The organism is Roseovarius conchicola, from assembly GCF_041403425.1.
Classification (GTDB): Bacteria; Pseudomonadota; Alphaproteobacteria; order Rhodobacterales; family Rhodobacteraceae; genus Roseovarius; species Roseovarius conchicola.
The window spans coordinates 350456-406298 of record NZ_JBGEHK010000004.1; the positions used below are offsets into that span (position 1 = coordinate 350456).

The 55843-nt window shown below is 59.7% G+C and carries 60 protein-coding genes (1 of these 60 only partly in view); 28 read left to right on the forward strand and 32 right to left on the reverse strand.

From position 1 onward, the window contains the following. Positions 1–165 precede the first annotated feature (165 nt). The 10 genes from V6N02_RS13840 to V6N02_RS13885 all read right to left on the reverse strand — a co-directional run bounded on the left by V6N02_RS13840 (position 166) and on the right by V6N02_RS13885 (position 6534). Positions 166–582 (reverse strand): GNAT family N-acetyltransferase, encoded by a 417-nt coding sequence (locus V6N02_RS13840; protein ID WP_371226186.1) that lies wholly within the window; start codon positions 580–582, stop codon positions 166–168. Next, positions 572–1150 (reverse strand): tRNA (adenosine(37)-N6)-threonylcarbamoyltransferase complex dimerization subunit type 1 TsaB, encoded by a 579-nt coding sequence (tsaB, locus tag V6N02_RS13845; RefSeq protein ID WP_371226187.1) that lies wholly within the window; start codon positions 1148–1150, stop codon positions 572–574. Before tsaB ends, V6N02_RS13840 begins: the two co-directional genes overlap by 11 nt. Continuing rightward, the gene (locus V6N02_RS13850) at positions 1140–1703 is read right to left on the reverse strand and encodes a NifU family protein (RefSeq protein WP_371226188.1); all 564 of its coding nucleotides are present in this window, start codon (positions 1701–1703) and stop codon (positions 1140–1142) included. Before V6N02_RS13850 ends, tsaB begins: the two co-directional genes overlap by 11 nt. 80 nt (positions 1704–1783) lie before the next feature. Beyond that, positions 1784–2239, reverse strand: coding sequence for a universal stress protein (locus V6N02_RS13855; protein ID WP_371226189.1), 456 nt, complete (start codon positions 2237–2239; stop codon positions 1784–1786). Positions 2240–2347: 108 nt separating this feature from the next. Beyond that, complete coding sequence (locus tag V6N02_RS13860) at positions 2348–3379, reverse strand: MaoC family dehydratase (RefSeq protein WP_371226190.1); 1032 nt, start codon at positions 3377–3379, stop codon at positions 2348–2350. Positions 3380–3381: 2 nt separating this feature from the next. After that, positions 3382–3585 carry a DUF1737 domain-containing protein gene (locus tag V6N02_RS13865; RefSeq protein ID WP_371226191.1) on the reverse strand — a complete coding sequence of 68 codons (204 nt, stop codon included), beginning with the start codon at positions 3583–3585 and terminating at the stop codon, positions 3382–3384. A gap of 6 nt (positions 3586–3591) precedes the next feature. Continuing rightward, a complete protein-coding gene (locus tag V6N02_RS13870) occupies positions 3592–4137 on the reverse strand; it encodes an NnrU family protein (RefSeq protein ID WP_371226192.1) in 546 nt (181 codons plus the stop codon). Between the two features lie 4 nt (positions 4138–4141). Continuing rightward, a complete protein-coding gene (locus V6N02_RS13875; protein ID WP_371226193.1) occupies positions 4142–5005 on the reverse strand; it encodes an HpcH/HpaI aldolase/citrate lyase family protein in 864 nt (287 codons plus the stop codon). A 166-nt stretch (positions 5006–5171) separates the two neighbouring features. Continuing rightward, complete coding sequence (locus V6N02_RS13880; protein WP_371226194.1) at positions 5172–5714, reverse strand: hypothetical protein; 543 nt, start codon at positions 5712–5714, stop codon at positions 5172–5174. A 58-nt stretch (positions 5715–5772) separates the two neighbouring features. Next, on the reverse strand, positions 5773–6534 hold the full coding sequence (locus tag V6N02_RS13885) for a sulfite exporter TauE/SafE family protein (protein ID WP_371226195.1): 762 nt from the start codon (positions 6532–6534) through the stop codon (positions 5773–5775). Positions 6535–6690: 156 nt separating this feature from the next. Between V6N02_RS13885 and mdh the strand changes: the two genes are divergently transcribed. The 11 genes from mdh (at position 6691) to lpdA (ending at position 18411) form a co-directional block, all read left to right on the forward strand. Next, the gene (gene mdh / locus V6N02_RS13890; protein ID WP_371226196.1) at positions 6691–7653 is read left to right on the forward strand and encodes a malate dehydrogenase; all 963 of its coding nucleotides are present in this window, start codon (positions 6691–6693) and stop codon (positions 7651–7653) included. A gap of 228 nt (positions 7654–7881) precedes the next feature. Continuing rightward, positions 7882–9075, forward strand: a complete 1194-nt coding sequence (gene sucC / locus V6N02_RS13895; protein ID WP_371226198.1) for an ADP-forming succinate--CoA ligase subunit beta — start codon at positions 7882–7884, stop codon at positions 9073–9075. A 26-nt stretch (positions 9076–9101) separates the two neighbouring features. Further along, positions 9102–9437, forward strand: a complete 336-nt coding sequence (locus tag V6N02_RS13900) for a hypothetical protein (protein WP_371226200.1) — start codon at positions 9102–9104, stop codon at positions 9435–9437. Between the two features lie 17 nt (positions 9438–9454). Then, positions 9455–10336 (forward strand): succinate--CoA ligase subunit alpha, encoded by an 882-nt coding sequence (sucD, locus tag V6N02_RS13905; RefSeq protein WP_371226202.1) that lies wholly within the window; start codon positions 9455–9457, stop codon positions 10334–10336. 113 nt (positions 10337–10449) lie between these two features. Beyond that, entirely contained in the window at positions 10450–11160 is a 711-nt protein-coding gene (locus V6N02_RS13910; protein WP_371226204.1) for a hypothetical protein, read from the forward strand. Continuing rightward, a complete protein-coding gene (locus tag V6N02_RS13915) occupies positions 11157–14117 on the forward strand; it encodes a 2-oxoglutarate dehydrogenase E1 component (protein WP_371226206.1) in 2961 nt (986 codons plus the stop codon). Before V6N02_RS13910 ends, V6N02_RS13915 begins: the two co-directional genes overlap by 4 nt. Positions 14118–14120: 3 nt before the next feature. After that, on the forward strand, positions 14121–15626 hold the full coding sequence (gene odhB / locus V6N02_RS13920) for a 2-oxoglutarate dehydrogenase complex dihydrolipoyllysine-residue succinyltransferase (RefSeq protein ID WP_371226208.1): 1506 nt from the start codon (positions 14121–14123) through the stop codon (positions 15624–15626). Between the two features lie 91 nt (positions 15627–15717). Then, positions 15718–16146 carry a hypothetical protein gene (locus tag V6N02_RS13925; protein WP_371226210.1) on the forward strand — a complete coding sequence of 143 codons (429 nt, stop codon included), beginning with the start codon at positions 15718–15720 and terminating at the stop codon, positions 16144–16146. Next, on the forward strand, positions 16143–16553 hold the full coding sequence (locus V6N02_RS13930) for an MAPEG family protein (protein ID WP_371226211.1): 411 nt from the start codon (positions 16143–16145) through the stop codon (positions 16551–16553). The genes V6N02_RS13925 and V6N02_RS13930 overlap by 4 nt, the downstream gene beginning before the upstream one ends. A 3-nt stretch (positions 16554–16556) precedes the next feature. Further along, positions 16557–16949 carry a hypothetical protein gene (locus tag V6N02_RS13935; RefSeq protein WP_371226213.1) on the forward strand — a complete coding sequence of 131 codons (393 nt, stop codon included), beginning with the start codon at positions 16557–16559 and terminating at the stop codon, positions 16947–16949. Positions 16950–17022: 73 nt separating this feature from the next. Further along, positions 17023–18411 carry a dihydrolipoyl dehydrogenase gene (gene lpdA / locus V6N02_RS13940; RefSeq protein ID WP_371226215.1) on the forward strand — a complete coding sequence of 463 codons (1389 nt, stop codon included), beginning with the start codon at positions 17023–17025 and terminating at the stop codon, positions 18409–18411. 29 nt (positions 18412–18440) lie between these two features. Here lpdA and V6N02_RS13945 read toward each other — a convergent pair whose 3' ends face one another. Genes V6N02_RS13945 through V6N02_RS13960 form a run of 4 tightly spaced genes read right to left on the reverse strand, consistent with a single transcriptional unit; the run spans position 18441 to position 21346 of the window. Continuing rightward, positions 18441–19043 carry a pyridoxamine 5'-phosphate oxidase family protein gene (locus tag V6N02_RS13945; RefSeq protein ID WP_371226217.1) on the reverse strand — a complete coding sequence of 201 codons (603 nt, stop codon included), beginning with the start codon at positions 19041–19043 and terminating at the stop codon, positions 18441–18443. Further along, positions 19021–19764, reverse strand: a complete 744-nt coding sequence (locus tag V6N02_RS13950) for a lysophospholipid acyltransferase family protein (RefSeq protein ID WP_371226219.1) — start codon at positions 19762–19764, stop codon at positions 19021–19023. The genes V6N02_RS13945 and V6N02_RS13950 overlap by 23 nt, the downstream gene beginning before the upstream one ends. Next, on the reverse strand, positions 19761–20669 hold the full coding sequence (locus V6N02_RS13955) for a cell division protein FtsX (RefSeq protein ID WP_371226221.1): 909 nt from the start codon (positions 20667–20669) through the stop codon (positions 19761–19763). The genes V6N02_RS13950 and V6N02_RS13955 overlap by 4 nt, the downstream gene beginning before the upstream one ends. After that, complete coding sequence (locus V6N02_RS13960) at positions 20669–21346, reverse strand: cell division ATP-binding protein FtsE (RefSeq protein WP_371226224.1); 678 nt, start codon at positions 21344–21346, stop codon at positions 20669–20671. The genes V6N02_RS13955 and V6N02_RS13960 overlap by 1 nt, the downstream gene beginning before the upstream one ends. A 165-nt stretch (positions 21347–21511) precedes the next feature. Here V6N02_RS13960 and V6N02_RS13965 point away from each other — a divergent pair, with 165 nt between their 5' ends. After that, a complete protein-coding gene (locus V6N02_RS13965) occupies positions 21512–22381 on the forward strand; it encodes a zinc-ribbon domain-containing protein (RefSeq protein WP_371226226.1) in 870 nt (289 codons plus the stop codon). Here V6N02_RS13965 and cuyB read toward each other — a convergent pair. Both cuyB and cuyA read right to left on the reverse strand, forming a co-directional pair. Further along, entirely contained in the window at positions 22378–23058 is a 681-nt protein-coding gene (gene cuyB, locus V6N02_RS13970) for a cysteate racemase (protein ID WP_371226228.1), read from the reverse strand. The genes V6N02_RS13965 and cuyB overlap by 4 nt on opposite strands. Then, a complete protein-coding gene (gene cuyA, locus V6N02_RS13975; RefSeq protein WP_371226230.1) occupies positions 23055–24059 on the reverse strand; it encodes a D-cysteate sulfo-lyase in 1005 nt (334 codons plus the stop codon). Before cuyA ends, cuyB begins: the two co-directional genes overlap by 4 nt. 118 nt (positions 24060–24177) lie before the next feature. Between cuyA and V6N02_RS13980 the strand changes: the two genes are divergently transcribed. Then, positions 24178–25086 (forward strand): LysR family transcriptional regulator, encoded by a 909-nt coding sequence (locus V6N02_RS13980; protein WP_371226232.1) that lies wholly within the window; start codon positions 24178–24180, stop codon positions 25084–25086. On the opposite strand, the gene hisD is transcribed toward V6N02_RS13980, so the two are convergent. From hisD to V6N02_RS13995, 3 genes are all read right to left on the reverse strand, one after another. Next, complete coding sequence (gene hisD, locus V6N02_RS13985) at positions 25083–26384, reverse strand: histidinol dehydrogenase (protein WP_371226234.1); 1302 nt, start codon at positions 26382–26384, stop codon at positions 25083–25085. The genes V6N02_RS13980 and hisD overlap by 4 nt on opposite strands. Positions 26385–26507: 123 nt before the next feature. Next, positions 26508–26954, reverse strand: coding sequence for a low molecular weight protein-tyrosine-phosphatase (locus tag V6N02_RS13990; RefSeq protein ID WP_371226236.1), 447 nt, complete (start codon positions 26952–26954; stop codon positions 26508–26510). Further along, complete coding sequence (locus tag V6N02_RS13995) at positions 26951–27664, reverse strand: site-2 protease family protein (protein ID WP_371226238.1); 714 nt, start codon at positions 27662–27664, stop codon at positions 26951–26953. The genes V6N02_RS13990 and V6N02_RS13995 overlap by 4 nt, the downstream gene beginning before the upstream one ends. Positions 27665–27755: 91 nt before the next feature. On the opposite strand from V6N02_RS13995, the gene V6N02_RS14000 reads away from it, so the two are divergent. Continuing rightward, positions 27756–28448 carry an NAD-dependent deacylase gene (locus V6N02_RS14000; protein ID WP_371226240.1) on the forward strand — a complete coding sequence of 231 codons (693 nt, stop codon included), beginning with the start codon at positions 27756–27758 and terminating at the stop codon, positions 28446–28448. 39 nt (positions 28449–28487) lie between these two features. On the opposite strand, the gene V6N02_RS14005 is transcribed toward V6N02_RS14000, so the two are convergent. The 5 genes from V6N02_RS14005 to V6N02_RS14025 all read right to left on the reverse strand — a co-directional run bounded on the left by V6N02_RS14005 (position 28488) and on the right by V6N02_RS14025 (position 32825). Next, the gene (locus tag V6N02_RS14005; protein ID WP_371226242.1) at positions 28488–28958 is read right to left on the reverse strand and encodes a copper chaperone PCu(A)C; all 471 of its coding nucleotides are present in this window, start codon (positions 28956–28958) and stop codon (positions 28488–28490) included. Positions 28959–29015: 57 nt separating this feature from the next. Then, complete coding sequence (locus V6N02_RS14010) at positions 29016–29387, reverse strand: hypothetical protein (RefSeq protein WP_371226244.1); 372 nt, start codon at positions 29385–29387, stop codon at positions 29016–29018. Between the two features lie 85 nt (positions 29388–29472). After that, positions 29473–29763, reverse strand: coding sequence for a 50S ribosomal protein L28 (gene rpmB, locus V6N02_RS14015; protein ID WP_371226246.1), 291 nt, complete (start codon positions 29761–29763; stop codon positions 29473–29475). Between the two features lie 521 nt (positions 29764–30284). Beyond that, positions 30285–30839 (reverse strand): hypothetical protein, encoded by a 555-nt coding sequence (locus V6N02_RS14020; RefSeq protein WP_371226248.1) that lies wholly within the window; start codon positions 30837–30839, stop codon positions 30285–30287. A gap of 105 nt (positions 30840–30944) precedes the next feature. After that, on the reverse strand, positions 30945–32825 hold the full coding sequence (locus V6N02_RS14025; RefSeq protein WP_371226250.1) for an SLC13 family permease: 1881 nt from the start codon (positions 32823–32825) through the stop codon (positions 30945–30947). A gap of 165 nt (positions 32826–32990) precedes the next feature. Here V6N02_RS14025 and V6N02_RS14030 point away from each other — a divergent pair, with 165 nt between their 5' ends. Continuing rightward, complete coding sequence (locus V6N02_RS14030; RefSeq protein ID WP_371226252.1) at positions 32991–34025, forward strand: AraC family transcriptional regulator; 1035 nt, start codon at positions 32991–32993, stop codon at positions 34023–34025. Between the two features lie 102 nt (positions 34026–34127). Beyond that, positions 34128–34322, forward strand: coding sequence for a hypothetical protein (locus V6N02_RS14035; RefSeq protein WP_371226254.1), 195 nt, complete (start codon positions 34128–34130; stop codon positions 34320–34322). A 33-nt stretch (positions 34323–34355) separates the two neighbouring features. Here the strand turns inward: V6N02_RS14035 and V6N02_RS14040 are convergent, their stop codons facing one another. Continuing rightward, entirely contained in the window at positions 34356–34913 is a 558-nt protein-coding gene (locus tag V6N02_RS14040; RefSeq protein ID WP_371226256.1) for a TlpA family protein disulfide reductase, read from the reverse strand. Positions 34914–34935: 22 nt separating this feature from the next. Here V6N02_RS14040 and argH point away from each other — a divergent pair, with 22 nt between their 5' ends. From argH to V6N02_RS14055, 3 genes are read left to right on the forward strand one after another with little or no spacing between them, the layout of a single operon-like run. Then, positions 34936–36327, forward strand: coding sequence for an argininosuccinate lyase (gene argH / locus V6N02_RS14045; RefSeq protein WP_371226258.1), 1392 nt, complete (start codon positions 34936–34938; stop codon positions 36325–36327). Then, positions 36324–36500: a hypothetical protein gene (locus tag V6N02_RS14050; protein WP_371226260.1), complete on the forward strand. Its 177-nt coding sequence runs from the start codon at positions 36324–36326 to the stop codon at positions 36498–36500. Before argH ends, V6N02_RS14050 begins: the two co-directional genes overlap by 4 nt. Continuing rightward, positions 36497–36796 carry a DUF2834 domain-containing protein gene (locus tag V6N02_RS14055; protein WP_371226262.1) on the forward strand — a complete coding sequence of 100 codons (300 nt, stop codon included), beginning with the start codon at positions 36497–36499 and terminating at the stop codon, positions 36794–36796. Before V6N02_RS14050 ends, V6N02_RS14055 begins: the two co-directional genes overlap by 4 nt. A gap of 401 nt (positions 36797–37197) precedes the next feature. Here the strand turns inward: V6N02_RS14055 and V6N02_RS14060 are convergent, their stop codons facing one another. Then, positions 37198–37941 carry a leishmanolysin-related zinc metalloendopeptidase gene (locus tag V6N02_RS14060; protein ID WP_371226264.1) on the reverse strand — a complete coding sequence of 248 codons (744 nt, stop codon included), beginning with the start codon at positions 37939–37941 and terminating at the stop codon, positions 37198–37200. A 329-nt stretch (positions 37942–38270) separates the two neighbouring features. Here V6N02_RS14060 and V6N02_RS14065 point away from each other — a divergent pair, with 329 nt between their 5' ends. Next, positions 38271–39047: an SDR family NAD(P)-dependent oxidoreductase gene (locus tag V6N02_RS14065; RefSeq protein WP_371226266.1), complete on the forward strand. Its 777-nt coding sequence runs from the start codon at positions 38271–38273 to the stop codon at positions 39045–39047. A gap of 3 nt (positions 39048–39050) precedes the next feature. On the opposite strand, the gene V6N02_RS14070 is transcribed toward V6N02_RS14065, so the two are convergent. Next, positions 39051–39932 carry an OmpA family protein gene (locus V6N02_RS14070; RefSeq protein ID WP_371226268.1) on the reverse strand — a complete coding sequence of 294 codons (882 nt, stop codon included), beginning with the start codon at positions 39930–39932 and terminating at the stop codon, positions 39051–39053. Positions 39933–40135: 203 nt separating this feature from the next. On the opposite strand from V6N02_RS14070, the gene V6N02_RS14075 reads away from it, so the two are divergent. From V6N02_RS14075 to V6N02_RS14085, 3 genes are all read left to right on the forward strand, one after another. Then, positions 40136–41329: a sugar-transfer associated ATP-grasp domain-containing protein gene (locus tag V6N02_RS14075; protein ID WP_371226269.1), complete on the forward strand. Its 1194-nt coding sequence runs from the start codon at positions 40136–40138 to the stop codon at positions 41327–41329. 91 nt (positions 41330–41420) lie between these two features. Continuing rightward, positions 41421–42686, forward strand: coding sequence for a diaminopimelate decarboxylase (gene lysA / locus V6N02_RS14080; RefSeq protein WP_371226271.1), 1266 nt, complete (start codon positions 41421–41423; stop codon positions 42684–42686). Between the two features lie 37 nt (positions 42687–42723). Continuing rightward, positions 42724–45324, forward strand: a complete 2601-nt coding sequence (locus V6N02_RS14085; protein WP_371226273.1) for a TIGR02302 family protein — start codon at positions 42724–42726, stop codon at positions 45322–45324. A gap of 6 nt (positions 45325–45330) precedes the next feature. On the opposite strand, the gene V6N02_RS14090 is transcribed toward V6N02_RS14085, so the two are convergent. The 5 genes from V6N02_RS14090 to V6N02_RS14110 all read right to left on the reverse strand — a co-directional run bounded on the left by V6N02_RS14090 (position 45331) and on the right by V6N02_RS14110 (position 50656). Beyond that, positions 45331–45630, reverse strand: a complete 300-nt coding sequence (locus V6N02_RS14090) for a hypothetical protein (protein ID WP_371226275.1) — start codon at positions 45628–45630, stop codon at positions 45331–45333. Positions 45631–45693: 63 nt separating this feature from the next. Beyond that, the gene (locus tag V6N02_RS14095) at positions 45694–46572 is read right to left on the reverse strand and encodes a DMT family transporter (protein ID WP_371226277.1); all 879 of its coding nucleotides are present in this window, start codon (positions 46570–46572) and stop codon (positions 45694–45696) included. Beyond that, the gene (locus V6N02_RS14100; protein ID WP_371226279.1) at positions 46562–48634 is read right to left on the reverse strand and encodes an ABC transporter permease; all 2073 of its coding nucleotides are present in this window, start codon (positions 48632–48634) and stop codon (positions 46562–46564) included. The genes V6N02_RS14095 and V6N02_RS14100 overlap by 11 nt, the downstream gene beginning before the upstream one ends. Then, a complete protein-coding gene (locus V6N02_RS14105) occupies positions 48631–49695 on the reverse strand; it encodes a quaternary amine ABC transporter ATP-binding protein (RefSeq protein WP_371226281.1) in 1065 nt (354 codons plus the stop codon). The genes V6N02_RS14100 and V6N02_RS14105 overlap by 4 nt, the downstream gene beginning before the upstream one ends. Positions 49696–49705: 10 nt before the next feature. Next, positions 49706–50656 (reverse strand): ABC transporter substrate-binding protein, encoded by a 951-nt coding sequence (locus tag V6N02_RS14110; protein ID WP_371226282.1) that lies wholly within the window; start codon positions 50654–50656, stop codon positions 49706–49708. Between the two features lie 170 nt (positions 50657–50826). Here V6N02_RS14110 and V6N02_RS14115 point away from each other — a divergent pair, with 170 nt between their 5' ends. The 5 genes from V6N02_RS14115 to V6N02_RS14135 all read left to right on the forward strand — a co-directional run. Further along, positions 50827–51840 carry a GlxA family transcriptional regulator gene (locus V6N02_RS14115; protein ID WP_371226284.1) on the forward strand — a complete coding sequence of 338 codons (1014 nt, stop codon included), beginning with the start codon at positions 50827–50829 and terminating at the stop codon, positions 51838–51840. Positions 51841–51939: 99 nt separating this feature from the next. Beyond that, on the forward strand, positions 51940–53082 hold the full coding sequence (locus V6N02_RS14120) for an aromatic ring-hydroxylating oxygenase subunit alpha (RefSeq protein WP_371226286.1): 1143 nt from the start codon (positions 51940–51942) through the stop codon (positions 53080–53082). Continuing rightward, a complete protein-coding gene (betC, locus tag V6N02_RS14125) occupies positions 53079–54608 on the forward strand; it encodes a choline-sulfatase (protein ID WP_371226288.1) in 1530 nt (509 codons plus the stop codon). The genes V6N02_RS14120 and betC overlap by 4 nt, the downstream gene beginning before the upstream one ends. Continuing rightward, the gene (locus V6N02_RS14130) at positions 54605–55393 is read left to right on the forward strand and encodes an SDR family NAD(P)-dependent oxidoreductase (RefSeq protein ID WP_371226290.1); all 789 of its coding nucleotides are present in this window, start codon (positions 54605–54607) and stop codon (positions 55391–55393) included. The genes betC and V6N02_RS14130 overlap by 4 nt, the downstream gene beginning before the upstream one ends. 13 nt (positions 55394–55406) lie before the next feature. Further along, positions 55407–55843, forward strand: the 5' portion of a protein-coding gene (locus V6N02_RS14135) for an SDR family NAD(P)-dependent oxidoreductase (RefSeq protein WP_371226292.1). It continues 307 nt past the right edge of the window; only the first 437 of its 744 coding nucleotides appear in the window; its start codon is at positions 55407–55409; its stop codon lies off the right edge, out of view.

Here is a 55843-nt window from a genome sequence, read left to right on the forward strand (position 1 = left end):
TGTGGTTTGGGCCGATGCCATTTGTCTGGCGGCAACGGTCCCCGAGCAGATTGGTTTGGGTCCGGACTCAAGTAAGCCCGCAAGCGGCCATGATGGTCAATAGCCAAACCCCTTTGCCCCCGCGTCAGATGCGGGCAATTGCCGGACCTGCAGGCAATCACGCGGTCAGGCCAGGGATTTCTCCATAATCAATGCATCCACACGGCCCGACCCGGCCCTGTCGTAATAGGCTGCGCGGCGGGCAATCTCGCGGTAGCCGGCGGTGTCATAGAGCGCGATAGCGGGGCTGTTATCCGCCGCGACCTCCAGAAACGCGCGGGTTGCACCGCGACCTGCCGCTTGCGTCTCGAACGCGGCCAACAAATGGCGCGCGGCGCCCTGGCGCTGGGAATCCGGATCAGTGGCGATGGTCAGAATCTCGGCCTCATCCGCCACCACGCGACCCAGCACAAAGGCATCGGGTTCGCTCAGCACAAAGACATGCGGGCTGTCCAGAAGGGCGGTGAGTTCCTCGGTGCTCCAGCCCCGCGACGCCCCGGCAAAGGCGCGGGCCAGAAGGGCCGACATCATTTCAGGCGTCATTCAGGATCACAGGCGGGACATCCCGCGATGGCGCGGCATCGGCGGGTTTGAGATACAAGGGTGCCGGGGCCGGGCCATCCGCAGGCGCGTGTTGGGCAATCCGTGCGATCGAAGTCACCAGCTCTTCCGGGCGGGTCAGCCATTGGGCGCTGCGCGATACCTCTGCGACAGGCACAAGGGTTGGGGCGGCCTCCCCGATCTGCAGATATGCTGTATCGCGCGGGCCAGCGATGGCGGCGATGTCACTGGCAGAAAATGCCCGCAAAGCGGCTAGGCAGGACACACCAATCGCCGGGATCCCAAGCCCCAGAGCCAGACCACGCGCCGCCGAGACCGAAATGCGAATGCCGGTGAAATTCCCGGGACCGACGCCGACACCAATACGGTCGAGGTCGGCGAATCTCATTCCTTCGCCGCTCAGCAATTCTTCCAGCAAAGGCATCAGCCGTTCGGCTTGCCCGCGCCCCATCTCTTCGGCTTTAACGACAACCCGGTCACCCGACAGCAAAGCGGCCGCGCAATGCGCGGCCGATGTATCGAATGCCAGAACCGTCGGGTCAGACGCCAACAGGGCGTACCTCGGTCACTTCGGGGATGTAATGGCGCAGCAGGTTCTCGATCCCCATCTTCAAAGTGATGGTCGAGGACGGGCACCCGGCACAGGCCCCTTGCATATGCAGGTAGACCACACCGCGATCAAATCCGTGGAAAGTGATATCACCCCCGTCCTGCGCCACGGCGGGACGCACACGGGTATCCAGCAGCTCTTTGATCTGGCCGACAATTTCACCGTCTTCGCCGGTATGTTCGGCATGACCCGAGGAGGCCGCGGAATCGCCGATCATCACCGGTTTGCCGGACTGGAAATGCTCCATGATCGCGCCCAGAATGGCGGGCTTCATGTGATCCCACTCGGCGTCTTCACCCTTGGTGACGGTCACGAAGTCATGGCCGAAAAACACGCCTGTGACGCCCTGAACTTTGAACACCCGCTCGGCCAGTGGCGATTTCTCGGCCCCTTCGGCGGTGGGAAAGTCAGCGGTGCCAGCCTCCAGCACGGTTTGACCGGGCAGGAATTTCAATGTCGCCGGGTTCGGCGTGGACTCGGTTTGAATAAACATCAGGCGTTCCTCTCGAATGCCCTCTTGATATGCGCCCGAGGGTTCGTGAAGTCAAGGATTAGAACCGTTCTAAAAGATGATCAGGTGATCGCTTCCAACCGCTCTTTCGACAGATCGCCGGGCACGATCGTCACCGGAATGGGCAATGTCCCCGAGTTTTTCGACAATTGCGTCACCAAGGGGCCCGGCCCTTTGCGGCCCGTCCCGGCGCCCAGCACCAGAACCCCGACTTCCGGATCGTCCTGTACCTGCGCCATAATCTCAACCACCGGTTCGCCTTCGCGGATCACCAGTTCAGGGTCCACCCCCTGCTTGTCGCGCATCCATTTGGCGAACACTTCGAAATGCGCATGAATCCGCTCGCGCGCCTCTTCGCGCATCAGATCGCCGACGCCGATCCAGTGATTGAACTCATCCGGTGGAATCACCGCGAGGATTTCGACACCTGCCTGCGTATGCGCCGCCCGCATCGCGGCAAACCGCATCGCATTCAGACATTCGGTGCTGTCATCCAGAACCACAAGAAACTTACGCATGACGTGTTCTCTCCCTCAGCGCCGCATCATGCCGACAATCGCCGGATGGGGCAAGCCAGCGCATGGCCTGTGCTTTCATTGTTCTGAAAATACGTGAAAGACCCGGGGTCAGACAGGCATCAGCGCCCAGTAATCCAGATCCAGCATCACATGGGGCAACCACCGTCCGTCTTCGCCCTTCAGCTCGAACGGCGCACCGCCTTTGGTGGCCACCAGACGCAGCCGGATCGCGCCCACGCCGGGGGCAGATGTTTCGGCCTTGTCCAGCACTTCGGACCAGCATTTGATCGTATCACCCGAATAGCAGGGATTCGCGTGGGTGCCGCCATTCAGGCCCACCACCATCTGCGCATTGGCCAGACCATTGAAGCTGAGCGTGCGGGCCATCGAGATCACATGCCCGCCATAGATCAGACGTTGCCCGTCTTCGCGCAGAGTGGCATCGAAATGCACCTTGGCGGTGTTCTGCCACAGGCGCGTGGCCATCATGTGTTCGGCCTCTTCGACGGTGACACCATCCACATGGTCAATCGTCTCGCCGATCTCGTAATCGCCCCAGCGATGCGGCTCACCGGCGAGGGTGAAATCGTAGTTGGTGAAATCGAGACCCTCGGGGATCACAAGATCGGCAGGGTCGACAACTTTGGCAAGCTCCGGAATCACCGTTTCGGGGGCTGCCAGATCAAGATCGCGTTTGCGCACCATCGCCCAGCGCACGTAATCCAGAACCACATCGTCATGCTGGTTCATGCCGCGCGTGCGCACCCAGACGACGCCGCTTTTGCCGTTCGAGTTCTGCTTGACCCCGATCACTTCCGAGGTCGAGCGGATCGTATCGCCCGGCCAGACCGGTTTCAGCCACCGCCCTTCAGCATAGCCCAGATTGGCCAGCGCGTTCAGCGAGATATCGGGCACCGTTTTGCCAAACACCACGTGGAAGGCCGCGATATCATCCAGCGGGCTGGCCTGCAGGCCACAGCCACGGGCGAATTCGTCCGAGGAATAGAGCGCGTGGCGGGCCGGGTAGAGCGCGTGATAAAGCGCCCGCTCGCCGCCTGACACGGTGCGCGGAACGGCGTGGTGGATCGTCTCGCCCACGGTGTAATCTTCGAAAAACCGGCCTGGGTTGGTCTTGGCCATGCTCACTGCTCTCCCAGCTTCATATCGGGTGAGTAATCACCCTCTGCTTCTTTCACCACGGCCTGACCGCAGCGCATTACCCCATTCGCATGATCATAGGCATAGGTCGGATCGCCATGCAGCGCCCAGCCCTTGTTCAAGGCCGCTGTCACCTTGTGGCAAAAGGCCGACGTGTCATCGCCACTGAGGAAACGATAAAGCTTCATGCCGCTTCACCCAAAAGTCGGATATCCGGCCCAGTAATGCAGGCCGACAACGACCGCGTACACCACCAGGGTGATCACAATCGCGCTGATTTCCTTGGAGGTCGGGACGGGGTCCGGCGGCGTCCAGTCGCGGTTGGCACGATTGATCACGATCACCTCGACCACGGCCCAGGCCAGCAATCCACCAAACAGGACAATCGACGCAATATCGCCGTTGACCAGCAAATGCGCTATGGCCCACGTTTTGAACGCGGTCAGCTGCGGATGGCGAATCTTGCGCGCCAAAGCCGTTTTCGCAGCCGACACAGCAAACAGATAGATTGCCAATAGCATCAGCAGGTTGTTGATGCCGACGGTGGCCGGATGGCGGCCCCAAAGCACGGCGGTGTCGGCCGCTTTGTAGCCCAGCACCATCAGTACGATGCTGACCAAAAGGACAAGCGCCACGATCCCGCGGCCTTTGTCACCCATCGCCTCGCGGCGCTCAGGTGCCAGTCGTTTGAACAAATGTGCGCCGGCCCAGAGGGCAACACCTGCGATCAAAATCAACATCGTTTTAGTCCTCCTTGGCCATGTCTGCCACCGCACGCGCCTTGGCCAACACGCGTTGTGCCGCCACAACATGCAGGTTTTCGACGATGTTGCCATCCACCACGGCAATACCCTTGCCGTGTTCCATGCTGTCTTCAAAGGCGGCGATCTGACGTTCGGCCAGATCAATCTCGTCCTCTGTGGGGGCAAAGGCGGTGTTTGTCACCTCGATCTGCCCCGGATGGATCAGTGTCTTGCCGTCAAAGCCCAGATCCCGGCCCTGTTCGCATTCGGCCTTCAGCCCGTCATTGTCGCGGAACTTGTTATAGACGCCATCGACGGCAATCACCCTGGAGGCGCTGGCGGCCATCACGATGGTCTGCAGCGCCAGCATCAGCGGCAAACGGTCGGGGCGATAGCGCGAGCTGAGTTCCTTGGTCAGATCATTGGTCCCAGTCACAAGCCCAAACACACGCGGATGGGCCGCGATTTCACGGATATTGAACACGCTGATCGGGGTTTCGATCATCACCCAGATCGGCATGTCGGGCCCCAGCAGATCGGCCAGGTTATAGACATCGGACGAGGCATTCACCTTGGGCAGCAGGATCGCGTCGGCCCCGACATCGCGCAGGGCATGCACATCATCCAGCCCCCAGGCTGTGGTCAGCGCGTTCACCCGTACGATCTTGTAGCGTTTGCCATACCCGCCTTCCCGCAGCGCCTCTGCCACGGCCTCGCGGGCGGCAACCTTGGCATCGGGGGTTACGGCGTCTTCAAGATCAAAGATAATCGCGTCGCACGGCAAGTGACGGGCCTTGTCCAGCGCCTTTCCCATCGAGCCGGGGATATAAAGAACAGACCGAAACGGGTGGTTGGCGATATCCATGGGGGCCTCTTCTGGCTGGGCTGCACCTTGCAACAATCGTGCGGAGGGATGCCATTTTTTGGTGGATTTGTTCAAGCCTTTTCTCGCCGCAGCGCAGAAACACGGCGTTACCAATAAAAGAAGTTCAGTATTGTACCGCCAATTACAAAAAAGACTGTATTAGCAGCTACCCATCGCAATCGCGTTGAGGCCGCCAAGTTCCACTAAACTCCAATTTACCTTCCAAGCCTAGCGCCACCGCCAAAGATACGTTGAAGCCGATTTCTTCAGGCCGTGGCTTTGAACTGCAAACCAATTCCAATGTGGAATTGATGGCTTGTTCCGTAATCATTTTAACTTCCTCAGCGGTTGGAAGGCTAGGGGATCTACCAAAAAAATTCACTTTTTTGATTGAACCACCCTCGTCTATTTGGCTGAAAATAAACTCTTTATCTGCGGTGGTTATAGGTGCCGGGTACACACCTTCCAGATTACCTTCCGGATCAAAATAAGCGAAACTTGAATTTGGCTGCTCGTCGAAAACGAAACCTCCAGATTGGGAGAATTTCATATCATCAAAGTTTTTCTCAACAGGAACCAATTCAACGTTGCCGGTTTCCTCATTAACTTCCGCGATGTATCTCAAAGTCATATTTTCTTTCGAATCTTGGGCCATTGCAAAAGTTGCGCCCAACACCTGCAAAAAACACGATAAGAAAATCGGTTTCATAGCAATACTCCTTAAGGTTTTGAGGGCCACGCTAGAGACAACTCTAACGTTCGTCCAGCTACATGATTCCATCCCAGATCAGCTTGGCCCCCGTCAGGCTGAGCAGCACGTAAGTGATTGCGAAAAACGCGCGTTCCGAAACCAGAAGATGCGCTTTGACGCCCAACCATGCCCCCATCAGCGCGAAGGGGGCCAATGCCAGATTGATCTTGAGCGTCTCAAACGTGAACATTCCCAACATCGCGTAGGGGATGAATTTCGCGATATTGACCAGCCAGAACACCAGCACCGTGGTGGCCTGAAACGGTGTCTTGCCCAAGCCGCGTGACAACAGATAGACCGCCGCGGGCGGCCCACCTGCATGACTGACAAAGCTGGTAAACCCCGCGATGAGACCCGCACAGGCCCCGCCCCAGACCGGCATCGGGCGTTTGGGCGGGCGCAACAGCCCGGCGCGGCGGCTGATCTGCCAGAGCACGAAACCCAGCGATATCACCCCGATCAGCAAGCGCAGCAAATCTGCATCTGCCTGTCGATAGAGCCACGCCCCCAGCGCGACTCCGGGCAGCGCCCCCAGCACCAAAACCCGCGCATCGGGCCAGCTCCATTTGCGCCAATAGGGCTTCAGCGTCGCCAGATCGATCAGCATCAAAAGCGGCAGCATGATCCCCAACGCCATCCCCGGCGGCATCACCAGCGCCAGAATCGCAGCACTGGCAAAGGCCGCCCCCGAGCCAAAGCCGCCTTTCGAGATACCCGCGAACATCGCCGCCAGCGCCATGAGCGCAAAAATGGCTATCGACTGTCCATCGCCCGGCATGTGGCCTTAACCCCCTCTTTCCTTACTGCTTTAGCGCGAACATCCGTGCCGCGACACCCCGCGCCTCCGTTTATGCCGCAGCGCGGCACCCTTGCGCCCTGCGCCATTTGCCACTAGGCCATGACCCAAATTTCCAAAGCATCGGAGACCAATCCCATGGCCAGACCCAAAATCGCGCTGATCGGTGCGGGCATGATCGGTGGCACGCTCGCCCATCTCGCCGCACTCAAGGAACTGGGCGATGTCGTCCTGTTTGACATCGCCGAAGGCATCCCCGAAGGCAAGGCGCTGGACCTTGCAGAATCCGGCCCTGTCGAAGGGTTCGATGCCGACCTGCAAGGCACACAATCCTATGCAGATATTGCCGGTGCCGATGTCTGCATCGTGACCGCCGGTGTCCCGCGCAAGCCGGGGATGAGCCGTGATGACCTGCTGGGGATCAACCTGAAGGTCATGAAATCGGTCGGCGAAGGCATCAAAGAGCACGCGCCGAATTCCTTTGTCATCTGCATCACCAACCCGCTGGATGCGATGGTCTGGGCCCTGCGTGAATTCTCGGGCCTGCCGCATGAAAAGGTTTGCGGCATGGCCGGTGTGCTGGACAGCGCGCGCTTCCGTCACTTCCTGAGCCTGGAATTCGATGTATCCATGCGTGATGTCACCGCCTTCGTTCTGGGCGGACATGGCGACACGATGGTGCCGCTGACCCGCTATTCCACCGTGGCCGGTATCCCATTGCCCGATCTGGTCGAGATGGGCTGGACCACGCAGGAAAAACTGGACGCGATTGTTCAGCGCACCCGCGATGGCGGCGCCGAGATCGTTGGCCTGCTGAAAACCGGCTCGGCCTATTACGCCCCCGCTGCCTCGGCGATCGAGATGGCCGAAGCGTATCTGAAAGACCAGAAGCGCCTGCTGCCCTGCGCGGCCCATGTGGACGGGGCCTATGGCCTGAACGGTTTTTACGTGGGCGTTCCCACGGTGATCGGGGCCGGTGGCGTTGAGCGCGTGGTCGAGATCAAGATGAACAAGGACGAGCAAGCCATGTTCGACAAATCCGTCGACGCGGTCAAAGGTCTGGTTGAAGCCTGCAAAGGGATCGACGGCTCGCTGTCCTGATCCCGGGAACAGACTGACATTCTTCAGGGCCGGTATTCTCGGCCCTGATTCTATTTTAAAACAAGTATTTCCTGCCATTCATCTATTTTGTGATCACAGCTATTAATCGTGTGATCACAAAACACATAAATCTCGCTCAAATCCATGTGAAAAGCTAAAAAGCCATTTATTTTGCCTAAAGGCTTATGGGTATAACTGGTCCAAATCGAAGCAAAACGGGACAGTTCCATGAATATCCATGAGTACCAGGCCAAGGCCCTTCTGCGCTCTTACGGCGCTCCGGTCTCGGACGGACGCGTTGTGATGCGCGCCGAAGAAGCCAAGACCGCAGCAGGGGAACTTGATGGCCCCCTCTGGGTCGTCAAGGCGCAAATCCATGCAGGGGGCCGCGGCAAGGGCACATTCAAGGAACCCGGCGCCGGTGAAGCAGGCGGCGTGCGCCTGACCAAATCGGTGGAAGAAGCCGCCGAAGAGGCCAAGCGGATGCTGGGCCGCACCCTGGTGACCAAACAGACCGGCCCAATCGGCAAACAGGTCAACCGCATCTATATCGAAGATGGTTCGGGCATCAAGAACGAAATGTATCTCGCCCTGCTGGTCGATCGCCAAACCAGCCGCGTCAGCTTTGTCTGCTCGACCGAGGGCGGGATGGATATCGAAGAGGTGGCGCATTCCACCCCCGACAAGATCCTAAGCTTCAGCATTGACCCTGCTACTGGCTATCAGGCCTTCCACGGCCGCCGCATCGCCTTTAACCTCGGGCTGGAAGGCAAGCAGGTCAAACAATGCGTCGCGCTGATGGGCACGCTCTATTCCATGTTCGTTGAGAACGACATGGAGATGCTCGAAATCAACCCGCTGATCACCACCGACACCGGCGATCTGAAATGCCTTGATGCGAAAATGGGCTTTGACGGCAACGCGATGTATCGCCACCGCGACATCGCCGAGCTGCGTGACACGACCGAGGAAGACCCCAAGGAACTGGAAGCCTCCAAATACGACCTGAACTACATCGCGCTGGATGGCGAGATCGGCTGCATGGTCAACGGCGCGGGGCTGGCCATGGCGACGATGGACATCATCAAGCTTTACGGCTCGGAACCGGCCAACTTCCTCGACGTTGGGGGCGGTGCCACCAAGGAAAAGGTGACCGAGGCGTTCAAAATCATCACCTCGGACCCGCAGGTCAAAGGCATTCTGGTGAACATCTTCGGCGGCATCATGCGTTGCGACGTGATCGCCGAGGGCGTTGTGGCCGCCGTGAAAGAGGTCGGCCTGAAGGTGCCGCTGGTTGTCCGTCTGGAGGGCACCAATGTGGAAGAAGGCAAAGCGATCATCAACAATTCAGACGTTGACGTGATCGCCGCCGACGACCTCAAAGACGGCGCCGAGAAAATCGTCGCGGCGGTCAAAGGCTAAAAGTCGGGCCTGCCCCGGGAGCAAACATGCAGATCGAAGCGTTTCCCTTTCCATTCTACCCACTCGAGAGCCCGCTCCATGCGCTCGTCGTGATTGGCGTGAGCGTGGTCTTCTGGTTGGTCGGGAAGGGTAATCGGCTTATTGGATCAAATCCCGATTTCGTGCGATGGGACGCTCGGAACCATTCGTTCTTCTGGTTTTTTGCTAAACGCTCAGCAAGCGTTGCCGAACAACGCATTTGGCTTCCTGATTGGCACTTCCGGATGTACGCGTGTGGCGGCCTTCTGCTGCAATGGATCGGCTGTGTTCTCGGATCGTTTGGCCTCGCCTGTCTTGTCATCTCACTCATACAGAATTTTTGAACTAGGAGCCTATATCAATGGCCGTACTCGTAGACGAAAACACCAAAGTGATCTGTCAGGGCCTCACCGGCTCGCAGGGCACGTTCCACACCGAACAGGCCATTGCCTATGGCACCAAGATGGTTGGCGGGGTCACCCCCGGCAAAGGCGGGCAGACGCATCTGGACCTGCCGGTTTACAACTCGGTCCATGAAGCAATGCATGAAAGCGGCGCGAATGCGTCGGTGATCTATGTGCCGCCCCCCTTCGCGGCGGACTCTATCCTTGAGGCGATTGATGCCGAGATGCCCCTGATCGTGTGCATCACCGAAGGCATCCCGGTGCTCGATATGATGCGCGTCAAGCGCGCGCTGGAAGGCTCGACCAGCACCCTGATCGGCCCCAACTGCCCCGGTATCATCACACCGGACGCCTGCAAGATGGGCATCATGCCCGGTCATATCCACCAGCGCGGCAGCTGTGGTGTTGTCAGCCGCTCGGGCACGTTGACCTATGAGGCGGTCAAGCAGACCTCGGATGTGGGCCTTGGCCAATCCACCTGCGTTGGTATTGGCGGCGACCCCATCAAAGGGACCGAGCATATCGACGTGCTGGAATGGTTCCTGGCCGATGATGAAACCGAGTCGATCATCATGATCGGTGAAATCGGCGGCAGCGCCGAGGAAGAAGCCGCACAGTTCATCAAGGACGAGGCCAAAAAAGGCCGTTCCAAACCCGTCGCAGGCTTCATCGCCGGCCGCACCGCCCCTCCGGGCCGCCGCATGGGCCATGCCGGTGCCATTGTGGCCGGTGGCAAGGGCGGTGCCGAGGACAAGATCGAAGCCATGCGCAGCGCCGGGATCATTGTCTCGGAAAGCCCCGCCGGTCTGGGCGAGGCGATGATGAAGGCGATTGGGTAAACCTGAATGTTACGCAACCGTCGCATATCGCGCGTAGGGCGGGGTTCACCCCGGCAATCTGCGTGGCGGGGTGAACCCCGCCCTACGCCGCCTGACCGCGAGACGAGTGTAACATGATCGACCTCCCACCATCACTCCCCGTTGTCACGGAATGTGCTCCAGCTGTGGCTGAGAATTGGAAGGCAGCGGAAGAGTGCATTCTCTCGCTAGGATACAAACGTTCCGAGCCTCAGGGTTTTTGGACACAGATTGAGATTGATTACTGGGGCGCCATTCAGCAATCTGCCATGCCCAACCAAATCACAGTAGAGCAATGGAAAGCGGCAAGACAGGCCGAGAAAGAACTCTATGACAGTCTCGAAACGGGAGGGCTTCAGTTTATGGAGCCTGACCAACCGTTTCTTACAACCGACTTTGTCTTTGGAAACACTGCAAACCCGCTATCCATCAAGAGACTCTATGTAAAAGGACAGACTTCCGCCGTCGTCCTGTTAGACGAAGGGCCGGGCGCCACCAGTATTAGCCTGTTTTCTACACAACCATGGGTCGGTTTTGAAGAGTTTTGGATTACGTCCGCCTCGGTTGCCTTCGAGCGCACCGAAACTGTCCCCGTTCATCGAGTGGAAGTTGTTTATCCTGCATGTTGGACGGATGAGGAAAAGATAGAAATCGCTAAAGACTATAATGATTGCTCAAAGGGAGCGAGTTTCGACCTCCTACACGCAGATCAAACGGCATTTGAACAGTATCTGGGGCGACCATCTCAATTTGCATTCAGTGCGGACTTCACAATCATCCCAAGGAATTTGGAGGCACAACCATGACCGACCAATCCCCCAACGACCAGTTTCACGCCTCGTCCTTCATGCAGGGGCACAACGCGGAATATCTGGAGCAGCTTTATGCGCGATACGCCAATGACCCCAACGCGGTAGACGAGGCCTGGCAATCTTTCTTTGCTCAGTTGGGCGATGGCGAGGTTGAGGTGAAGCGCGAGGCGGCGGGTCCGACCTGGGCGCGGGGCGATTGGCCGCCGATGCCCGCTGACGATCTGACCAGCGCGCTGACCGGGGAGTATCCGCCCGAGGCCGAGGCGCATGAGGCAGGCAGCAAGATCAAGGCCAAGGCCGCCGAGGCCGGGGTTGAGGTGAGCGACGAGGCGATGAAACGCGCCGTGCTGGACTCGGTGCGCGCGCTGATGCTGATCCGGGCTTATCGTATCCGGGGCCATCTGGCCGCTGATCTGGATCCGCTGGGCCTGCGCGAGATGCCGCATCGCCCCGAACTGGACCCGAAATCCTACGGCTTTACCGAGGCCGACATGGACCGCCCGATTTTCATCGACAACGTCCTTGGCCTGCAGATCGCCTCGATCCGCGAAATCCTGTCGATTGTAAAGCGCACCTATTGCGGCACTTTCGCACTGCAATACATGCATATTTCCGATCCTGAACAGGCCACATGGCTGAAGGAGCGGATTGAAGGCTTTGACAAGGAAGTCCGCTTTACCCGCGAGGGCCGCAAGGCGATCCTGAAAAAGATGGTCGAGGCCGAAGGGTTCGAGAAATACCTGCATGTCAAATACATGGGCACCAAACGGTTCGGTCTGGATGGCGGTGAAAGCCTGATCCCGGCGATGGAGCAGGTGATCAAACGCGGTGGTCAGCTGGGTGTGAAAGACATCGTGATCGGTATGCCCCACCGGGGCCGCCTGTCGGTTCTGGCCAACGTGATGGCCAAGCCCTACCGCGCGATTTTCAACGAATTCCAGGGCGGCAGCTTCAAACCCGAGGATGTCGATGGATCGGGCGACGTGAAGTATCACCTTGGCGCCAGTTCCGACCGCGAGTTTGACGGCAATACTGTACACCTGTCCCTGACGGCCAACCCCAGCCACCTTGAGGCGGTGAACCCCGTTGTGCTGGGCAAGGTGCGCGCCAAGCAGGATCAGAAGAACGACGAAGACCGGACCGCCGTTCTGCCGGTGTTGTTGCATGGCGACGCGGCCTTTGCCGGGCAAGGCGTTGTGGCCGAGTGTTTTGGCCTGTCGGGCCTGAAAGGGCACAAAACCGGCGGCACGATGCATATCGTGGTGAACAACCAGATCGGCTTTACCACGGCCCCGCATTTCAGCCGCTCCAGCCCCTACCCGACAGACATTGCCCTGATGGTGGAAGCGCCGATTTTCCACGTCAATGGTGATGACCCGGAGGCGGTGGTACATGCCGCCAAAGTGGCCACGGAATTCCGCCAGAAATTCCACAAGGACGTGGTGATCGACATCATCTGTTATCGCCGCTTTGGCCATAACGAGGGGGATGAACCGATGTTCACGAACCCCATCATGTACAAGAAAATCAAGAGGCAAAAGACCACGCTGGCGCTGTACACCGAGCGGCTGGTCAAGGACGGCCTGATCCCCGAGGGCGAAATCGAGGATATGAAGACCCAGTTCCAGGCCTATCTGGCGGATGAGTTTGAAGCGGGCAAAGACTATCGACCCAACAAGGCCGACTGGCTGGATGGCAAGTGGTCACATCTGGATCGCAAGGACGAGGATTACCAGCGCGGCGAAACCGCCATCAAGCCTGAGACCATGGCCGAAATTGGCCGCGCACTCAGCACCGCGCCAGAGGGCTATCCGCTGCATAAAACCGTCGGACGGCTTTTGGAAACCAAGGCCAAGATGTTTGAGAGCGGCAAAGGGTTCGACTGGGCCACCGCCGAGGCGATGGCCTTTGGCAGCCTGCAGCTGGAGGGCTACCCGGTGCGCCTTTCCGGGCAGGATTGTACACGCGGCACGTTCAGCCAACGCCATTCCGGGCTGGTTAATCAGGACACGGAGGAGCGGTATTATCCGCTGAACAATATCCGCGCAGGGCAGGCACAGTACGAGGTCATCGACTCGATGCTGTCGGAATACGCTGTACTGGGCTTTGAATATGGCTACACGCTGGCCGAGCCCAACGCGCTGACGCTCTGGGAGGCGCAGTTTGGCGATTTTGCCAACGGGGCGCAGATCATGTTCGATCAGTTCATCAGCTCGGGCGAAAGCAAATGGCTGCGGATGTCGGGCCTCGTCTGCCTGCTGCCGCATGGCTATGAGGGGCAAGGGCCGGAACACTCCAGCGCGCGTCTGGAACGGTTCCTGACCATGTGCGGGCAGGATAACTGGATCGTTGCCAACTGTTCGACCCCGGCCAACTACTTCCACATCCTGCGTCGCCAATTGCACCGCACCTTCCGCAAGCCGCTGATCCTGATGACGCCAAAATCCCTGCTGCGTCACAAGATGTGCATCTCGCGCGCCGAGGATTTCACCACCGGATCGTCTTTCCACAGGGTGTTGTGGGACGATGCGCAATACGGCAATTCAGATACCAAGCTGAAAGCGGATAAACAGATCAAGCGCGTGGTGATGTGTGCCGGGAAGGTCTATTATGACCTGCTGGAAGAACGCGACGCACGGGGGCTGGACGATGTCTACCTGATGCGCGTCGAACAGTTCTATCCCTTCCCCGCCATGGCCATGGTCAAGGAACTCAGCCGCTTCAAGGGCGCTGAAATGGTCTGGTGTCAGGAAGAGCCCAAGAACCAGGGCGCATGGTCGTTCATCGAGCCCAATATCGAATGGGTGCTGGAACGCATCAAAGCCAAACATACGCGACCCGTCTATGCAGGCCGGTCTGCGTCGGCCTCGCCCGCGACGGGCCTTGGCAGCCAACATAAAGCACAACAAGAGGCGCTGGTGGATGCCGCGCTGACCATGGAAGGGAAATAACCCATGAGCACTGAAGTTCGCGTTCCAACTCTGGGCGAATCCGTCACCGAAGCCACGGTCGCCACCTGGTTCAAGAAGCCCGGCGATGCCGTCGCCGCCGATGAAATGCTGTGCGAACTGGAGACCGACAAGGTCACCGTCGAAGTGCCCGCCCCCGCCGCCGGTACATTGGGCGAGATTGTCGCGCAGGAAGGCGAAACCGTGGGGGTCGATGCCCTGTTGGCCACCATTGCCGAAGGCGAAGGCGCGGCCCCTGCCCCGGCGGAGAAAGCCCCGGCCGAAGCTCCGGCAGCTGCCCCTGCGGGCGGTGGTGACAGCGTCGATGTCATGGTGCCGACCCTAGGTGAAAGCGTGACCGAGGCGACCGTGTCCACATGGTTCAAGGCCGTGGGCGACAGCGTCTCGGCAGATGAAATGCTGTGCGAGCTTGAGACCGACAAAGTGTCTGTCGAAGTGCCCGCGCCAGCCTCGGGCACGATCACCGAAATCCTGTTCAAGGAAGGGGAAACCGTGCAGGCCGGTGGCAAGCTGGCCACCATGTCCTCCTCCGGTGGGGCCGCGGCCCCGGCCGTTTCAGCCCCCGAGCCTGCCCCCGCCGCGGCGGCAACCGGCAAGGATGTCGAAGACGCCCCGTCGGCCAAAAAGGCGATGGCCGAGGCCGGTATATCCGCCGATCAGGTCACCGGTTCGGGCCGCGACGGACGCATCATGAAAGACGATGTGGCCAGGGCCGCCGCCGCGCCTGCAGCGCCTGCACCGGCAGCCGCCCCCGCGCAAGCCCCGCGCGCGCCGGTGTCGGCCGATGACGCCGCCCGCGAGGAACGGGTGAAAATGACCCGCCTGCGCCAGACCATCGCGCGCCGTCTGAAAGACAGCCAGAACACCGCCGCCATGCTAACCACCTATAACGAGGTCGACATGACCGAGGTGATGGCCTTGCGCAGCCAGTACAAGGACGAGTTCGTCAAGAAACACGGTGTCAAACTGGGCTTCATGTCCTTCTTCACCAAGGCCTGCGTGCATGCCCTGAAAGAAGTGCCCGAGGTCAATGCCGAGATTGATGGCACTGATATCGTCTATAAGAACTTCGTGCATATGGGCATCGCTGCTGGTACGCCGACGGGCTTGGTTGTTCCGGTGATCCGCGATACGGATCAGATGAGCTTTGCCGAGATCGAAAAACAGATCGCCGAAAAAGGCGCCCGCGCGCGGGATGGCAAACTGTCGATGGCCGAAATGCAGGGCGGGACGTTTACGATCTCCAATGGTGGCGTCTATGGCTCGCTGATGTCCTCGCCCATCCTGAACCCGCCACAATCGGGGATTTTGGGCATGCACAAGATCCAGCAACGGCCCATGGTGGTGAACGGCGAGGTCGTCGCCCGGCCGATGATGTATCTGGCGCTCAGCTATGACCACCGGATTGTGGATGGCAAAGGGGCTGTGACGTTCCTTGTGCGGGTCAAGGATGCACTGGAAGACCCCCGGCGGTTGTTGATGGATTTGTAAAAAATCCACGCTGTCTCAAGGCATCGCTTGACCAAGAGCGGTCAAGCGATGCCCGTGTCGTAAACATAATGGGATTAGGAACTGGAGACTGATGAATACCCCATTCGGTATATGGCTTATTGGCTTGTCTAGCGCTCTCATCTGGCTCACCATGGCAGTTAATATCATGAAAGTTCTACTAGGGTATTCGATAGGCAACTTTGAATTTGAGGGCTCTCAAACCATTGTGCTGTTGGTCTCTATCCCGCTTCTGGCCGCCACTTTTGGTCTTAGCTTCTATTGTTTTCGGCGAAGTAGAAAAGCGATCTGGGCTATGGTTGCTGTGTTTCTGGCCATAGCCATACCCGCGCTCATTGTCATGACATCCCAATTCATGATGCAAACTAATGATGTCGCTTACAGCGACACTTACTATTCAACAGTTTACATCAGTTGGAAAAGAGCGCTGTTTTTGGGTGTAGTATGGCTGGTAGGGCTTTACTATCTAATCCTTTCCGCAAAGAGGGGACTTCTCAAATGACCCCCGAACTCACCGCCCTTACCCTCGCTGCGCTCCTGCAAGTCGTTCAGTTCGTCCTGATGGCCGTGCCCGCCAATATGGAACTGGGGCCGGGCAAGACGGCCTCGCCGCGGGATCGCGAGCGGTTGGGGGGCAGTCTGGAAGATCAGCTGTCGGTGAAAACCGCGCGGCTTTACCGGGCGCTGAACAACCATTTCGAGGGGTTGATCCTGTTCACCATTGCCTGTGTGGTGATCACCCTCTCGGGTCAGTCCACCCCCTTCACCGCCGCATGTGCTTATGCCTATCTGGGCGCGCGCCTTCTCTATATCCCGGCCTATTACTTTGGCTGGCGGCCCTGGCGGTCGCTGATCTGGTTTATCGGCTTTGGCGCCACCACGCTGATGCTGCTGGCGGCGCTGGTCTGAGCGATGGCTTATCTGACCCCACCCACCAAGCTGATATGCCCCACCTGCGGGTTTGAGGGCCATATTGTGGTCGTTGTGGGCGTCGGGCCGGGATCGCGTAGGGGAGATATCCCACAGCGCTATTTCAATGAGTCGGGCCCCTTTGCCAAGGGCAGGACCGAGGACGGGATCGGCACGCTGAATTGCCCCAAGGACGGCACATTGCTTTGGACCAACAAACGCGGTGCCCGCGCCTATGGCCCGCTGACCATGAAAGAAATGCAGGGCATCCACGGGCGCAAGTGGCTGGTGCCGGGTACAGAGAACCCGTTTCCCCCCAAAATCCCGCGCATTGATCCGCGCGATCCGTTTTCAGGAAAGCCGCCCCCTAGACCGCGCCCCATCAAACACAGGTGATCCGGTTGCATGCGCGCACGCCACGGCGCATGCTGCCATAAACATGAATTCTGACCCCAAGGGAGGTTATCACATGGCTCAATACGACGTGATCGTCATCGGCTCTGGCCCCGGTGGATATGTGGCCGCAATCCGCTGTGCGCAGCTGGGCCTGAAAACCGCCTGTGTTGAAGGGCGCGAGACATTGGGCGGCACCTGCCTGAATGTGGGCTGTATCCCGTCCAAGGCGCTTTTGCATGCCAGCCATCAATTGCACGAGGCACAGCATAATTTCCCCAAGATGGGTCTGAAGGGCAAAGCGCCCTCGGTCGATTGGAAACAGATGCTGGCCTATAAGGACGAGACAATCGGCCAGAACACCAAGGGCATCGAATTCCTGTTCAAGAAGAACAAGATTGATTGGCTGAAAGGCTGGGGCTCGATCCCCGCGGCGGGCAAGGTCAAGGTGGGCGATGAGGTGCACGAGGCGAAGAACATAATCGTCGCCAGCGGGTCCGAGCCATCGTCCTTGCCGGGTGTTGAGGTCGACGAGAAAGTTGTCGTGACCTCAACCGGCGCGCTGGAGCTGGGCAAAGTGCCCAAGAAGATGGTGGTGATCGGCGCGGGCGTCATCGGACTGGAGCTGGGGTCGGTCTATGCGCGCCTGGGCACCGAGGTGACTGTTGTGGAATTCCTCGATGCGATCACTCCGGGCATGGACGCCGAGGTGCAAAAGACCTTCCAGCGTATTCTGAAAAAGCAGGGTCTGACCTTCAAAATGGGGGCCGCCGTGCAATCGGTTGAGGCGACCAAGACAAAGGCCAAGGTGCATTACAAACTGCGCAAAGATGACAGCGAACACATGCTAGACGCGGATGTCGTTCTGGTCGCCACTGGGCGCAAACCCTTTACCGACGGTCTGGGGCTTGAGGCGCTTGGGGTTGAGATGTCCGAGCGCGGGCAGATCAAGACCGACGATCATTGGCAGACCAATATCAAAGGCATCTACGCGATTGGCGATGCCATCGACGGTCCGATGTTGGCCCATAAGGCCGAGGATGAGGGCATGGCCTGCGCCGAGGTTTTGGCAGGCAAGCATGGCCATGTGAATTACGGCGTGATCCCCGGCGTGATCTACACCCACCCCGAGGTGGCCAATGTGGGCGAGACTGAACAAACCCTGAAAGAGGCGGGCCGCGCCTATAAGGTCGGTAAGTTTTCCTTCATGGGCAACGGTCGCGCCAAGGCGGTGCATGCGGGCGACGGGTTCGTGAAAATCCTGGCCGACAAAGAGACTGATCGCATTCTGGGTTGCCACATCATCGGCCCGGCGGCAGGTGATTTGATCCACGAGATCTGCGTGGCGATGGAGTTCGGGGCCTCGGCCGAGGATCTGGCGCTGACCTGCCACGCGCACCCGACCTTCTCGGAAGCCGTGCGTGAGGCCGCGCTGGCCTGCGGCGACGGGGCAATCCACGCATAAGCGGTAGGGTGGGGTTTCACCCCACCTTTCTACCACATGCGCGGCTTGGCATATTCTTCGTAATTCGCGTCATAGTCCGGGCCGCCCATCTCTCCATCTGACATATCCGCAAGGATTTGCCCGACGGTGGGCACGCTATCCTTGTCGTTCCGGCTCCACAGGCCCGAGCGCATCAGCGCCTTGGCGCATTGGGTATAAACCTCGGCAATCTCGATCACGATCACAGTGGCGGGCAGGATCGACTTGCGCGCAAAACTTTCGCGCAAGGGCAGATTGTCGGTCAGAACAGCCCGGCCATTGACGCGCACCGTGGTGTTTGATCCCGGCACCATGAACAGCAGCGCAATGCGCCCATCTTCGACAATATCGCGCAGGCAATCCAACCGGTTATTGCCACGCCAATCGGGCATCAGAAGGGTCTGGGCATCCTGAACCCGCACCACCGGGCCATCATCCCCGCGGGGGCTGCCATGCACGCCATCCGGCCCCACGGTCGACAGCACACAAAACCGCGCGCCTTCGATCCAGTCCCGATAAAGCGGGGTCAGCCGTGTGGCGACCTTGGTCAGCGAGGCAGGCACCGCATCGGGGTAAAGCCCGGTCAGCTCGTCAGTCTTCTTGAGTATCCGCATCGAACCCCGCCTCTTTCATCAACCGGTTCGAGTGGGTTTCCACCGACTCTTCCAGCCGCGTCATGAACTCTTCTTTCGGCAGGCCCGCCCTGATACGGGGCAAGAACTCGACCACCGCCAGACCCGGCTTGCGATAGATCCCGCGCTTGGGCCAGAACACACCGACATTGGCTGCCACGGGCACACAATCCTGCCCCAGCTCGGTGTAAAGCACGCTGGTGCCCACCTTGTAAGGCGCCTTGACGCCGGGGGCGATCCGCGTGCCTTGCGGGTAAATAATCAACTGGCCGGGATGCGCGTTCCCACGGGCAACATCAGACACCATCTTCTTGATCGCTTGAGACCGCTTGCCGCGATTGACCGGCACACAGCCGATCCGCAGCCCGTATTGGCCAAGAAACGGCGCATACATCAGCTCGCGTTTCATGATGAACTTGCCCGCCGGCACCGCCCCGAAAATCATAATGATATCAAGGAACGACTGGTGCTTGGCCGCGATCATGACCTCATCGGTGGGCACCTCCCCACGCACTTCGGTACGTAACCCGACCATCCAACCGGCGGTCCAACAGACCCAACGGCAGTAGGTCTGACAGGCGGTCAGCGCGCCCTTGCGACTGACCACGGCCCAGGGAAAAAACAAAAGCGCCAGAACCGCCATCATGAGATACATCTGGACAATAAACAGCAGCGACCAGAACCAGTGGATTGCGTATCTCATGACATGTCTTTCAAGGTTTTACGGGCCGCCGCCTGCGTGGCGGCAAAGGCCACACCGGCAGCCAGAGGCGGGACAACAAACGGCCACAACCAGTGCCAGCCTTGCAGGCCCAGCCCGGTGAGGAACCCGCCTTCTGCCTGGGCCGAAGGCAGCAACAGGATCGCAAAACAAGCCAGCGCAGCCCCCACGGCCGCGCCACCAAGGGCGCGCAGGGTAAAGCGGCGCACGAAGGCCTGCGCGATGTACCCATCCCGCGCGCCGACCAAGCGCAGCACCTTGATCAACTGTTCATTTGCCGCCAGCGCCGCATTGGCTGCCAGCGTGATGATCGCCGCCGTGGTCGCTGCGATCAGCAACAGCGACACCCAGCCCAGCAACCGCAATCGCGTGGCCGCGCGCACCAGCGGCTTGCGCCATCTGGTGTGATCATCCAGCACTGCACCCGGCACTTCTGCCGCCAGCCGCAACCGCAATCCTTCGGCGTCAAAGCCATCAGCATCTTCAATAACCTCAATCAGCTGCGGGATCGGAAGAGTATCCACTGGCAGGCCCGGGCCAAACCATGGCTCAAGCAAAGCACGGTGCTCATCACTGCTGAGCGCGCGGGCGCTGGCCACGCCCGTGGTGGTCTGCAGCACGGCCAAAGCCGCTTCGGTCTGCGCTGTCATCTGGCCTTCGGGGGCCGAGATGCGGATGGTCGAACTGCGCGCCAACTCATCCCCCCAGCGATCTGCCAAGCGCCCGGTGGCAAGCGACAGGGCAATGGCGAACACCGCCAGAAAGGCCATCGCCCCGGCACTGAACAGGGTCAGCCAGGCGGTGTAGCCGGTCGGAGGGACAACGCGGTCGGCCTGTGCATCGCCCATCAGGAAACCGGTCAGTTTGGAGATATCGGGGCGCTGCATCACAAATCCGCCCCCGCCAGTTGCAAACGACGGTTGGAAATCCGCAGCACCCGGGCCTGCACATGTGCCTTGGCCGCGCGGATCAGCGCCAGATCATGGGTCGCAATCATGATCGTCTTGCCCATGCGGTTCAATTCGACCAACAGATGCAAAAGGCGTTGCGACATTTCCCAATCCACATTGCCCGTTGGCTCGTCGGCCAGCACGACGTCAGGCGACATGATCACCGCACGGGCCAGCGCGGCGCGCTGCCTTTCGCCGCCTGACAATTCCGGCGGAAGGGCATCGGCGCGCTGTGTCAGCCCCACCCAGGTCAGCAATTCCTTGAGATTGGCGCTTTCCGAGAGCAAATCACGGCCTGACACCATCAGAGGCAGGGCCACATTTTCCGAAAGCGGCAAGTGATCCAGAAACTGGCAATCCTGATGCACAACCCCCACGCGGCGGCGCATCATGGCGATGTCATCCCGCTCCATCGCGCGCAGATCGGCGTCGAACAGGCGGATATGTCCGGCCGTGGGCAACAGGGCCCCGTAACAAAGCTTCAGCAAGGTGGTCTTGCCTGACCCGGACGGCCCGGTCAGAAAATGAAACGATCCGGGTTGCAGCTTGAGCGATATCTCACTCAGCAACTCGCCGCCGCCATAGCTATAGGCCACATTTTCCAGCTCGATCAAAGGCTGCCCCCCACGACGCACATTTGTCCCTAAATGCCCCAGAGGACACATATGTGCAATGATCTGGGACGCGGATTTCTTTGCACTTTTCCACAGGGGTGTTACGACTTATGCTAAGCGTTAACAACAACGCCGCGAAACCGTGGCAGGCAGACAGGTGACGTCATGAGGCTGACATGCCCGAATTGTGGGGCACAATACGAAGTCCCCGATGAGGTGATCCCCGAGTCCGGGCGCGATGTGCAATGTTCAAATTGCGGCGATACCTGGTTTCAACACCACCCCGATCACGCGCCAGACCCCGAGGAAGCGCCCTCGGAAGAGCCAAGCTGGGATGCCCCGAGCGAGGCAGAAGAGGTTGAAGAGGTCCAGGCAGAACCCGCGCCCGAACCGGAGCGTGAGGAGGACACCGAAGACGAGGACTCTGAGGAGCAGGGCGAAGAAACGCCGGAGCCGGACGGCCCCACCCGCAAGGAATTGGACCCCGAAGTCGCCGATGTGCTGCGCGAAGAGGCCGAGCGCGAGCGCGCAGCCCGTGCCGCCGAGGGCAGCGAAAGCCTTGAAACGCAACCCGAACTTGGGTTGAACGAAGGGGCCGACGAGGCCGACCGGCGCGCGAAAGAGGCCCAGGCCCGCATGGCCCGCCTGCGTGGCGAGCCCGAGGCCGACCCGGACGAGGACGATGGCCCCGACCCCGGCACAAGGCGCAACCTGTTGCCCGATATTGACGAAATCAATTCCTCGCTGAGTTCGGACAGCACAGACCCCGGCATGGTGGAACCCCACGACACCCATGACGCGGCGACTGCCCGTCAATCCGGGGGGTTCCGCCGCGGTTTCCTGACGATGGTGCTGTTGGCCGTGATTGGTTTGCTGCTTTACGTGTTTGCCCCGCAACTGGCCGCTGCCGTCCCTGCGCTTGAGGGGGCTTTGGCGGCTTATGTTGAAATGGTCAACGGGCTGCGCGGGTGGCTGGATCAGCTGATAGGCGGCCTGATGGGCGCGGCGGACGGGACGTCAAACGAGGGCGGCTAACCCTGCGCAAACGCCACAATCGCCCGGGTCAGACAGTCGAGGCTATCGGTCCATGGTGCGCCTTCGGGCAGCGCATGGCTCAACAAGGACAGTTCCGTACACGCCACCAGCAGGTGATCCGCCCCGGCGGCGATCAGGGCGTCGGCCTCGGCTGTAAAGGCCGCTTCCACTGCAACGCTGCGATCCCCGGCTTTCACGGCGCGTATGATTTCCAGCAGTGCGCTGTCATCTGCCAACGTCACCGCCTCCAAACCATGCGCGGCAAACGGGGATGAAAAGACCCCGGTCAGCCGCGTCGCGGGTGAGGCCAGCATGCCCACCCGCCCCGCGCCTGTGGCCTGCAGGGCCGCTGCAGTCAGATCAAGCATGTTCAGAAACGGCAGCGCGCTCGCCCCCACCACGGCGGGGGCATAATGATGCGCTGTGTTGCAGGGCATGGCCAGCGCGGCCGCCCCCGCCCCTTCAAGATCGCGGGCCATCTGCGCCAGCACGGGGCCGGGATCGGCGCCCGTGCCGTCAATCAGTGCGGCAATGCGCGAGGGCACCTGGGGGTTCTGGTGCACGATCAAAGGCACATGATCCGCGTCATCCTGTGCGGGCACAGCCTCGAAAACCTTTTGCATCAGCAGGATGGTGGCCTCGGGCCCCATCCCGCCCAGAATGCCGACTGGCCTCATTTAGGCACGTCAAAGCAGTGGCTGTACCCGGTCAGGCCGATGGCCCCGCCCGTGTGCAGGAACACGACCTTCTCGCCCTTCTTGAAATGCCCCTTACGGCACAGATCAATCAGGCCCGCGCCCCCTTTGGCCGAATAAACCGGGTCCAGCAGGATCGCCTCGGTCCGGGCAAAGAGGTCGATCGCTTCCAGCGTATCATCCGCCGGGATACCATAGCCGGGACCGACGTAATCGGTGTTGGCCACCACGTCTTCACGCGTGACAACACCGGGGCAGCCCAGCTTCTCGGCGGTTTTCACGGCGAGGTTATAGACGTTTTCTTCCTGCTTGGGTTTGGGTGCACGCACGCCGATCCCCAGAAGCGGAATGTTGGCATTCATCGCCTTGAGGCCGGTGATGAGGCCCGCCTGCGTGCCCGCGCTGCCTGTCGCGTGGACGATGTGATCGACGTTCAGATCCATTTCAACGAATTGCTGCAGCAACTCAAACGCGCAGTTCACATAGCCCAGCGCGCCGGTGGCGTTCGAGCCACCGCCGGGGATGGTGTAGACGTTGCGGCCTTCGGCGCGGAACTTGTCGGCCACGGCTTCCATCTCGGCGTTCATGTCCAGATCGGGGCCGCGATGTTCCATCGTCGCGCCATGCAGATGATCGAGCAGCACGTTGCCGTTATATTTGTAGTTGTCGTAGTTATAGCCGGTGCGATCTTCCAGCAGGATGTGGCAATCCATGCCCAGCTTTGCCGCCGCGGCCGAGGTCTGACGCGCGTGGTTGGATTGCGTCGCCCCTTGGGTCATCACCATGTCGGCGCCCTGCGCCTGTGCCTCGGCCATCAGGTATTCCAGCTTGCGGGTCTTGTTGCCGCCGGTGGACAGGCCGGTGCAATCGTCACGTTTGATCCAGATCTCGGGACCGCCAAGCGCCTCGCTCAGACGCGGCATGTGCTCAAGCGGGGTGGACAGGTGCGCCAGACGGACGCGCGGGAATTGGGCTAGGTTCATGGGAATGCTCCGGATCAGGTAAGGGATGGCTCGGCGCGAAAAGACCATATTCAACGCTTGCATTCAAATGCGAAATCAGGACTTCATATTGCAAGACTTGCAACTTTGAGGGTATCTCATGAAGCTTGAATGGATCGAGGATATCCTAGCTGTCTTGGAATCCGGCTCGTTCACGGCGGCGGCTGAACGTCGGTACTTGACGCCTTCAGCCTTTACGCGGCGCATCAGAGCCATGGAAAGCGCATTGGGATGTGACTTGTTTGATCGCAGCCGCAAACCGATCACCCTTTTGCCTCATGTGCAAAATATGGAGGTCGAGTTGCGCGATGCCGCCCGCCGGTTTCGCGAGCTGCGCTTACGACTGTCAGACGCCGAAGGGCACAACCGCAACCGGTTACGGCTTTGTTGTCAGCATGCCCTGACCACCACGGTTGCCCCCTCGTTGCTGCGCGATCTGGGGCAGGAGCGCCAAACCGAGCTGCGCATCCGTTCGGGGACACGCAGCGATTGCCATCTAATGCTGCTGCGCCAGGAGGTGGATTTCGGCCTGATCTATGAAACGCCTCAGGACGCTTTGCAATTCGACAGTTCCCTGTTCGAGAAGATCGGCTTTGGGACCGACCGGCTGATCCCTGTTGCAAACATCCGCGACGCACCGCACCTCTTTGACGCGCTGAAGGCGGGGGAGTTGCCACTGATCAGCTATCCCGCGAACATCTATCTGGGCGAGGTATTGCGCGTTCATATCCTGCCGCACCTGCCGCGTGGCATTGTCACCCACAGTCTGGCCGAAACCGGGTTAACCCCGGCGGTTCTGCAATTTCTGCGTCAGGGGTTAGGCATTGGCTGGCTGCCACACTCCATGGCCCGCGAGGCGCTGGAGAGGGGCGAATTGTCCGATCTGTCAGGTGATCTGCCCTGGGCCACGCTTGACATCCGGGTGATCCGCGCGCGTGGGGGCGGCAAAGACGCCGCCTTTGCCGCCTGGGACATCTTGCAGTCCCAAAGCGCGGGGCCGATCCCTTAAACGCTGGCCGCGCGGGGCAGTGATGTCATACCGGGATCAAGGCGCAGATCGGCACTGCGGGCATGACCTTCCATACGCTCCTGGCGGCTGATCGCGGCACTGACCCGGGCCAACTCATGTGCAGCGCCGGCATCGACCTCCTGCCATGTCACTGTTTTAAGGAACTTGTGCACGCTCAGCCCGCCGGTATAGCGCGCCGCCCCGGACGTGGGCAGCACATGGTTGGGGCCAGCGGCCTTGTCGCCGAACGACACGGTGGTGTTTTCGCCCAGGAAAAGCGAGCCATAAGCCAGCAAACGATCCCGCCACCAGGGCAGATCGGCAGCCTGCACATGCAGGTGTTCGGGCGCTTTTTGGTCGGCAAATTGCGCCATGTCTTCGCGGGTATCACACAGCACCACCTCACCCAGATCGGCCCAGGCGGTGGTGGCCGCACTCCGGTTAGGCTCGGGCAGATCGGCGATCACTCGCGGGATCAGCGTCATTACCGTCTCGGCCAGAGGTTTGTGAGTGGTGGCCAGCCAGACGGGGCTATTGGCGCCATGCTCGGCCTGACCAACAAGGTCGATCGCAACGGTTTCCGGATCGGCCGTCTCATCCGCCAGCACGAGGCTGTCGGTGGGACCGGCAAACATGTCAATGCCGATGGGGCCGAACAACTGGCGCTTGGCCTCGGCCACATAAGCGTTGCCGGGGCCAACAAGGATATCTGCAGCGGGCGCGCCGAACATGCCAAAGGCCATCGCGGCAATCCCCTGCACGCCGCCGATGGTCAGGATACGCGTGGCACCCGCAAGGTTCATCGCATAAAGCATCGCGTCGGGAATGCCCTGATCACCGTTGGGAGGAGAAACGGCCGTGATATCCGGCACACCGGCGACGCGGGCGGTGCCAATCGACATCAGCGCGCTGGCGATATGGGTATAGCGCCCGCCGGGCACGTAACACCCTGCCGCCTGCAACGGAATCTGTTTTTGCCCCGCGATCAGGCCGGGGCGCAGCTCGATTTCCATGTCCTGCGCGGTGGCGCGCTGGGCCTCGGCAAAACGTGTGATGTTGTCATGGGCCCAGTTGATATCATCTTTGACGTCCTGGGGAACACGGGCGACGGCCTCGGCGATCTGGTCAGAGGTCACGGTGATCTCACCCTGCCACTTGTCCAGTTGCCGGGCATATTCCAGCGCAACCTGCGCACCCCCGGCCCGCAGCCGGGCCAACATGATCTGGACGGTATCGCCAACATCGGCGAGGGTTTCAGGCGGCTCTCCGGCCGATGACTTGAGATATGTGACGGGCATATGCGATCTCCTCCGCCCTTCACATGAGGGAGAGGGCGGGGACAGGGCAAGCCCCTGGCCCGACTGGAAGCCCTGTTTTTTCAGGGTCTGAACACGGGTTTCGGGATTCCCGAAATTACCCGGTCAAATCGCGGCTTTCAGGCCCATTCCGGCTGTTTCGAGCAAATCAAGCACCATGTCATAGGCGCCATTCTGATCCTGCGCATAGTAGGGGTCTGGCACATGATCCAACCCCAGTTCCGGCGCATAGTCGGTCATCAGATGCACCGGCGTGATGTCCCCGCCGGGGCGCAATGCCTCGATATCCTGGAGGTTCTGAGCATCCATCGCGATGATCAGATCAAAGGTCTCGAAGTCACCGGCATGAAACTGCCGCGCACGCAAATCCGACAGATCATAACCGCGCGCGCTGGCGGCCCGCACCATGGGGGGATAGGGCGGGTCGCCCACATGCCAGTGTCCGGTCCCTGCGCTGTCGGTGTCCGCCTCCGGGGCCAGGGCGCGAAACACCCCCTCGGCCGCTGGTGAGCGGCAAATGTTGCCCAAACAGACAAACAGGATTCTGGTCACGCAAGCTGGCCCTTCATCATCGCCCAATGCTGAGGCACCGAAGGGATGAAAAACAGGATCCACCACCCCGCGCCATAGGCCAACAGCATTGCCGGAATCCAGATGATCGACAAGGCCAGACCAATCGCACCGGTAACCACAAGCGCCGTGTGGGGGTTGACCAGTCGCAACAACATCAGATGCAACAGCTTGCCGCCGTCCAGAGGTTGCACCGGGATCAGGTTAAACACCGCCAGAAAGCCGTTCACATAGGCGAATTGCTCAAGCAGCATCGCGATTTCTGCGCGGGGGCCATAAAACAACGTCTCTGGATTTTCCAGGGCCGCGGCATCCGCGATAATCCACAACCAAAGCCCCTCGGACATCAACGAACAGCCCGCCCAAAGCGCGATGTTCACAATCGGACCCATTGCCACGATGAATTCCTGCTGCCAGGCCGAGGCCGAGCGTGCCCGTTCGCAAAACCCACCCCCGCCATAGAGCACCACCCGGCGCACCGGCACGCCCTGCACCTCGCAGGCCCAGGCATGGCCAAGTTCGTGCAACAGGATCGCAATGAGCAACATGGCAATGAAGGTGGCCGTCCAAAGCAGGTCACCGCCAGACATCATCACGTAAAACGCGATCAACATTAGCAGTGAGCCGCCGATCTGGATCGGGATGCCATAGGGGCCGCGGAACTCGTAAATCGGGGTTGTGTCTTTGAACATGGGTTTGGGACTTCAGGTCTTTGTGGTTACATTGGGGGTAGTCCCTGAACCTTCTGTCACAAAAATCCCCAAAATTTAGCGAAACTGAGGCATGAAAAAGATAGTTATTCTTACCGGCGCCGGCATCTCGGCAGAAAGCGGGCTGGGCACGTTTCGCGACGAAGGCGGGCTATGGGCGCAGCATGCGATCGAGGATGTTGCCACGCCCGAAGGCTTCGCCCGCAACCCCGCCCTTGTTCATCAGTTTTACAACGCCAGGCGCGCGCAGGCGGTGAAGGCCGCACCCAATGCCGCGCATACTGCTCTGGCCCGGCTGGAAGCCGAATGCGAAGGCGAGGTATTGATCGTGACGCAAAACGTGGATGACCTGCATGAGCGGGCCGGCAGCCGGAATGTCATTCATATGCATGGTGAACTGGCGGGCGCATTGTGTCACGCCTGCGATCATCGCTGGAAAGCGCCCCTGGAAATGGCGCCGGGCGATCTTTGCCCCGCGTGCCAGACCCCGGCCACGCGACCCGATATCGTCTGGTTCGGCGAAATCCCCTATGGCATGGACCGAATTGACCCTGCCCTCAGCAACGCTGATTTATTCGTGTCCATCGGCACGTCCGGGCAGGTCTATCCGGCGGCGGCCTACGCGCAGCATGCCGCCCGTATGGGGGCTGAAACGCTTGAATTGAACATGGAGCCGTCGGCCAATTCCCGCGATTTCATGGATGCAAGATATGGGCCCGCCACCGAGGTGGTCCCTAAATGGGTCGAAAACCTGCTGGCCGGGTAGATGGCCGGGGGCGCCAACACCGCGCCCCCGCCCCGTTGATCAGTCCGAGCCGTGATCGTGGCTGTGCTCTTCCTTACGTTCCAGGTCAACCTCGATCTCGAACTCCATCTCGCCGGCCTTTTCAAAGATCAGCGTCAAGGGAATTTTCTTGCCCTGTTCAAAGCTTTCGGTGAGACCCATGAACATGACGTGCTTGCCGCCGCGTTTCAGGTGAATTTCGCCATCCTTGGGCAGTTCGAAGCCTTCTTCGACATGCTTCATCTGCATCACGCCATTGGCGTCTTCCTGATGGGTGTGCAGTTCGACCCGCTTGGCCACGGGCGACGAGGCACCGATCAGGCGATCCGCTTCGCCGTCATGGTTATGGATCATCATGAAAGCGGCGCCCGACTTGGCCGAAGGGGTTGAAGCACGGGCATAGGCATCATGCAGCTCGATCCCTCCGGCCCATGCAGTGGTTGCCGTGAAAGCGGCCACAAGACCCGCAAGCGCAGTGGTTTTGAAAGACATCTGATGTCTCCTTATCAAAAGAAATAGAACGTGGATTTTGGGTGAGGGTCGTAAGGATCAGGCCGTTAAAGGCGGTCCGCGGGCCTGAGGAGTTGCCGAACGGGTGCCGTTGTTCAGTCCAACCTCAGTGAACCGGACCTTCTGATAGGCCTGCGGCGCCGGAGCCGTGTGCGCAGCGGTCACCAGAGCGGTGTTCAGCAGCGATAGCGTGGCGTCAGGACAGATATGCGGCGGGCCAACCGGGTTGCCTGTCGCATCGACCGAAACCATCACTGGTCCTTGCCCGGTACAGATCACCATCTGCCCATCCGGGCCGGGCATACCGCGTGCCACGGCCATGCTGTGGCTGGTGAAAACCAGCATCACGGACAGGGCAACGGCCACAAATATGCGCAAACCACGAGTCATCGAGGCGGAGTTAATCACCATCTTCCCCGGGTTGCAAAGGGACAAAAGGAAACAGCCCCGCCGAGGCCGGCAGGGCTGTTTTCAGACTATCAGAAAGGTCGTCGGATCAGCCGTTTGCGGCCAGAGCCTTGGCAACTTCTTTCTTCACTTTCAGCGCGTTGGCCGAAAGTTCGGTGTCTTTGGCCTTGGCCAGGTAGGCATCCAGGCCACCCCGGTGATCAACACTGCGCAGCGCCTTGGCCGTGATACGCAGCTTGATGCCGCGGCCCAGGGCTTCGGATTGCAGGGTCACGTCATTGAGGTTCGGCAGATACCGACGCTTGGTCTTGTTGTTGGCGTGGCTGGAGTTGTTGCCAACCATCGGGCCAATTCCGGTCAATTCGCAGCGGCGCGACATGGGGTCATCCTCGTGATCTGGTGGGGAGGTGATACCGCCCCTCTCAATACAAATGGGCACCGCCACAGGCAGCGCCCCGAATTCTGTCTGGCGTCTTTAGGCGGATTGGGGATGGGCGTCAAGGGATTCGAAAGGCAGCGCAGCACAAAAGCAAGTGAATAAATCGGCGTTCCATCAAAGCCAGGAGAGCTTTGTTCGCTTTGAGCCCGAAGCGGTAACCCTCCGCGCGGAATCAAGGCCGCAGGCCGCCGCGCGGTCGCCAGACCGCCCGAAAGGGCTGGCGATTTGGCCGTGCTCAGCGCGATGCGGTGATCTATTGCGGATTTGGCTGCCATAAATCACATCACAGAGATGTTGGATCGCCATTCCGCGGTCTGGCCCTCGCGCGGCTTGCGTGAATGCCCGCTCTGTCTCGTCGAGCGACCCTGCTTTGGCGAGATGAGGCCACATTTAACCGCCGCATCGCCGCAATCCCTTTGTGAACCTGATTTGTTAAATACTGCGGTGAATACCAATGGCGACTATCGATGTTGTTCCGAAAGAAACTGCTCATAGTCTTCAATCCAGCGTTTTTCGCACCAAGCGTTCTCTCCGAACTTTCTGATCTGCGATAGTTCTTCGGCCTCTGTACGGGAATTAACCCATGGTAAGATACGTTTCGTTACAATCACTGCAAGTTTTCCGAGACACTCGCTGACAATGCGCGCGTCAGCTTCCGAGTAATTCAAGGTGTGAATTCTCCAGCGCCCTAAATTCTCGGGTTGGTAGTCAAGTTTTGGCTGACGCCACCCATCGAAGTCATCGAAAATCAGCTTTCTAGGGCAATCCTGAACATAAATCGGTTCTTTCGAAGGATCGTCGCTGTTGATCGGGCGCAAGAAGGTGTGACGAAAGCAAATCACAGAACGTGCTGAGCCAGGTCTTGCCAATCGTCCTCCTTGCCTAAGGATGCGAAGCTCGCGATTTTCCTGTACATACCGCATGGACTTGCTGCGGCCCACAAAGTCAAAACCCTGCTCAAGGAGCGGTTGGGCAAACTCCTGTTCGAACATTGTCGCGAACTCTTGACTGTCCATAACCATGTTTCCGACCAATCCAGACGAAGTGATTGAGCAATCAATAACAGAGGTTGAATCCGAGACAAGCGAACGGCAGTTTCGTCCGCTAAAGCTGGCATTCCTCTAAAACACCACATTCAGCATCACCATCGACACGATCAGGAACAGCACCGTCATGATCCCGCCCGAGCGGATGAAATCGGTCACCTTGTATCCCGCAGGCCCCATGATCAGCGCGTTCACCTGATGGGTCGGGATGATGAACGAGTTCGAGGTCGAAATGGCCACCGTCAAGGCAAACACCGCCGGATTGCCACCCGCCGCGACGGCAATCGACACCGCCAATGGCACCAAAAGCACCGTCGCCCCGACATTCGACATCACCAGCGAAAACGCCGTGGCCAACACCGCCACGCCCAGTTGCAGCGACCAGATCGGCCAGCCATCCAGCGCCACCAGTATCTGTTGCGCAATCCATTCCGCCGTTCCCGTACTTTGCACCGCCTGCCCCAGCGGGATCAGGCTGGCCAACAGGAAAACCGTGTTCCACCCGACCGCGCGATAGGCCTCGTCGATGCTGAGCACCTTGGTCAGCAACATGCCCACCGCCCCGGTCAACAGGCACAGTGACAGGCGCACATCCGTGAACAGGATCATCGACAGCGATACCATGAAGAAAAACAGCGCATAACCCACCTTTTGCGGGCGCAGTTCTTCCTGTGGGAAATCGGCAGTGACCACGACAAAATCACGATCCCGCTTGATCCGCACCAGGTTATCCCAGCGGGTATGGGCCACCAGCATGTCACCGGATTGGAACGGTACAAGGCCGATGGCAGTGGGCTTGTGGTCGCCATATTCCACGTGGCTCAGGTTCTCCTCGCCGCGGTGGATCGCCAACAGGCTGAGGCCATAGGTCTTGCGCAGCAACAGATCGCGCGGGCATTTCCCGATCAGCTTGCTGTCAGGCGGGATCACCACCTCGGCAATCCCGGCATTGGTGGGCGCGAACTCTTCGGCGAAGACATCCAGATTGTCACGCACCGTCAGGCCGTATTTCTCGGCAAACTCGCGCACGATCACATCCTTGCCGATGATGGCAAGACGGCAGGGCGCAGCAATCTCGGCGGTCAGGATCTGCACCATCGACACTTTGCCACGGTAATAGGTCGAGATGATGTAGAGGTGATTTTCAAGGTTGATATCGGCCAGTATCTGGCCCACCAGCGGGCTGTCTTCGGGCACGTCGACCTCGAACACCGAGGCTTTCAGACCATAGACCCGCTGCAGGTAATCCGATGTCCCCTGACCTTGCGACGCCTCAAGCTTGGTCGCACCGGGCAGGACAAACCGGCCGAGAAGCATGAAATAAGCAATCCCTGTCAGGACCAGCGCAAAACCGATGGGTGTGACGGAAAACAGGCCAAAGAGGTCCATCTGCTGATCCGCCGGCAGGTTTCGGTTGGCCGAGGCGATCAGATCATTCAGCAGGATCAGCGGCGAGGAACCGACCATTGTCATCGTCCCGCCCAGAATCGCGCAAAAACCCATCGGCATCAGCAGACGCGACAGCGGAATGCTGGTGCGCGCCGAAATCCGGCTGACCACCGGCAGGAACAGGGCGGCCGCGCCAACATTCTGCAAAAAGCTTGAGATCACCCCGACCGTGCCTGACACGATGGGCAATACCCGGTTTTCCGTCGATCCGCCGTATTTCAGGATTTTCGCGGCGACCTTGTTCATGATGCCGGTCTTGTCGAGACCCGCCCCCACGATCATCACCGCAATGATCGAGATCACCGCATTTGACGCAAACCCGTCAAACAGGTGGTTCACATCTGCCAGATTTTCGAGGCCCGGGACGTAGGACAGAATGCCGATCAGCACCAGGACAAGGATTGCCGCAAGGTCGACCCTGATGATCTCGGACACGAAGAGGAAAATGGTGAATCCCAACGCGCCCACCACCACGGCCATTTCCGTGGTAAAGGCAATCTGTTCCATAGCCGTCCCTTTTTTACTCAACTGTGGGCATAAAACGGGCATCCGTCAAATCAGCGTGCCCATCTGCAAACCCGTCGATTTCTTGAAAACACCCTTGATTTCAAGATTCGATGAGACCCGACGCCTCTTTGGACCTTATGGTAACATCAGCGCAGGGAGTGAGACGTGCTGGCAGAAATCGACCTGATGATTCGCGGGGCCGTGATCGGCATCTCGGTGCTGACCTTTGCGATTCTGGCCTCGAACGCGCGGACGCGGCGCAAGTCTTTATCGCTTGGGGCCATATCGCTTGCTCTGGCCGGCGAGATGACCCGGGCCAGCGGGATCGGCCCGGTATGGTCGCCCGACGCGATAGACCCTGCGGTGTTACTATCCCATTTCATGCCACTGGCCCTGACCTGGTTTGTCCTTGATCTGTTCCTGGAACCGCCCGAGCGGCGCGAAGCCGGGCGCGTGTTCTATCCATTTGCCAGCGTGCTTGTCATGATGTGCTTCGAGCCGTTTCAGGCCCCCAAGGTGCAGGTGCCGCTGACGCTTCTGCTGTTCATCGGGTTGGCTTATGTGGTGATGCGTTCGGCCCAGGATGATCTGGTCGAAAATCGCCGATCCTTCCGCGTGGTGTTCATCCTGATGATCATGCTGTTTGGCATCACCAAGACAATCACCGGCACCTTGTTTACGCCCGAGACCCAACCGGTTTGGCTCCCGACCAGCTTTGCCGCGACAATCCTCGCGTTCGAAATCGTGTTTGGGTATTGGGCCCTGCGCCCGGGCGGCAGTTTGTGGTCGTCGGATGAAACGCCGCGTCCGCGCACCACTCCAGAGGCGACCGATCTGGTCGATACCCATCTGCTGGCACAGATTGACAGCGCGATGGAGCATGAATTGTGGCGCCGAGAAGGGCTGACTATCGGGGAAATGGCGGATGAATTGCGCGTACCCGAGCATCGCCTGCGCAACGCCATCAACCGGGATCTGGGCTATCGCAACTTTCCCGCCTTCGTGAATGGGTACCGGATTGCCGCCGCCAAGGCCGCGCTGGCCGCGCCCGAGAACGCCCAGAAAACCATCCTTGAGATTGCCTATGACGTGGGCTTTGCGTCGCTCGGGCCTTTCAACAAGGCATTTCGCGCCATGACCGGCACATCACCGCGTGATTATCGCCGCTCGGCCTTGGACGATACGTCGATTCCTGCATAAACCGCTCGATTCCGGGATATCCGCGTTCATTTTGAAATCAACGCGAAGACCACCAGCCGCGCCTCCATGTTTGATCCATCACATCAAACAGGAGGCTCTCAGATGCTGAAATCCATTACCCTCGCCCTTGGTTTTGTTGCGGCGCTTGGCACGCAGGCCATTGCCATGAATTCATTGCCTTATGTGCCCTCGCTCTGGCCCGCCGAAGGGGCGTTTGACACGGGCAAGACCAGCCCGTCCATTTCCAGCAAGAACGCAGACACCCCGGCCTCGTCACAGCAGCCGCACGATCGGTAACGGGCAACCCTCTGCCCAGTTCGGGCAGGGGCGTTAACTCTCGGGTGCGACCAGGGTCTGCAGGATCGCCTTGGCGCTGTCCGAACTCCAGTCGGCATCGCCTTGCAAACGGGCGATTTCATTCCCTTCGGGGTCCACGATCACGGTGATCGGCAGGCCAAAGACGCCCATGGCCCGCGCGACCTGCGATTTCGGGTCGCGGTGCAGGGGCAGGTTATCAACGCCGATCTCTTCAAAGAACTTTGCCATGGCGGGCCGCGCATTGCGGCCCGTTGCCAGTGTGACCACCTCGAACGTGTCGCCCCCCAGCTCGGTCTGCAAATCCGACAGCATCGGCATTTCCTTGCGGCAGGGCGCACACCACGTGGCCCAGAAATTCAGCAACATGTATTTGCCGCGATAATCCGCCAGCGTGCCCTCGCCCCCGTCGGCCGCTTCAAAGGCAATCTCGGAGACAGGTTTGGCCGTCTCGTGAAACACCAGCTTTTTCATGTCGCCAACGCGCAGGGCCTCAAGATCAGCCATGTCGGCAGCCGCGGTATTTGCACTAAGCCCAAGGGCCAGATAAAGGACGAGCCAACGTAGTTTCATCTTCCCTCCAAGGGGCAATCTCATGACCAATTCATCCTCGAACCAGATGTGGGGCGGACGGTTCCGCGCCGGTCTCGATCAGATCATGGAGGCGATCAATGCCTCGATCAGTTTCGATCAGCGCATGGCCGCACAAGACATCGCAAGCTCAAGGGCCCATGCCGCCATGTTGGCCGCCACAGGCATAGTCAGTGATAAGGACGCCGCAGCGATGAGGGAAGGCCTGCTCACGGTCTTGTCAGAAATCGAAAGCGGGGAGTTTGAATTTTCCAGCGCCCTCGAAGACATCCACATGAATGTCGAAGCACGCCTGAAAGCCTTGATCGGCGAACCCGCCGGGCGTCTGCACACGGGCCGGTCGCGCAATGACCAGGTGGCCACCGATTTCCGTCTTTGGGTGCGGGATCAGATGGATGCGGCCATTGCCGGGATCGAGGCGCTTCAGACCGCGTTGCTGGGTCAGGCCGAGGCCGGGGTCGATTGGGTGATGCCCGGCTTTACCCATCTGCAAACTGCACAGCCCGTCACATGGGGGCATCACATGATGGCCTATGTGGAAATGCTGGGCCGGGATGCGTCGCGATTCCGCGATGCGCGCGCGCGGATGAATGAATGCCCGCTGGGCGCCGCCGCGCTGGCCGGGACATCCTTTCCGATTGATCGCGAGATGACGGCGAAGGATCTGGGATTTGACCGTCCCTGTGCCAACTCGCTGGATGCAGTCAGTGACCGCGATTTTGCGTTGGAATTCCTGTCGGCCGCTTCGATCTGCGCGATGCATCTCAGCCGTTTTGCGGAAGAGCTGGTGATCTGGTCCTCGGCGCAGTTTCGTTTTGTCACACTATCGGACGCGTTTTCCACCGGCTCGTCCATCATGCCGCAGAAGAAGAACCCGGATGCGGCCGAACTGATCCGCGCCAAGGTGGGGCGGATTTTCGGCGCAAATGTCGCGCTGATGATGGTGATGAAGGGCCTGCCGCTGACCTATTCCAAGGACATGCAGGAAGACAAGGAACAGGTGTTTGACGCCGCCGACAACCTGATGCTGGCGCTGGCCGCGATGCAGGGCATGGTGCGCGATATGTCCGCCAATCGCGAGGCTTTGGCCGGGGCTGCGGGGGCAGGGTTTTCCACCGCCACCGACCTGGCCGACTGGCTGGTGCGGGTGCTGAACCTGCCGTTTCGTGACGCCCACCATGTCACCGGCACGCTGGTGGCCATGGCCGAAGATCAAGGCTGTGACCTGCCCGATCTGACGCTGGAACAGATGCAATCCGTGCATTCAGGCATCAATGATACTATCTTCGAGGTGTTGGGGGTTGAGAATTCCGTCGCTTCGCGCGTCAGCTATGGCGGCACAGCCCCGGTACAGGTTCGGGCACAGATCGCCCGCTGGAAGGAGATTTTGGGATGAGACTTCTTATGGCAATCCCCATCGTGGCGCTTTTGGCCGCATGCGGCGCGGATGGCGATCCGGTGCGCCCTAATGTAAGCACCGGGATCAGCGTCAACAGCAATGGCAAGGTCAGTACGGCAACGTCTGTGTCTGCCTCATCCGGCAATGTGACGGTGGCTGTCGGCCTGTGAAGTGGCTGTTTCTGGCGCTGGCCATTTGGGGCGCCATTCACCCGATGGTCTATTTCTTCCAGTGGTTCGGCGAAAACGGCTATGACCTGATGGCGATGGTGGATGCGTGGCATGTAAACGCCGCCACCAGCGGGCTGGTCTGGGACCTGACCATCGCCGCCGTGGCCCTCACGATCTGGATTCTTTACGAGACCGCGACACGGCGCGACTGGCTGCGCCTGATCGCGATCCCGGCTACGTTCTGCATCGGTGTCAGCTGTGGTTTGCCCCTTTACCTGTTCCTGCGAATGCGGTGAGGCCAAGCGGGGCATCCCGGGTTTGAACAAACCGGACGTTCAATGAGCCGCTTCGCGGGACGAAGCGGACCTTCGCTATGTGCCAGCCACCGGAGGCCAGCGTCAGCCCCTGGGGTGGCGACCCACCATTTGCTTCGGGGCGCTTTATGCTCGCAAAGTACATCCACAGAACGAGCGCAGCGCCTGTGTCAGAGTAATCGCCAGCCCAAGGGAGGGGCTGACGATGGCCGGGCCGCTACGCGGCTGTTAACCGGCTTGGTGCTTAACAGCGACGACCGCACTGGGCTCTATGCAGTTATCGGATGCAGCGCGGCATCTGACGACCCACGGCCATGGTTGGCGACATAAGCAGCCCAATCCTGTCGTTCATCGGTGGGGTAGATTGCTGCATCGCGAGCCACTCACACCCCATCAAGAACGATTGGCTCTGTCCGTTCCATCCGGCACAGATCACAGCTGCGCACCGCTTCGGTCACACCCTTCAGGGCCAGTTCACGGAAACTGGGCAAAACGAACGGATCCGCGCGGCTATAGTCCACACCATACCCAAGGTCTTCAAATGACGCGATCGACATCCGGCTTAGCGGGCGATCGCTTCCGGATAGAAACCCGGTCAAGAGCTCGTCGCCAAAAACCAACTCGCGCCAGTGGCCTTCGCGGGTTCCCGCCCCGCCGGTATTGGCCAAGGGCACGGCTGTTCCGCCATCCGGATCAAGACGTGCAAATTCCCTGGAGGCCGCCGGGCCAACAAAGCGCGGGTCCATGGTTCCGGCCCCTGCGATCAGGTTCCTGCGGGACCACAGGGTTCCAAACCCCAGAACATGCGCCATTTCGTGAAGAATAACGTCTGCAAAACTGCCCGCATTTTCGAGGTTCACCACGTCCGCCTGGTCGAATTCCATGACCCCGGTCAGCGGCAACTCAGACCCCGGGCGCAAGACGGTGGGCCCAGCCTGTCCCAGTATTCCGCTCGCGCCATCTATCTCGACGATAGAGGCATCAATCCGCACCCCTGTTAATACGGTTCCTTCAAACTGGATCGGGTCAAACGCCGTGTTTATGACCGCGTCCCAACGGGCGGCAGCGTCGTCGAAAACCGCACGGCGGGCGGTGGTGAAATCTCCTGAAAAAACAAGTTCGATCATGAGTGACCTGCTTTGCATGGATTGGTGTGACCAAATATTAGCAGGAGGTTCACGGACCATGAAACCCGGCCACGCCCATTCGGCGCCGAACAGCCAGAAGCGCGCTTCCTCTAGGCCGAAAAACGCTAGTCTGGAAATCGAAAGCTGATTTCGGTTTTGCAGAACAGACATTCGCGCTCGGAGCCAAGTTCGCAAATCCGAAGCAGCCGCAATGCGTCATTTGAATAGGCCCGCTTATCGTGCAATCGAAGCTGCTTCGGACTCTAACTGGGCCGTGGCGCATGCCTTTTCATATGCTAGACTGACCCAAATCGATGTAAGGATCCCCAATGCCAAATACTGCCCTGATCACCGGCGCCTCCGCGGGTATTGGCCGCGAATTTGCCCGCCTGCATGCTTCAAAAGGCGACGATGTCATTCTGACCGCCCGGCGCGAGGACAGCCTCAACACCCTTAAAGCCGAGTTGGAAGCGGATCACGGCATCACCGCGACGGTCTTTGCGCTCGACCTCGGGGCACCAGGTGGGGCGGAGGCGTTGATCGAGAAAATCACCTCGGCAGGAGTAAGCGTTGATATCCTGATCAACAATGCGGGCTTTGGCGGGCAAGGCACCCATACAGGCCGCGATCTGGCCGCCGAACAGGCGATGATCGACCTGAACGTCAAGACGCTGGTCACCCTCACCCACCATTTCGGCGGGCTTATGGCGGCGCAGGGCGGTGGTAGAATTCTAAATGTCGGCTCGACCGCCGGCTTCATGCCCGGACCCAATCAGGCGGTGTATTTCGCCACCAAGGCTTTTGTCAGTTCCTACAGTCAGGCGGTTGCGCATGAGCTGAAGGACAAGGGTGTGACCTGCACCGTGCTGGCCCCCGGTTATGTCGAAACCGAATTTGCCAAGGTCGCCGATCTGGACGGCACCAACCTTGTCAAAGGCGGTGGCAAGACAGCTGCAAGCGCCGCAAAGCACGGTTATGACGCGATGATGCGTGGCAAGCTGATCACGGTGAACGAGCCCATGCTGGGTCTATTGGTGAATTGGGTCGTGCCGCTGTTGCCCCGTCGCTTGGTTCTGAAAATGATGAGCGATATGCAGGCGAAATAGAACTTACCGCGGCACAATCTCGACCCGGCGGTTCAGCGCGCGCCCCTCGGCGGTCAGATTGGGCGCGACCGGGGCCAGAAACCCGACCCCATCGGCCAGCAAACGGCCACCGTCCACGCCATTCTCCACAAGATGCGCCCGTACCGCCTTGGCACGGCGTTTCGACAGGTCGACATTGTATTCAAGGCTGCCCTGATTGTCGGTATGCCCCACCACCAATATCTCGGCCTCGGGCGCGCCTTGCAGGAAGGTGACCAGTTCCGCCAGCGTTTCACCACTTTCAGGTTTGATCACGGCGCTGTCGGTATCAAACTGGATGCCGTAGAGGGCGATCCGCCCCTCGGTGCTAAGGCCATCTGAAATCTGCCTGGCATCCACCATTTGGAAGCTCAGCTCCTCGGCCTCAATGATGCTGGCCTGCAGATAGGTGCGGCCGTTGTTCTGGCTGGTCAGCAGTGAGATCGTGATCTGCGACGGCACGGGCGATTGCCAAAGGCTGTAGGTGAAGGTGAAACTGTCCACCACCATGCGCGGCGCGGGGAGCCGTTTGATTGTATAGGACAAATCACGGCTGCAGAGTTTTTTGTCGACCTTGCTGTCGCAGGCGAAAACCTCGGAATATCCCTGTTCCTGCAATCGTTTCTCGAAATTTCGGCTGGCAGCAGCCAACGAAACCCCGTCAGGCATCACATAGGCGATCTGCGTGACGATCCCTTCGATCTGGCGCACACCGTTGGCATCGCCAACTGTGAACGTGTCGAACTCCTGATAGTCATAGCCGTTGATCTCACTGCCCTCGAAACGCCCGGTGACAATGTGATCGCTGCTGCCTTCTACATCCGCCAGGGCAGTCAGAGGCAGGGAACCAAATACCAGCGCAGCCATCAATCCAGTTAAAACCCGCATCTCAAATACCTCCGAATATCTTGCAATGGCGTTAGCATAGCATAGGGGGCACGACGCCGCGACGGCATCGGCCCGTTTCCAGGACCAATACAATTTTTCCCAAGATGCGGAATTGTCGCCCAATTTTCGCCAAATTCACTGATTAGCACTGCTGCTGAGCAGGAAAAGTGACTGGAGGAACCATGTCCGATACAACCGCCCCCCGCGTGCTTTTGGCCGCGCCCGCAAAACCCACGCCGCCCGCATCCCAGATGATTGTCGATGTGGCACGTAAATACGGCGTCAGCCCGTTTGCGCAGTTTGGACAGATGATCCGCCTTTGGATGGGCCAGCATCGCCTTCAGTTCGACGAGTATTACGCCAACGCTGTCTTTCGCAAAGACCTTGCCGCCGAGGAAAAACGCCAGTTCGTCGGAGAAGGGGGCAGCCGGAGGCTCAATAATCGCCTGTCGCCGCATCGGGTGACCAGCTTGCGCCCCTTTGTGCGCAACAAGGTGTTTTATGGCGCAATGATGGAGAACTTGGGCTTTCCCACGCCGCGCATTCAGGCTGTGGCGTCTCATAACCGGTCCTTCGGTACGATCCCTGCCCTGCGTGAAGTCGAGCAGATCGAGCAATTTCTTTTGAACGACGCCCGATACCCCTTGTTTGTTAAGCCCGAGGTAGGTTCGGGCAGCGTCGGCTCTGCCTTGATCGTCGAACTGGACCGTGAAACCCGCGAGTTGGTTCTGTCAAACGGAACCCGCGTTGATTTGCGTGCTTTTGCAACCGAAGCATTGGAAGACTATGCCGAAGGGTTCTTGTTTCAGGATGCCGTTGATCAGCACAGTGATCTCTCGGATGTGGCAGGCCGCGCCGTGGGCACGATCCGCGTCGTAACCGTGATGGCCGACGACGAGGCCCCGCAGGTTCTCTACACTTTGTGGAAAGTCCCCTCGCCCAAGGCAATGTCCGACAATTACTGGCAGGATGGGTCAATGCTGGCCGAAATCGACAAGACCAGTGGTGTTTTGAAACAATGCCGACGCGGATCTGGCCCTGATCAAGAAGTGCTTGATACCCACCCCGTCAGCCAAAAGGCCTTTGCTGGCATGCAAGTACCGCATTGGGAAGAGGTGTTGCGCCTCGCGACCAGTGGCCATCAGTTGATGCCGCAGTTCGGTGTTTTTGGCTGGGATATCGGCATCACGCAAGATGGCCCGATGATCATCGAGTGCAATTCCAACCCCCATCACATGCTGTATCAACTGGCAACGGGAAAGGGCATTCTGAACAACGATTTCGCCCCTATCCTGAAACAGGTTGAAGACCGCTCTGAAGAACTCCGGGCAGAGGTGAAGGCAGCCTATGTCAAACATCTCAAGGAACAGCGTTAAGCTGTTAACGCCCTCCCAAGGGTTGCAAACCCATAAGCGGCGGATGCCTTTTCCGATTGATCGGATCAGACATCCGCCCTAATTGCGTGGAATGGATCATTTTCTCTATCAAAACGGCACCCTGCACGCCGAAGACATCCCCGTCGCGGAAATCGCGGCAGAGGTGGGCACGCCCTTCTACCTCTACTCCACCGCTACGCTGTCCCGCCATTACCGGCTGTTTGACGAGGCGTTAGAGGGGATGGAGCATCTGGTCTGTTATGCCATGAAGGCGGCCAGCAATCAGGCGATCCTGAGAACGCTGGCGACATTGGGCGCGGGCATGGATGTGGTCTCGGGCGGGGAGTACCTGCGCGCCCGGGCGGCGGGTGTGCCGGGCGACAAGATCGTCTTTGCGGGCGTCGGCAAAACCGTGGATGAGATGCGCCTCGCGCTTGATGGGGGCATCCGGCAGTTCAACGTCGAAAGCGAACCCGAGATGGAGGCGCTTTCCGCGCTGGCTACCGAGATGGGCAAGGTTGCCCCGATCACCATCCGCGTGAACCCGGATGTCGACGCCAAAACCCATGCCAAAATCGCCACCGGCAAATCCGAAAACAAGTTCGGCATCCCGATCAGCCGCGCCAGCGAGGTTTATGCACTTGCCGCCTCGCTGCCGGGATTGGAGATTGTCGGCATCGACGTGCATATCGGCAGCCAGCTGACCGAGCTTGAACCGTTTCGCCAGGCCTATCAAAAGGTTGCCGAACTGACCGAAACGTTGCGCGGCGAAGGCCACAATATCAAACGCCTCGATCTGGGCGGTGGGCTTGGCATCCCCTATACCCGCTCAAACGACGCACCGCCCCTGCCCACCGAATACGGTGCCTTGATCAAGGACACGCTGGGCCATCTGGGATGTGAGATCGAGATTGAACCGGGGCGTCTGGTGGCCGGGAATGCGGGCATCATGGTGACCAAGGTGATCTATGTGAAATCCGGCGAAGACCGGGATTTCCTGATCCTCGACGGGGCGATGAACGATTTGATCCGCCCGGCCATGTATGACGCCCATCACGATATCATTCCGGTGGTTGAACCCGCGCCCGGCACGGAACAGCAGCCCTATGACATTGTCGGCCCGGTCTGTGAATCCGGTGATACCTTTGCCAAGGGGCGTAATATGCCCCCGCAGAAGGCCGGTGATCTGGTCGCGTTTCGCAGTGCCGGGGCCTATGGTGCAGTGATGTCGAGCGAGTATAACACCCGGCCCCTGATCCCCGAAGTTCTTGTGCATGAGCATCAATTCGCCGTCATCAGGCCACGTCCGACCTTTGACGAGATGATAAATCGCGATACCATACCCGAGTGGCTGTAACGCACCCTGCGGGACCGGCCCTCAGACGGGATAGCATATGGCGATTGACCATAACTCACTAGGCCCTTTGAAACAGCGTCTGCGCTGGCCCCTCACATTGACATGGGCGGGGTTGATTGCCGAGCGCGTGGTGCATGCGTTCTGGCCGCTTTGGACCTTGATTGCCGCCACCGCAGCCGCGCTAATGTTGGGCCTGCATGACGCATTGCCGATCGAAGTGGTGTGGAGCGCGATGGTTATGATCCTGCTGGCCTTCGCCATTTTCGTCTTTTACGGCGTAGGCCGCTTCCGCTGGCCCCCGAAATCCGAGGCGCTGGCCCGGCTGGACGACACCCTGCCCGGCCATCCGCTGACCGCCCTGACCGACCGGCAAGTGATTGGCCGCCTGGACCCCGCGTCCGAAGCACTGTGGAAAGCGCACCTGACCCGGATGGAGGCCCAGGCCGCGCAGGCCCGTGCGGTGGAACCCGATCTGAAACTATCGCATCGCGATCCGTTCGGGATCCGCTATGTCGCCCTGCTGGGGCTGGTCGTGGCACTGATGTTCGGCTCGATCTGGCGGGTGGGATCGGTTGGCGATATGACCCCCGGTGGCGGCGCGGCGCTGGCCTCGGGTCCGGTCTGGGAAGGCTGGGTGGAACCGCCCGCCTATACCGGGCAACCCAGCCTCTACCTTAATGATCTGACCGACACGATCCGCGCGCCCGAAGGCAGCCGCATTACCCTGCGGTTCTATGGCGAGATCGGCGCGCTCAGCGTGGCGGAAACCGTATCGGGGCGCACCGATGATATTGGCGCCGCGACGGACGCGGATCAAAGCTTTGACATCACCCAAAGCGGCGAGCTGCGCATCGACGGCCCCGGCGGACGCAGCTGGGACGTGACCGCCCTGCCCGATGCCGCCCCGACGGTCGAGCTGATGGAAGAGGGCATCAACACCACCTTTGACGGACAGATGAGCCGCCCGTTCCGCGCCCGTGACGATTACGGCGTGACCGGCGGCACGGCCACCTTCCGGCTGGACATCGAGGCGGTGGATCGCCGTTATGGGCTGGCCACTGAGCCTGATCCACGCGATCCGATCGAGTTGGAACTGCCAATGCCGATCACCGGCGACCGGGCCGAGTTTTCCGAGACGCTGATCGAGAACCTGTCGCAACATCCCTGGGCGCATCTGCCTGTCACCCTAACACTGGATGTGGCGGATGCGCGTGATCAGACGGGTGTTTCTGAGGCAAAGCCGATGGCCCTGCCCGCGCGGCGGTTCTTTGATCCTCTGGCCGCGGCGGTTATAGAACAACGCCGCGATCTGCTATGGGCCAAGTCCAATGCGCGCAGCGTCGCGCAGATGCTGCGCGCGATCAGCCATGCGCCGGAAGACGGGTTGTTCCGCAATGACACATCCTACCTGAAACTGCGGGTGATCCTGCGGCGTCTGGAAACGCTGGCCTCGCATGGCAGCCTGACGGACGAAACCCAGGACGAGATCGCCGAGGCGCTGTGGGACCTTGCCGTGTTGCTGGAAGATGGCGATATCGGAGATGCGCTGGAACGGATGCGCGAGGCGCAGGAACGCCTGTCCGAGGCGATCAAGCGTGGTGCCAGCGACGAGGAAATCGCCCAGCTGATGCAGGAATTGCGCGACGCCACGCAGGATTATCTGCGCCAGAAGTCGCAGCAAGCCCAGCGCGAGCAGGACAGCACGGATGAGCGCGACCGCGGTGATCAGAACATGACCATGCTGGATCAACAAGATCTGCAGGACATGATGGACCGTATTCAGGAACTCATGGAACAGGGCCGCATGGCCGAAGCCCAGCAGGCTTTGGAAGAGTTTCAGGAGATGATGGAAAACCTGCGCGTCACCGAAGGGCAGCGCGGGCAAGGTGGTGACAATCCCGGTGAGCAGGCCATGGAAGGGCTGGCCGATACGCTGCGCGAACAGCAGGGCCTGTCCGATCAGGCCTTCCGCGATCTGCAGGAGCAGTTCAACCCCAATGCCAATCAGGGCCAGAGCCAGGGCAATCAGGGCCGTAGTGGCGACATGGGTCAGGGGGAAGGCCATGAAGGCCAAAGCGGTCAGGGCCAGGGCCAGGGCGGAGAGCAACGCGGCCGTGGCCGCGATGATCCCCTGGCCGGTGACGGCGGCGGGTCACTGGCCGAGCGGCAAGAGGCGCTGCGCCGCCGTCTGGAAGCACAACGCGACGCCATGCCCGGGATCGGTGGTGAGGCCGGAGAGGCCGCGCGCGAGTCGCTGGGCCGGGCCGAAGATGCCATGGAAGGCGCAGAAGAGGCGCTGCGCAATGATGATCTGGCCGAGGCGATTGATCGCCAGTCCGAAGCCATGGAAGCCCTGCGCGACGGCATGCGCAACCTTGGCGAAGCGCTGGCCGAGAACCAGCAAACCCAAGGCGGTCAGGGGCAGGCGCTGGGACAGTTCGGCGAAGAGCAATCCGACCCGCTGGGCCGGGTGCCGGGCCGGGGCAGCCAGGTGGGTACGCAGGACGATCTGTTGCAGGGCGAGGATGTCTATCGCCGCGCGCGCGAATTGCTGGATGAAATTCGCCGCCGCTCGGGCGAAGGCGCGCGCCCGGAACAGGAACGGGATTACCTGCGGCGGCTGCTCGACCGGTTCTAAAGCGCGTCAATCCAGATCGAAGCTCTTTACGACAGACCTGCCAATCACGCGGAATCCCTTACGCCCCTTGATTGCGGATACCGGAATTTCCACCTCGAATGGCGACATGGCCGTGAAGATCGCGTTGGTGCGATCCCAGAGCACGTCTACACTCCAATACTCGGGCTGGGAGACATAGACATGCGGCTCCAGCGAAACGGTGCCGCCGCCCGACGTGACCTCGCCCGCGACCACCAGTTCCGGTTCGGCCCCGTCATGCGAGATATAGGCGCTGGTGAAATTGACCAGTTCGATATTGGCTTTCATCACACTCTCCTACTGGTTGAACTAGATTCAACAAGCTTACCGCAGAGTGGTTAGAATCCGAAATCACACCGGTTTGCGCATCACCGCCGGTACAACCTCGACCGCTGCGGCCAGCAGGATCAGCACCGCACCCGCAGCCTGCATCACGCCAAATGGCTCGTCCAGGAACAACGCCCCGGTGATCACCCCTGACAGGATTTCCGCCGTCAGCAGAAAGCTGATCACAGCCGGGGATAGCCGCTGTGCGCTCCATAGGGTCAATGCGAGAATAGGCAATACATAGACCACCCCTGCCAGTGCGCCCATGCCCTTGGCGCTCCAGTCTCCCAACCCTGCAAGGCCGTCACCAGCCCCCGGCAGGATGAACACCGCGCCGATCAACGTGGCGGCTATGGCCGTAACCAGAGACAGGCTCATCGCGTTCATCCGACCGCCAGTGAAAATCAGTGCCGCGCCCCCGGCCCATGCCATGCCCGAGATCACCCCCAGCACATCGCCAAATCCGATCCCGTCCAACGAGATGTCGCCCCCCAGCACAAGATAGGCACCCAGCAAAGACAGGCCCACCGCAGCAGTTGACGGCCAACCCCAACGTTGGCCCAGAAAGGCCCACTCGATGATCTTGCTCCACGCAGGCGCGAGGTAGAACAGCAGGACGACGCGCACCACGTCTGAAAAGGTGATGGCAACGGAATAGAAGGTCACTGCCACGCCAACCAGAGTGGCCCCCATCACGCCCCGGGCGCTGATCTGAAGGGGGACGCGCCGGATCGTTACAAACGCCAGCGCCGCCGCCGCCGCGCCGATATTCATCGTCACACTGCCCCATGCGCCGCTCATGCCAAGGCTTTCCAGATAGCGGATGGGAATCCACCAAATGCCCCAGAGCAGAGCCGAAACGAATGCCAGAATGACCGGCAGAGAGATGTTTTCAGAGGCCAAGCGCTTGCCGCCGTTCTTCGGCAAAGCTCTGCACCAGCCGGTCCGCCACCAGTGCCAGTATGGCCATGGCCGCACCCGAGGCGATGCCGAGGCCCACATCGGCCTTGGCCAGCGACCCGTATATCGATTGGCCCAGTCCGGTGGTTCCGACCAGCGCAGCAATCACCAGCATTGCAAAGGCGTATAGGATCGTTTGATTCAGCCCCAATAGTATTGTGGGGGCCGCATAAGGGATGCGCACTTCGGTCATGGTTTGCCATTCCGTTGCCCCAGACGAAATCGAGGCTTCGATCAATTCTTCGGGTGTATTGATCAACCCATGTCTGGTGTAGCGGATCATCGGCACGATGGCGTACATGCATATCGCCAGAAACGCCGAGAACTCACCAATCTGGAAGAACATGATCACCGGGATCAAGTAGACAAACAAAGGGATCGTTTGCAGCATGTCACATATCGGCTGAACGACGCGCCACGCCAACGGGCTGACTGCGCATAACAGGCCGATTGCTCCTCCAACGGCTGCGCAGAAGGCAACTGAAGCACCCGACATGTAAAGCGAGACAAGCGCGCGCTCCCACAAGCCACTGATCAAGATCAATACAAGCATGATCACAGCAAAACTGGCCAGCTTGCGGCCACCCGAAATCCAACCCAAGGCACCCGCACCGACCAGGACAAAAGGCCAAGGCAACTCGACGATGCCCGTTTCGATGATTCCAGCAATAACAACAAGCACCCCACCAATCGCGGCCCTTCCCCGCACCGCGAGCAAGCCAGCGATCGCAAGGGCAACTACATAGAATGCCATGCTCATTCCAGCTGTCCATTGAAAGCCCCAAGTAAAGGGCAAAACCGCGCCGTCGAGGCCGATTTTGAGCGGCAGCAAGCCAAAGAACATCGCCCCGTTCTTGAGACTGTCCAAGCCAGCTCCGTTTTGCTGCAGAACACCCGTCAAACCCTGATCCAACCACTTGGCCACAGGGTCCAGAAGTGTAATGGACGTTGGGTCTGACAGCTGGCTCCAATATAGCAACGACACCACCAAACCGATTGCCGCAATACCCAGCGCCACCCGTAGATCATAGCGTTCGCGCTCGTGGGCCATTCTACCGCTATACCGATCAATAATGATGGCAAAAACGACGATAACCGCGCCAGCCATCAGGCTGGGGCCGAAAAAGGCCTTGCGCATCATCAGCAACACTTCCCAGCCGATATCCTTAAAACCGCCAATGACAGCGGCAATGATCACCATGCTGAGAGCAGCCATAAGGCATTGATTCACCCCCACCATGATCTGGGTCTTGGCCGATGGGATTTCGATCAGGAACAACTGCTGTAGCCGTGTGCCACCGCTCATCACCGCAGCTTCTTTGATGTCACTTTCAACTCGTTCCAGCCCCAGTATCACATTGCGCGCCATTGGGGGGGCCGCATAGATCGCACTCGCAATCAGCCCTACGACAGGCCCAAAACCAAAGAGAAACAAAAGCGGTGTTAGATAAGCGAAGGTCGGGACGGTCTGCATCACATCCAGAACGGTCTGGATCGCATTCTTAAAGCGCGGAAACTCGTTTGCTATGACCCCGATAAAGCCGCCAGTGAGCAGCGCAAGTGGCACTGATACCGACACTAACGCCAGCGTCGCCATGCCTTCCAGCCAATATCCCGACGCGACAACAAACCCTAGGCCCGAAAGGCCCAGCGCCGCCATCCATACCCCACCAATGTACCAGCCAAGCGCGGTCACCAAGCCAATCATCAGCGGCCAGGGCATCCCGGTGAAAACCATGTTGGCCCAATCCATCGGGTAGGCCAAAATTGCAGAAAACACCCGCATTACCGGCTTGATCAGTTCAAGAAACCAGCCCAGCGAGGTGCCGATCCAGTCAGATGCGGGAATGGCCCATTCTGCCGGGTATTTCACCAGCCAGGGCAGATACGGGTCCAGCAACAGGCAGGCCGCGCCAACCAGAAGCGTCACAAGCGCGGCGATGGTGCCACGGCTGAGGCCGTCCAGCGCGGGCAGGATCGGCGGCGCCTGTTCCTGAACGCTCATGCCTCGTCCACCTGCAGGGCGGCGGCCAGAACCTTGGGATCGACCACGCCGATTTTCTTGCCGTCCTTGCTCCAGACCGGAACGGGATCGTAAAGCGACATGCAAGAGGCCAACGCCTCTTCCAGTGTCATATCTTCACGCAGGCCGGGATCGTCGGGGGTTTTGTCATCTGCGGCGTTGTCCCGCATGACCGAGGCAACGCGCGCATGGCGGCCCTTGACCACATCCTTGGAAAACTCGCGCACATAATCGTCAACCGGATTCAGCACGATTTCGGTGGGCGTGCCGATTTGTACAATCTTGCCATCGCGCATGATGGCGATGCGATCGGCAATCTTCAGCGCCTCGGCAATATCATGAGTGATAAATACGATGCTTTTCTTAAGTGTCGCCTGAATGTTGATGAATTCGTCCTGCAACTGGCGACGGATCAGCGGATCAAGCGCCGAAAACGGTTCGTCCAGAAACCAGATATCGGGGTTCACCGCGAGGCTGCGGGCGATGCCTACACGCTGACGTTGCCCACCAGACAGCTGGCGCGGATAAGAATCGCCGCGCCCTTCAAGGCCCACAAGTTCGATCACTTCCTGCGCGCGTTTGAGACGCTCGGGTTTGCCCTGCCCCTGCATCTTCAGGGGAAAGGCCACATTCTCGGTCACAGTCATGTGCGGGAACAGGCCAAAATGCTGGAACACCATGCCCAGCTTGCGGCGGCGCAGCTCAATCAGGCGGGCCTTGGTCGCATCAACAAGGTTCTCACCTTCGATCAGGATTTCACCGCTCGTGGCATGCAACAGCTGCGAGATGCAACGCACGATCGTGGACTTCCCTGACCCGGAAAGCCCCATTATAACAAAGAGTTCGCCTTGTCTGACATCAAACGTGGCGTCTTGCACGGCGGGGATCAGCCCATCATCGCGCAAGCTTTGGGCGGCGATATCACTATCGCCGCCCGCGCTGGCCAAAGCTTCGGCCAGTTTGGTTTCTGCATTCGGGCCAAAGACCTGCCAGACACCCCGGCAGCTAATGGCGGGTTCGTCTGTTCCCGTCTGACTGGTCATGGCGCGCCGCTTAGTTGGTGGCCGCGTCGACAACGGGCTTCCAGGTGCCCTCGTTCTCGGCCATCCAGGCGGCAACCACCTCTTCAACCGACTTCCCGTCAACGTCGATCATGCCCATCATTGGCTGCTGATCGGCGACATCCAGAGTATAGTTGCTCAGGATTTCATAGGCGGCAGGCCATTTTTCTTCCATGCCGGACCATGCGCCCTTAAAGATACGGGTCGGGGCGAAATCGCAGTCATGCGTGGCATCAGGGTTGGTGCCCCAGGCCGGATCGGTAAAGCATTCCTCGTTGCCGACCGGCAGATCGACAAACTTGACGTCATAGGCGGACATGGCCCAATGCGGCTGCCAGAAGGTGATCAGCAGCGGCGTGCCTTTCTCGGTCGCGGCGCGCAGTTCGGTGATCAGGGCCCCTTCAGAGCCAGCCGGGACCGCCTTGAACGGCAGACCAAAACCAGCCATCCGGTCAGCGCCCGGTGTGCCCCAGTCTGCGGGGTAATCCACAAGCCTGCCCATGGGCAGGGTTTCTGCCGTGGCAAAATTCGCGGCACAATCCTGCAAAGCCTCCCAGGCGGGCAGCCCCGGGCACAGTTCGGCCACATGGGATGGATAGGCGATGCCTTCCTTGGCGGCCAGTTCCAGATCGCCCAGCTCGACAACGCCGCCAGCTTCGACCTGTTTGGCATAGTCGTCCGAGACGTTGGAGGACCAGATTTCAAGCGCGGCATGGAGTTCGCCATCAGCCATGGCCTGATACATGTTCATGTAACCCGCGGTGGTATATTCCACCTGGTAGCCTGCGGCTTTCAGCATCTCGCCCGCCACATGGGTGGTGATGTGCTGGCCGGTCCATTCATTGATCGCCAGCTTGATCGGCTCGTCCACGGCACCCAGGTCGGCAGCATAGCCAACACTTGCCACGGCGCTGATCGCCAGACCCAATTTCAAACTTTTCATGATATTCTCCCCATTTCATTTTTTATTGACTGGTCAGTCAATATAACGATGTTGCACTCAGGGCAAACTGTTTTGCAAAGCGCGGTCTTGCCCGAAGTATCCTCGGATTGTTACAGGCTGTCACCCACCGATTTACATGTTTTCGCCGCTGATTTAGCATCATTGGCCTTATGGATCGGTTTTCCAACGCGCCTTTGCAGATTCTCATCCTGGTCACGCCACATTTCAATCTGGCGGCCACCACTGGCTTTGTCGATCCTTTTCGCGCTGCGAATTATCTGGACGGCACCTCGCGCTTTCGCTGGCAGATCGTGTCGGAGAAAGGCGGCATGGTCGCGGCCAGCAACGGGCTTGAGATCGATACGATTCCCTTATCGCAGGTGCAGGGCAACCGGCGCGACATCGTCATCGTTTCGTCCAGCTGGGCACCCGAGGCCTATAACAGCACACCGCTTCATGCCGCCCTGTGGTGGTGGGCGCGGCAAGGGGCCACGATCGGCGCATTGGACACAGGCGCGTTTATCCTGGCGCAGGCCGGGCTGCTGAACGGCAAGCGCGCGACAGTCCATTACGAACACATGGATGCTTTTGGCGAAATGTTTCCCAATACTGAGGTCACCGAGGATTTATTCGTCTTTGACGGCAACCGGATTTCCTGTGCTGGCGGGTCTGCGGCGATTGATTTCGCGTTGAACATCCTGCGTGGCACCCATGGCGATGCCAAGGCCAACGCCGCCGCACGTTATCTGTTTCACCAATCGGTGCGCCCGTCGGGCAGTCAGCAAAACGCTGATCCGGTCGAGCCTCTGGGCAACACCGCGCCACGCAATGTGCGCCGGGCCATCGCGCTGATGGAACAGAACCTTGAGATTCCCCTGTCCATTGCCGAGATATGCGAGCAGACCGGAATTTCGCATCGCCAGTTGGATCGGCTGTTCCGTGACTACGTCAAGAAAACGCCATCGCTGTATTATCGCGACATCCGGCTCGACCGCGCCCGTGGCTTGGTTACGCAGACGGAAATGCCGTTGGCACAGGTGGGGCTTGCCTCGGGCTTTGCCTCTCAGGTGCATTTCTCGCGCGCTTATCGGCAACGCTTTGGCATGCCACCCCGACAAGACAGGGTCGAGGGCCGGGTACCGTTCGAATTTCGTGCGTGGCCGATGCATCGTAAACGCCCTTGAAGGCGATTTATGTTAAACGGATGGCGAGCTGCGCATATTGAATCTGCCGGTTCCGGGTGACCATCATCCTCTCAGTTCACGCCAGCACCGGAGGCCCGCATGACCACTTTGCCATCGAAACAGGATTTCGAGTTCATCTCGAAAGGCTATTCGGCCGATGAAGGCAATTCGCAATCCCTGCGGGCCGAGGCCTATACCGAGGCCGACTGGTTCCGGGCTGACGTGAATGCCATTCTGGCCAAAAGCTGGCAATGGGTGTGCCATGTCGAAAAGCTGCGCGAACCGGGATCCTACGTTACCGTGTCGATTGCCGAGCAACCCATCGCCGTGGTCCGCGATCGCGAAGGCGATCTGCGTGCTTTCTACAATGTCTGCAAACACCGCGCGCATGAGTTGCTGTCCGGCGAAGGCAATACCAGCCGGATCATGTGCCCCTATCACGCTTGGGTCTACAAATTGGACGGGCAACTGGTCCGCGCGCCCGAGACCGAGCATCTGGAGGATTTCAACACCAAAGACATTTGCCTGAGCCAGGTTCAGGTCGAAGAATTCGCCGGGTTCATCTATGTCAATCTGGATCCGAATGCACCCTCGCTGGCCGAGCAATCCGGCGATCTGGAAAACGAAATCCGCCACTGGGCACCGGATATTGATCAACTGACCTTCGGGCATCGCCTGACCTATGACATCAAGTCAAACTGGAAAAACGTGGTCGACAACTTCCTCGAATGTTACCACTGCCCCACCGCGCACAAGGATTTCTGCGATTTGGTGGACATGGACACTTACAAGGTGACCACCTATGGCATTTATTCGTCCCATATGGCCGAAGCGGGCAAGGGGACAAACACCGCTTATGATGTCTCCAACGCGACCGTGCGCACCCATGCGGTGTGGTGGCTGTGGCCCACGACCTGCCTGATGCGCTATCCGGGCCGATCCTCGATGATCGTGTTGAACATCATACCCGTCGGGCCGGACCGGACACTGGAGACCTATGATTTTTTCCTCGAAACGCCCGAACCTGACCCGATGGAGATCGACGCAATGCGCTATCTGGATGAAGTGCTGCAGGTCGAGGACATCGGATTGGTGGAAAGTGTGCAGCGCGGCATGAACACGCCCGCCTTCACGCAAGGACGCATCGTCAATGATCCTTCAGGATCGGGCAAATCCGAGCATGCGGTGCATCATTTTCATGGGCTGGTGCTGGATGCATACCAAAAGGCCATCCCTGCATGAGCCGACCCAATATCGTTGTCGTCATGGCCGATCAATTGGCCCCGCATTTCACCGGGGTTTACGGGCACGGCGTGGCGAAGACCCCGCATCTTGATGCACTGGCCGCGCGGGGAATGCGCTTTGATGCCGCCTATTGCAACTCGCCGCTCTGTGCACCATCGCGCTTTGCCTTCATGTCCGGGCAGTTGATCAGCCGCATTGCCGCTTATGACAATGCCAGCGAGTTCCGCGCCAGCGTGCCTACCTTTGCGCATTACCTGACGGCATTGGGCTATCGCACCTGCCTGTCTGGCAAGATGCATTTCGTTGGCCCCGACCAGAAACACGGATTTCAGGATCGCGTGACCACCGATATCTACCCCTCCGATTTCGCCTGGACCCCCGATTGGGAGGCCCCGGACGAGCGCATCGACAAGTGGTATCACAACATGCAGACCGTCAAGGAAAGTGGCGAGGCAGTGGCCACCTTCCAGATCGACTACGATGACGAGGTCGAGTTTGCCGCCCGCCGCTGGCTGATCGACCGGGGGCGTGACAGGGCCGCTGGTGAAGCCGCTCCTTTCGCGCTGGTGGCCAGCTTCATCCACCCGCACGATCCCTATGTCGCCAAGCCGGAATGGTGGACCCTCTATTCAGACGACGACATTGACCTGCCGAACCCGGCACCCGACCCGCAAGACCCCTTTTCACAACGCATCATGGACGGGATCGAAGCCAGCTATGTCCCCCTGACCGAAGAAGAAACCATCCGTGCGCGGCGCGCCTATCTGGCCAATGTCAGCTATTTCGACAGCAAGATCGGTGCGGTGGTGAAGGCGCTGGAAGATATCGGTGAGTTGGACAACACCATCGTCATCGTCACAGCCGATCACGGCGACATGCTGGGCGAGCGAGGGTTGTGGTACAAGATGAACTTCTTTGAACATTCCGCCCGTGTTCCGTTGGTCATGGCCGGGCCGGGCGTGACGCAAGGCACTGCTCCGAACGCCTGCTCATTGGTCGATCTGCTGCCTACATTCCTCGACATCGCGAGGGGTGACGCGGACATTCTGGGCGAGCCGATTGACGGGCGGTCCCTGATGCCGCTGGCCCGAGGTGAGGCCGATCCGATAGACGAAGCCATCGGCGAATACTGCGCCGAGATGACCGCCGCGCCCGTCTTCATGATCCGGCGCGGGCCGCTCAAATACATCCACTGCGATCTCGATCCGCCGCAGCTTTATGACCTTGGCGAGGACCCAGACGAGCGGGTAAATGTGGCCGCCGATCCGACCTATGCAGATCAGTCCGCTGGTTTTGCCGCCGAAGTGGCCGACCGCTGGGACAGCGAGGCCTTGCGCACCAATATCATCGCGACCCAGAAATCCCGCCGCGCGCTGCATGCCGCGATGGAGGCGGGCGCAGGCGAGCATTGGGATTACGATCCGCCTTCAGATGCCTCCCAGCAATATGTCCGCAATCACATGGACTGGACCAAAGCCGCCGCGCATTACCGCTTTCCCCCCCTTAAGGATGACACCACATGAGACTGAACGGAAAAATCGCCCTCGTCACCGGCGGGCGGGGCGGCATTGGCCGCGCGATCTGCGCCCGGTTCGAGAAGGAAGGCGCCACCGTCTATGCCGCAGATCTGAGTGAAACGGGATCTCTGGGTGAAACCGACACAACCCGTTTCGTGCAGCTTGACGTGGCCGATGAAGACGCCGTGAAAGCCGCCATGAACAAGGTCGGCGCGGAAATGGGCCATCTTGATATCCTCGTCAACGCCGCCGGGATCGAGATTGAGAAGACCATCGAAGAGACCACGCTGGAGGAATGGAACCGGTCCTTCGCGGTCAACGTCACCGGCACCTTCCTCACGTCGAAACACGCCCTGCCCCTGATGCGCAAGGCGGCTGCGAATGGCGCGTCGGCCTCGCTGATCAATTTTGGCTCTTATGACGGGTTCATCGCCGATCCGGGCCTTGCAGCCTATTGCGCGACAAAGGGGGCGGTGCATGCGCTAACCCGTGCGATGGCCTGTGATCACGGCCCCGAAGGTATCCGCGTCAACGCCATCTGCCCCGGTTACATCGACACGCCGATGCTGCAAAGCTTCTTCACCGGTGATGGCTCGGGCGCGGGCGGCAAAAGCATCGACGAGCTGCAACAGGCCGTGCGCGACGTACACCCGATGCGCACCTATGGAACCCCCGGCGACATCGCCAATCTGGTCACATGGCTGGCCAGCGACGAGGCGCGCTATGCGTCGGGGCAGCTATGGGTGTTGGATGGTGGGCTCAGCGCGCAGGTACAACAGATGAAACTATGAAGGATATTTCCCCATGCGCCTGAACGGCAAGACAGCATTGATCACCGGCGGGCGGCAAGGCATTGGCCGGGGCATCGTCGAGGCTTTCATGAAGGAAGGCGCAACCGTCACCACATGTGGTCGCGGCCCGCGTCCCGAAGGCTTGCCCGATGGCTGCGGATGGGTGCAGGCAGATGTGGCTGACCCCGCACAGATGGCAACTCTGACGCGCGCGCTGCCAACGCTGGACATCCTTGTGAACAATGCAGGCGTACAGGTCGAAAAACCCGTCACCGACAGCACGGATGCCGATTGGGATCTGGTGATCGGGGCCAATTGCCGGGGCACCTTCAACTGTTGTCGTGCCTTCATCCCTCTGATGCCAAAGGGCGGGGCGATCATCAACATCGGATCAATCTCAGGCCAACACGCCGATCCCTCCATGGCGCTTTACAATGCCTCGAAAGCCTT

Coding starts and splice junctions, on each gene's coding strand:
- V6N02_RS13840 (WP_371226186.1), bottom strand. CDS start 582: ATGACGCCTGAAATGATGTCGGCCCTTCTGGCCCGCGCCTTTGCCGGG.
- V6N02_RS13850 (WP_371226188.1), bottom strand. CDS start 1,703: ATGTTTATTCAAACCGAGTCCACGCCGAACCCGGCGACATTGAAATTC.
- V6N02_RS13855 (WP_371226189.1), bottom strand. CDS start 2,239: ATGCGTAAGTTTCTTGTGGTTCTGGATGACAGCACCGAATGTCTGAAT.
- V6N02_RS13860 (WP_371226190.1), bottom strand. CDS start 3,379: ATGGCCAAGACCAACCCAGGCCGGTTTTTCGAAGATTACACCGTGGGC.
- V6N02_RS13865 (WP_371226191.1), bottom strand. CDS start 3,585: ATGAAGCTTTATCGTTTCCTCAGTGGCGATGACACGTCGGCCTTTTGC.
- V6N02_RS13870 (WP_371226192.1), bottom strand. CDS start 4,137: ATGTTGATTTTGATCGCAGGTGTTGCCCTCTGGGCCGGCGCACATTTG.
- V6N02_RS13875 (WP_371226193.1), bottom strand. CDS start 5,005: ATGGATATCGCCAACCACCCGTTTCGGTCTGTTCTTTATATCCCCGGC.
- V6N02_RS13880 (WP_371226194.1), bottom strand. CDS start 5,714: ATGAAACCGATTTTCTTATCGTGTTTTTTGCAGGTGTTGGGCGCAACT.
- V6N02_RS13885 (WP_371226195.1), bottom strand. CDS start 6,534: ATGCCGGGCGATGGACAGTCGATAGCCATTTTTGCGCTCATGGCGCTG.
- mdh (WP_371226196.1), top strand. CDS start 6,691: ATGGCCAGACCCAAAATCGCGCTGATCGGTGCGGGCATGATCGGTGGC.
- sucC (WP_371226198.1), top strand. CDS start 7,882: ATGAATATCCATGAGTACCAGGCCAAGGCCCTTCTGCGCTCTTACGGC.
- V6N02_RS13900 (WP_371226200.1), top strand. CDS start 9,102: ATGCAGATCGAAGCGTTTCCCTTTCCATTCTACCCACTCGAGAGCCCG.
- sucD (WP_371226202.1), top strand. CDS start 9,455: ATGGCCGTACTCGTAGACGAAAACACCAAAGTGATCTGTCAGGGCCTC.
- V6N02_RS13910 (WP_371226204.1), top strand. CDS start 10,450: ATGATCGACCTCCCACCATCACTCCCCGTTGTCACGGAATGTGCTCCA.
- V6N02_RS13915 (WP_371226206.1), top strand. CDS start 11,157: ATGACCGACCAATCCCCCAACGACCAGTTTCACGCCTCGTCCTTCATG.
- odhB (WP_371226208.1), top strand. CDS start 14,121: ATGAGCACTGAAGTTCGCGTTCCAACTCTGGGCGAATCCGTCACCGAA.
- V6N02_RS13925 (WP_371226210.1), top strand. CDS start 15,718: ATGAATACCCCATTCGGTATATGGCTTATTGGCTTGTCTAGCGCTCTC.
- V6N02_RS13930 (WP_371226211.1), top strand. CDS start 16,143: ATGACCCCCGAACTCACCGCCCTTACCCTCGCTGCGCTCCTGCAAGTC.
- V6N02_RS13935 (WP_371226213.1), top strand. CDS start 16,557: ATGGCTTATCTGACCCCACCCACCAAGCTGATATGCCCCACCTGCGGG.
- lpdA (WP_371226215.1), top strand. CDS start 17,023: ATGGCTCAATACGACGTGATCGTCATCGGCTCTGGCCCCGGTGGATAT.
- V6N02_RS13945 (WP_371226217.1), bottom strand. CDS start 19,043: ATGCGGATACTCAAGAAGACTGACGAGCTGACCGGGCTTTACCCCGAT.
- V6N02_RS13950 (WP_371226219.1), bottom strand. CDS start 19,764: ATGAGATACGCAATCCACTGGTTCTGGTCGCTGCTGTTTATTGTCCAG.
- V6N02_RS13955 (WP_371226221.1), bottom strand. CDS start 20,669: ATGCAGCGCCCCGATATCTCCAAACTGACCGGTTTCCTGATGGGCGAT.
- V6N02_RS13965 (WP_371226226.1), top strand. CDS start 21,512: ATGAGGCTGACATGCCCGAATTGTGGGGCACAATACGAAGTCCCCGAT.
- cuyB (WP_371226228.1), bottom strand. CDS start 23,058: ATGAGGCCAGTCGGCATTCTGGGCGGGATGGGGCCCGAGGCCACCATC.
- cuyA (WP_371226230.1), bottom strand. CDS start 24,059: ATGAACCTAGCCCAATTCCCGCGCGTCCGTCTGGCGCACCTGTCCACC.
- V6N02_RS13980 (WP_371226232.1), top strand. CDS start 24,178: ATGAAGCTTGAATGGATCGAGGATATCCTAGCTGTCTTGGAATCCGGC.
- hisD (WP_371226234.1), bottom strand. CDS start 26,384: ATGCCCGTCACATATCTCAAGTCATCGGCCGGAGAGCCGCCTGAAACC.
- V6N02_RS13995 (WP_371226238.1), bottom strand. CDS start 27,664: ATGTTCAAAGACACAACCCCGATTTACGAGTTCCGCGGCCCCTATGGC.
- V6N02_RS14000 (WP_371226240.1), top strand. CDS start 27,756: ATGAAAAAGATAGTTATTCTTACCGGCGCCGGCATCTCGGCAGAAAGC.
- V6N02_RS14005 (WP_371226242.1), bottom strand. CDS start 28,958: ATGTCTTTCAAAACCACTGCGCTTGCGGGTCTTGTGGCCGCTTTCACG.
- V6N02_RS14010 (WP_371226244.1), bottom strand. CDS start 29,387: ATGGTGATTAACTCCGCCTCGATGACTCGTGGTTTGCGCATATTTGTG.
- rpmB (WP_371226246.1), bottom strand. CDS start 29,763: ATGTCGCGCCGCTGCGAATTGACCGGAATTGGCCCGATGGTTGGCAAC.
- V6N02_RS14020 (WP_371226248.1), bottom strand. CDS start 30,839: ATGGACAGTCAAGAGTTCGCGACAATGTTCGAACAGGAGTTTGCCCAA.
- V6N02_RS14025 (WP_371226250.1), bottom strand. CDS start 32,825: ATGGAACAGATTGCCTTTACCACGGAAATGGCCGTGGTGGTGGGCGCG.
- V6N02_RS14035 (WP_371226254.1), top strand. CDS start 34,128: ATGCTGAAATCCATTACCCTCGCCCTTGGTTTTGTTGCGGCGCTTGGC.
- V6N02_RS14040 (WP_371226256.1), bottom strand. CDS start 34,913: ATGAAACTACGTTGGCTCGTCCTTTATCTGGCCCTTGGGCTTAGTGCA.
- argH (WP_371226258.1), top strand. CDS start 34,936: ATGACCAATTCATCCTCGAACCAGATGTGGGGCGGACGGTTCCGCGCC.
- V6N02_RS14050 (WP_371226260.1), top strand. CDS start 36,324: ATGAGACTTCTTATGGCAATCCCCATCGTGGCGCTTTTGGCCGCATGC.
- V6N02_RS14060 (WP_371226264.1), bottom strand. CDS start 37,941: ATGATCGAACTTGTTTTTTCAGGAGATTTCACCACCGCCCGCCGTGCG.
- V6N02_RS14065 (WP_371226266.1), top strand. CDS start 38,271: ATGCCAAATACTGCCCTGATCACCGGCGCCTCCGCGGGTATTGGCCGC.
- V6N02_RS14070 (WP_371226268.1), bottom strand. CDS start 39,932: ATGGCTGCGCTGGTATTTGGTTCCCTGCCTCTGACTGCCCTGGCGGAT.
- V6N02_RS14075 (WP_371226269.1), top strand. CDS start 40,136: ATGTCCGATACAACCGCCCCCCGCGTGCTTTTGGCCGCGCCCGCAAAA.
- lysA (WP_371226271.1), top strand. CDS start 41,421: ATGGATCATTTTCTCTATCAAAACGGCACCCTGCACGCCGAAGACATC.
- V6N02_RS14085 (WP_371226273.1), top strand. CDS start 42,724: ATGGCGATTGACCATAACTCACTAGGCCCTTTGAAACAGCGTCTGCGC.
- V6N02_RS14090 (WP_371226275.1), bottom strand. CDS start 45,630: ATGAAAGCCAATATCGAACTGGTCAATTTCACCAGCGCCTATATCTCG.
- V6N02_RS14100 (WP_371226279.1), bottom strand. CDS start 48,634: ATGAGCGTTCAGGAACAGGCGCCGCCGATCCTGCCCGCGCTGGACGGC.
- V6N02_RS14105 (WP_371226281.1), bottom strand. CDS start 49,695: ATGACCAGTCAGACGGGAACAGACGAACCCGCCATTAGCTGCCGGGGT.
- V6N02_RS14110 (WP_371226282.1), bottom strand. CDS start 50,656: ATGAAAAGTTTGAAATTGGGTCTGGCGATCAGCGCCGTGGCAAGTGTT.
- V6N02_RS14115 (WP_371226284.1), top strand. CDS start 50,827: ATGGATCGGTTTTCCAACGCGCCTTTGCAGATTCTCATCCTGGTCACG.
- V6N02_RS14120 (WP_371226286.1), top strand. CDS start 51,940: ATGACCACTTTGCCATCGAAACAGGATTTCGAGTTCATCTCGAAAGGC.
- betC (WP_371226288.1), top strand. CDS start 53,079: ATGAGCCGACCCAATATCGTTGTCGTCATGGCCGATCAATTGGCCCCG.
- V6N02_RS14130 (WP_371226290.1), top strand. CDS start 54,605: ATGAGACTGAACGGAAAAATCGCCCTCGTCACCGGCGGGCGGGGCGGC.